Source organism: Streptomyces sp. NPDC060366 (assembly GCF_042725135.1).
Lineage (GTDB): Bacteria > Actinomycetota > Actinomycetes > Streptomycetales > Streptomycetaceae > Streptomyces.
The window spans coordinates 38,116-94,847 of sequence record NZ_JBHXDC010000022.1; the positions used below are offsets into that span (position 1 = coordinate 38,116).

Annotated in this window: 50 protein-coding genes (1 of these 50 running past the window's edge); 22 read left to right on the top strand and 28 right to left on the bottom strand. The window is 70.2% G+C overall.

Translation table 11 applies throughout. From position 1 onward, the window contains the following. Positions 1-146: 146 nt before the first annotated feature. Together ACFWHU_RS33580 and ACFWHU_RS33585 are read right to left on the bottom strand one after the other, a co-directional pair. A complete protein-coding gene (locus tag ACFWHU_RS33580) occupies positions 147-1,061 on the bottom strand; it encodes a DUF2382 domain-containing protein (RefSeq protein WP_387229621.1) in 915 nt (304 codons plus the stop codon). Between the two features lie 210 nt (positions 1,062-1,271). Next, complete coding sequence (locus ACFWHU_RS33585) at positions 1,272-2,942, bottom strand: glycoside hydrolase family 13 protein (RefSeq protein ID WP_387229623.1); 1,671 nt, start codon at positions 2,940-2,942, stop codon at positions 1,272-1,274. Between the two features lie 322 nt (positions 2,943-3,264). Between ACFWHU_RS33585 and ACFWHU_RS33590 the strand changes: the two genes are divergently transcribed. Next, positions 3,265-3,693, top strand: coding sequence for an SRPBCC family protein (locus ACFWHU_RS33590; protein WP_385802371.1), 429 nt, complete (start codon positions 3,265-3,267; stop codon positions 3,691-3,693). A 23-nt stretch (positions 3,694-3,716) separates the two neighbouring features. Here the strand turns inward: ACFWHU_RS33590 and ACFWHU_RS33595 are convergent, their stop codons facing one another. The 3 genes from ACFWHU_RS33595 to ACFWHU_RS33605 all read right to left on the bottom strand — a co-directional run bounded on the left by ACFWHU_RS33595 (position 3,717) and on the right by ACFWHU_RS33605 (position 5,925). Further along, the gene (locus ACFWHU_RS33595) at positions 3,717-4,325 is read right to left on the bottom strand and encodes a GntR family transcriptional regulator (protein ID WP_387229681.1); all 609 of its coding nucleotides are present in this window, start codon (positions 4,323-4,325) and stop codon (positions 3,717-3,719) included. 175 nt (positions 4,326-4,500) lie between these two features. After that, a complete protein-coding gene (locus ACFWHU_RS33600) occupies positions 4,501-4,824 on the bottom strand; it encodes an L-rhamnose mutarotase (RefSeq protein WP_385802369.1) in 324 nt (107 codons plus the stop codon). 417 nt (positions 4,825-5,241) lie between these two features. Further along, the gene (locus ACFWHU_RS33605) at positions 5,242-5,925 is read right to left on the bottom strand and encodes a hypothetical protein (protein WP_387229626.1); all 684 of its coding nucleotides are present in this window, start codon (positions 5,923-5,925) and stop codon (positions 5,242-5,244) included. Positions 5,926-6,173: 248 nt separating this feature from the next. On the opposite strand from ACFWHU_RS33605, the gene ACFWHU_RS33610 reads away from it, so the two are divergent. Beyond that, entirely contained in the window at positions 6,174-6,479 is a 306-nt protein-coding gene (locus ACFWHU_RS33610) for a PRC-barrel domain containing protein (RefSeq protein ID WP_385802365.1), read from the top strand. 82 nt (positions 6,480-6,561) lie between these two features. Here ACFWHU_RS33610 and ACFWHU_RS33615 read toward each other — a convergent pair whose 3' ends face one another. Continuing rightward, positions 6,562-6,765 (bottom strand): cold-shock protein, encoded by a 204-nt coding sequence (locus ACFWHU_RS33615; protein ID WP_023543681.1) that lies wholly within the window; start codon positions 6,763-6,765, stop codon positions 6,562-6,564. Positions 6,766-7,090: 325 nt separating this feature from the next. Here ACFWHU_RS33615 and ACFWHU_RS33620 point away from each other — a divergent pair, with 325 nt between their 5' ends. Next, entirely contained in the window at positions 7,091-7,855 is a 765-nt protein-coding gene (locus ACFWHU_RS33620) for a class I SAM-dependent methyltransferase (protein WP_385802362.1), read from the top strand. Between the two features lie 4 nt (positions 7,856-7,859). Here the strand turns inward: ACFWHU_RS33620 and ACFWHU_RS33625 are convergent, their stop codons facing one another. The 3 genes from ACFWHU_RS33625 to ACFWHU_RS33635 form a co-directional block, all read right to left on the bottom strand. Continuing rightward, positions 7,860-8,489: a DUF6629 family protein gene (locus tag ACFWHU_RS33625; protein WP_385802360.1), complete on the bottom strand. Its 630-nt coding sequence runs from the start codon at positions 8,487-8,489 to the stop codon at positions 7,860-7,862. 185 nt (positions 8,490-8,674) lie between these two features. Next, the gene (locus ACFWHU_RS33630) at positions 8,675-9,085 is read right to left on the bottom strand and encodes a hypothetical protein (RefSeq protein ID WP_387229629.1); all 411 of its coding nucleotides are present in this window, start codon (positions 9,083-9,085) and stop codon (positions 8,675-8,677) included. Positions 9,086-9,216: 131 nt separating this feature from the next. Continuing rightward, positions 9,217-11,349: an alpha-galactosidase gene (locus tag ACFWHU_RS33635; RefSeq protein WP_387229631.1), complete on the bottom strand. Its 2,133-nt coding sequence runs from the start codon at positions 11,347-11,349 to the stop codon at positions 9,217-9,219. 180 nt (positions 11,350-11,529) lie between these two features. Between ACFWHU_RS33635 and ACFWHU_RS33640 the strand changes: the two genes are divergently transcribed. The 7 genes from ACFWHU_RS33640 to ACFWHU_RS33670 all read left to right on the top strand — a co-directional run bounded on the left by ACFWHU_RS33640 (position 11,530) and on the right by ACFWHU_RS33670 (position 21,691). Beyond that, positions 11,530-12,717, top strand: coding sequence for an ROK family protein (locus tag ACFWHU_RS33640; RefSeq protein WP_387229633.1), 1,188 nt, complete (start codon positions 11,530-11,532; stop codon positions 12,715-12,717). Continuing rightward, positions 12,714-14,027, top strand: coding sequence for an ABC transporter substrate-binding protein (locus ACFWHU_RS33645; RefSeq protein WP_387229635.1), 1,314 nt, complete (start codon positions 12,714-12,716; stop codon positions 14,025-14,027). The genes ACFWHU_RS33640 and ACFWHU_RS33645 overlap by 4 nt, the downstream gene beginning before the upstream one ends. Positions 14,028-14,084: 57 nt before the next feature. Beyond that, positions 14,085-15,059 carry a carbohydrate ABC transporter permease gene (locus ACFWHU_RS33650; RefSeq protein ID WP_387229637.1) on the top strand — a complete coding sequence of 325 codons (975 nt, stop codon included), beginning with the start codon at positions 14,085-14,087 and terminating at the stop codon, positions 15,057-15,059. Continuing rightward, complete coding sequence (locus ACFWHU_RS33655; protein ID WP_387229639.1) at positions 15,056-15,976, top strand: carbohydrate ABC transporter permease; 921 nt, start codon at positions 15,056-15,058, stop codon at positions 15,974-15,976. The genes ACFWHU_RS33650 and ACFWHU_RS33655 overlap by 4 nt, the downstream gene beginning before the upstream one ends. 55 nt (positions 15,977-16,031) lie before the next feature. Then, positions 16,032-17,858, top strand: a complete 1,827-nt coding sequence (locus ACFWHU_RS33660; protein WP_387229641.1) for an alpha-galactosidase D — start codon at positions 16,032-16,034, stop codon at positions 17,856-17,858. A 153-nt stretch (positions 17,859-18,011) separates the two neighbouring features. Further along, the gene (locus ACFWHU_RS33665) at positions 18,012-20,438 is read left to right on the top strand and encodes a glycoside hydrolase N-terminal domain-containing protein (protein ID WP_387229643.1); all 2,427 of its coding nucleotides are present in this window, start codon (positions 18,012-18,014) and stop codon (positions 20,436-20,438) included. Beyond that, positions 20,435-21,691, top strand: a complete 1,257-nt coding sequence (locus tag ACFWHU_RS33670) for an SGNH/GDSL hydrolase family protein (protein WP_387229645.1) — start codon at positions 20,435-20,437, stop codon at positions 21,689-21,691. Before ACFWHU_RS33665 ends, ACFWHU_RS33670 begins: the two co-directional genes overlap by 4 nt. A 43-nt stretch (positions 21,692-21,734) precedes the next feature. Here ACFWHU_RS33670 and ACFWHU_RS33675 read toward each other — a convergent pair whose 3' ends face one another. The 5 genes from ACFWHU_RS33675 to ACFWHU_RS33695 all read right to left on the bottom strand — a co-directional run bounded on the left by ACFWHU_RS33675 (position 21,735) and on the right by ACFWHU_RS33695 (position 25,137). Beyond that, a complete protein-coding gene (locus ACFWHU_RS33675; RefSeq protein WP_385802340.1) occupies positions 21,735-22,250 on the bottom strand; it encodes a GNAT family N-acetyltransferase in 516 nt (171 codons plus the stop codon). A 57-nt stretch (positions 22,251-22,307) separates the two neighbouring features. Next, positions 22,308-22,736, bottom strand: coding sequence for a pyridoxamine 5'-phosphate oxidase family protein (locus ACFWHU_RS33680; protein ID WP_385802338.1), 429 nt, complete (start codon positions 22,734-22,736; stop codon positions 22,308-22,310). Positions 22,737-22,782: 46 nt separating this feature from the next. Beyond that, complete coding sequence (locus ACFWHU_RS33685; protein ID WP_387229648.1) at positions 22,783-23,766, bottom strand: aldo/keto reductase; 984 nt, start codon at positions 23,764-23,766, stop codon at positions 22,783-22,785. Positions 23,767-23,868: 102 nt separating this feature from the next. Next, positions 23,869-24,231: a VOC family protein gene (locus ACFWHU_RS33690; RefSeq protein ID WP_385802334.1), complete on the bottom strand. Its 363-nt coding sequence runs from the start codon at positions 24,229-24,231 to the stop codon at positions 23,869-23,871. A 150-nt stretch (positions 24,232-24,381) separates the two neighbouring features. Next, complete coding sequence (locus ACFWHU_RS33695) at positions 24,382-25,137, bottom strand: VOC family protein (protein ID WP_385802332.1); 756 nt, start codon at positions 25,135-25,137, stop codon at positions 24,382-24,384. A 135-nt stretch (positions 25,138-25,272) separates the two neighbouring features. Here ACFWHU_RS33695 and ACFWHU_RS33700 point away from each other — a divergent pair, with 135 nt between their 5' ends. After that, positions 25,273-25,515 (top strand): hypothetical protein, encoded by a 243-nt coding sequence (locus tag ACFWHU_RS33700; protein ID WP_385802330.1) that lies wholly within the window; start codon positions 25,273-25,275, stop codon positions 25,513-25,515. Positions 25,516-25,695: 180 nt separating this feature from the next. On the opposite strand, the gene ACFWHU_RS33705 is transcribed toward ACFWHU_RS33700, so the two are convergent. Beyond that, positions 25,696-26,217 carry an SRPBCC family protein gene (locus ACFWHU_RS33705; RefSeq protein ID WP_385802328.1) on the bottom strand — a complete coding sequence of 174 codons (522 nt, stop codon included), beginning with the start codon at positions 26,215-26,217 and terminating at the stop codon, positions 25,696-25,698. Positions 26,218-26,547: 330 nt separating this feature from the next. On the opposite strand from ACFWHU_RS33705, the gene ACFWHU_RS33710 reads away from it, so the two are divergent. Further along, complete coding sequence (locus ACFWHU_RS33710) at positions 26,548-27,027, top strand: hypothetical protein (RefSeq protein ID WP_385802327.1); 480 nt, start codon at positions 26,548-26,550, stop codon at positions 27,025-27,027. An 82-nt stretch (positions 27,028-27,109) separates the two neighbouring features. On the opposite strand, the gene ACFWHU_RS33715 is transcribed toward ACFWHU_RS33710, so the two are convergent. Both ACFWHU_RS33715 and ACFWHU_RS33720 read right to left on the bottom strand, forming a co-directional pair. Then, entirely contained in the window at positions 27,110-28,447 is a 1,338-nt protein-coding gene (locus tag ACFWHU_RS33715; protein WP_385802389.1) for a ricin-type beta-trefoil lectin domain protein, read from the bottom strand. 214 nt (positions 28,448-28,661) lie between these two features. After that, a complete protein-coding gene (locus tag ACFWHU_RS33720; protein WP_387229651.1) occupies positions 28,662-29,531 on the bottom strand; it encodes a family 16 glycosylhydrolase in 870 nt (289 codons plus the stop codon). 370 nt (positions 29,532-29,901) lie between these two features. Between ACFWHU_RS33720 and ACFWHU_RS33725 the strand changes: the two genes are divergently transcribed. The 6 genes from ACFWHU_RS33725 (at position 29,902) to ACFWHU_RS33750 (ending at position 35,662) form a co-directional block, all read left to right on the top strand. Beyond that, positions 29,902-30,750, top strand: a complete 849-nt coding sequence (locus tag ACFWHU_RS33725; protein ID WP_387229653.1) for an endonuclease I family protein — start codon at positions 29,902-29,904, stop codon at positions 30,748-30,750. A 258-nt stretch (positions 30,751-31,008) separates the two neighbouring features. Further along, positions 31,009-32,364 carry a glutaminase A gene (gene glsA / locus ACFWHU_RS33730; protein WP_387229683.1) on the top strand — a complete coding sequence of 452 codons (1,356 nt, stop codon included), beginning with the start codon at positions 31,009-31,011 and terminating at the stop codon, positions 32,362-32,364. Between the two features lie 86 nt (positions 32,365-32,450). Beyond that, positions 32,451-32,813 (top strand): DUF1304 domain-containing protein, encoded by a 363-nt coding sequence (locus tag ACFWHU_RS33735; protein ID WP_385802324.1) that lies wholly within the window; start codon positions 32,451-32,453, stop codon positions 32,811-32,813. Next, positions 32,810-33,427 carry a TetR/AcrR family transcriptional regulator gene (locus ACFWHU_RS33740; protein WP_387229655.1) on the top strand — a complete coding sequence of 206 codons (618 nt, stop codon included), beginning with the start codon at positions 32,810-32,812 and terminating at the stop codon, positions 33,425-33,427. The genes ACFWHU_RS33735 and ACFWHU_RS33740 overlap by 4 nt, the downstream gene beginning before the upstream one ends. A gap of 88 nt (positions 33,428-33,515) precedes the next feature. After that, positions 33,516-34,046 carry an SRPBCC family protein gene (locus ACFWHU_RS33745; protein WP_385802320.1) on the top strand — a complete coding sequence of 177 codons (531 nt, stop codon included), beginning with the start codon at positions 33,516-33,518 and terminating at the stop codon, positions 34,044-34,046. A 188-nt stretch (positions 34,047-34,234) separates the two neighbouring features. Next, positions 34,235-35,662, top strand: a complete 1,428-nt coding sequence (locus ACFWHU_RS33750) for a PP2C family protein-serine/threonine phosphatase (RefSeq protein ID WP_387229657.1) — start codon at positions 34,235-34,237, stop codon at positions 35,660-35,662. On the opposite strand, the gene ACFWHU_RS33755 is transcribed toward ACFWHU_RS33750, so the two are convergent. Next, complete coding sequence (locus tag ACFWHU_RS33755) at positions 35,659-37,149, bottom strand: hypothetical protein (RefSeq protein ID WP_385802316.1); 1,491 nt, start codon at positions 37,147-37,149, stop codon at positions 35,659-35,661. The genes ACFWHU_RS33750 and ACFWHU_RS33755 overlap by 4 nt on opposite strands. 231 nt (positions 37,150-37,380) lie before the next feature. Between ACFWHU_RS33755 and ACFWHU_RS33760 the strand changes: the two genes are divergently transcribed. Then, positions 37,381-38,502 (top strand): aminoglycoside phosphotransferase family protein, encoded by a 1,122-nt coding sequence (locus tag ACFWHU_RS33760; protein ID WP_387229659.1) that lies wholly within the window; start codon positions 37,381-37,383, stop codon positions 38,500-38,502. Positions 38,503-38,573: 71 nt separating this feature from the next. On the opposite strand, the gene ACFWHU_RS33765 is transcribed toward ACFWHU_RS33760, so the two are convergent. The 6 genes from ACFWHU_RS33765 to ACFWHU_RS33790 are packed head-to-tail and all read right to left on the bottom strand — an operon-like array spanning position 38,574 to position 47,595. Further along, complete coding sequence (locus tag ACFWHU_RS33765; RefSeq protein WP_387229661.1) at positions 38,574-41,714, bottom strand: ThuA domain-containing protein; 3,141 nt, start codon at positions 41,712-41,714, stop codon at positions 38,574-38,576. 53 nt (positions 41,715-41,767) lie between these two features. Beyond that, positions 41,768-42,673 (bottom strand): sugar phosphate isomerase/epimerase family protein, encoded by a 906-nt coding sequence (locus ACFWHU_RS33770; RefSeq protein ID WP_387229663.1) that lies wholly within the window; start codon positions 42,671-42,673, stop codon positions 41,768-41,770. After that, positions 42,670-43,881, bottom strand: coding sequence for an ABC transporter substrate-binding protein (locus ACFWHU_RS33775; RefSeq protein ID WP_385802385.1), 1,212 nt, complete (start codon positions 43,879-43,881; stop codon positions 42,670-42,672). The genes ACFWHU_RS33770 and ACFWHU_RS33775 overlap by 4 nt, the downstream gene beginning before the upstream one ends. Positions 43,882-43,886: 5 nt before the next feature. Then, a complete protein-coding gene (locus ACFWHU_RS33780; RefSeq protein WP_385802310.1) occupies positions 43,887-45,005 on the bottom strand; it encodes an ABC transporter permease in 1,119 nt (372 codons plus the stop codon). After that, complete coding sequence (locus ACFWHU_RS33785) at positions 45,002-46,006, bottom strand: ABC transporter permease (RefSeq protein WP_387229685.1); 1,005 nt, start codon at positions 46,004-46,006, stop codon at positions 45,002-45,004. Before ACFWHU_RS33785 ends, ACFWHU_RS33780 begins: the two co-directional genes overlap by 4 nt. Before the next feature lie 53 nt (positions 46,007-46,059). Next, a complete protein-coding gene (locus tag ACFWHU_RS33790) occupies positions 46,060-47,595 on the bottom strand; it encodes a sugar ABC transporter ATP-binding protein (RefSeq protein WP_385802308.1) in 1,536 nt (511 codons plus the stop codon). A gap of 171 nt (positions 47,596-47,766) precedes the next feature. On the opposite strand from ACFWHU_RS33790, the gene ACFWHU_RS33795 reads away from it, so the two are divergent. After that, positions 47,767-48,972 carry an ROK family protein gene (locus tag ACFWHU_RS33795; RefSeq protein WP_385802306.1) on the top strand — a complete coding sequence of 402 codons (1,206 nt, stop codon included), beginning with the start codon at positions 47,767-47,769 and terminating at the stop codon, positions 48,970-48,972. A 340-nt stretch (positions 48,973-49,312) separates the two neighbouring features. Further along, a complete protein-coding gene (locus tag ACFWHU_RS33800) occupies positions 49,313-51,313 on the top strand; it encodes an N-acetylmuramoyl-L-alanine amidase (protein ID WP_387229666.1) in 2,001 nt (666 codons plus the stop codon). Between the two features lie 94 nt (positions 51,314-51,407). On the opposite strand, the gene ACFWHU_RS33805 is transcribed toward ACFWHU_RS33800, so the two are convergent. From ACFWHU_RS33805 to ACFWHU_RS33820, 4 genes are all read right to left on the bottom strand, one after another. Beyond that, a complete protein-coding gene (locus tag ACFWHU_RS33805) occupies positions 51,408-52,523 on the bottom strand; it encodes a chemotaxis protein (RefSeq protein ID WP_385802302.1) in 1,116 nt (371 codons plus the stop codon). 178 nt (positions 52,524-52,701) lie between these two features. Beyond that, the gene (locus tag ACFWHU_RS33810; protein WP_387229687.1) at positions 52,702-55,032 is read right to left on the bottom strand and encodes a glycoside hydrolase N-terminal domain-containing protein; all 2,331 of its coding nucleotides are present in this window, start codon (positions 55,030-55,032) and stop codon (positions 52,702-52,704) included. 286 nt (positions 55,033-55,318) lie between these two features. Beyond that, on the bottom strand, positions 55,319-55,819 hold the full coding sequence (locus tag ACFWHU_RS33815; RefSeq protein WP_355179771.1) for a hypothetical protein: 501 nt from the start codon (positions 55,817-55,819) through the stop codon (positions 55,319-55,321). Between the two features lie 78 nt (positions 55,820-55,897). Beyond that, positions 55,898-56,140, bottom strand: a complete 243-nt coding sequence (locus ACFWHU_RS33820; protein ID WP_385802300.1) for a DUF397 domain-containing protein — start codon at positions 56,138-56,140, stop codon at positions 55,898-55,900. Between the two features lie 307 nt (positions 56,141-56,447). Here ACFWHU_RS33820 and paaK point away from each other — a divergent pair, with 307 nt between their 5' ends. Next, positions 56,448-56,732, top strand: partial view of a phenylacetate--CoA ligase PaaK gene (gene paaK / locus ACFWHU_RS33825; RefSeq protein ID WP_387229669.1) — the beginning only. It continues 1,020 nt past the right edge of the window; only the first 285 of its 1,305 coding nucleotides appear in the window; its start codon is at positions 56,448-56,450; its stop codon lies off the right edge, out of view.

Genomic DNA, 56,732 nt, shown 5'->3' on the forward strand with positions numbered 1-56,732 from the left:
TTCTCCCCCCCCCCCCCCCGGGCCGCCCCCCCCCCCCCGGGGGCGGGGGCGCCCCCCCCCCCCCCCCCCCCGCGGGGGGGGGGGGGGGGGGGGGGGCGCCCCCCGGCGCCCCCCCCCCCCCACGCCGGTGCGCGGGACTCGGAGGCTCAGTGGCTGGGACCGCGCCTGCCGCCGTGTCCCCTGTCGTCCTGTCCGGGGGCGTCGTACTCGACCTGCTCCTTGCGGACCTCGGCCGACACCTCCTTCTGCTCGGTGACCTTCTCCGTCTCCAGATGCACACGCTCGACCGGTACGGCCTCCTTACGGACGACCGCCTCCTCGGCGTGCAGGATCACCTCGGTCTCCGCGTTGCCCATGGGGGACCGGCCGATGGTGCGGTCGCCCGGCTTGATGGGCTCGCGTACGACACGGACCTCTTCGTGGGTGACGGGCACGGTGGTCGTGACGTTCTCGGTCACCACGATCTTCCGGAGCCGTGCCCGGCCGGACTCGTGCTCCTCGGTGCCCACCCGGAGCCGTTCCTCCGAGCGCACCATGTCCTCCTCACCGCGACCGGTGGCGGAGGCGGTGGCCGCCTTGGAGGTGTCGGGCCCGCCGGTGGTGGCCGCCTGGCCCGTGGTCCCCATGGCGTCCGCCCGGCCCCGGCCGCCGTCGCCCATGCTCTCCCGGCCGGTCATGCCTTCCTTGCCGGTCCGGCCGGCCGCGGGGCTCATACCCGGCGACCCGCTGCGCCCGCTGGGGCGGGTGAGACCGTAGTGGTCGTACAGCTCCTGCTCCTGGGCGACGTCGAGGTGCTCGTCGGCGTCCATCCGAGGGGCTTCCTTGACCAGTTCCTTGGCGTGCGGTATCTGGAGTCCGTTCTCGTCGCGACGGGCACCCGCCAGGGGCACGAAGGACTCCTTCATGCCGAACATTCCGGTCTTGACCGTCACCCACTCGGCGCGGCCGGTCTCGTTGTCGAGGTACGCCTGCTCGACACTGCCGATCTTCTCCCCGGCTGCGTCGTAGGCGGTCAGCCCCGTGAGTTCGCCCACGTGGTGGAAGACATCGTCGGCTGCCATCAGTGATCACTCCTTGGCGGCGAGCCGGCGGGGTCCGGTATCCCCGCGCGTCTGCTGACTCGCGTTATCTCCATGCGGCACCTGCTGACGGCGGGTGGCAACAGGGGGAAACGCCCCTTTGGCCCATCCGGGGGACAAAGGGGCACCGCACGCGCCCTGCCGGGCTTCGAGTGGATCAGCGGGGATTCGGCCATTCGGGTGACACCCCGGTCAGCCGCCCGCCGCCGCCATCCATACGGCGGTGTCGGGGCCGATCATGTCCCCCTCCAGGCTGTCGCTGGCGAGCAGCACGGTGCCCTCAGGGAGCGGCAGGGAATGCTCGGAGAGGTTGATCCGGCATTCGAACCGGCCCTTGCGGAAGGCGAGTTCGCCGTCACGGGCGGGCAGCCAGGTGAACGACTCGTCGCCCCGGAAGCGGGTGCGTACGGACAGGGCCGTGCGATACAGCTCCAGGAAGGAGTCCGGGCGCCCGGTCTGGACCTCCACCGCGTGTTCGCCCCAGCCGTCCGGTTGCGGGAGCCAGCTGCCGCCGGGGCCGAAGCCGTGGCTGTTGCCTGAGCGGGTCCACGGGATGGGTATGCGGCAGCCGTCGCGGCCCTTGGTGGTACGTCCGGTCCGCTCCCACATGGGGTCGCGCAGGGCGTCGAGGGGCAGGTCGGAGACCTCGGGAAGGCCGAGCTCCTCACCCTGGTAGAGGTACGCGCTGCCGGGCAGGGCGAGGGTCAGGAGCGCCGCCGCCCTGGCCCGCCGGTGGCCGAGGGCGTCGTCCGGCGCGGGGTCGGTGCCGCCGCCGGACAGCCAGGCGCGGTAGTCGATGCCCTGCGGAAGGGCGTAGCGGGTGCGGTGGCGTACGACGTCGTGGTTGGAGAGCACCCAGGTGGGCAGGGTGCCGACGGCGCGGGCGCCGGTGAGGGAGGTGTCGATGACCTTCCGGAACTCCTCGGCGTCCCAGGGACAGCGCAGATGGAAGAAGTTGAATGCCTGGTGGAGTTCGTCGGGCCGGGTGTAGAGGGGCAGCCGGGCCGCGCTGACACCCGCCTCGGCGACGGTGATCCGGGGAGGAGCGTAGGAGTCGATGATCTTGCGCCAGGCCCGGTAGATGTCGTGGACCTCGTCGCGGTCCCAGAAGGGGTGGTTCTCACCTTCGGTCGGGGAGTTCAGGGAGGCGGAGTCGCGACCGCCGGTGTCCCGCAGGGGCTCCACGAGGTCCTTGCGCAGGCCGTGGGCCACGTCTATCCGGAAGCCGTCGGCCCCGAGGTCGAGCCAGAAGCGGAGGATTCCCTCGAAGTCGGCGAGGACGTCCGAATTCTCCCAGTTCAGATCGGGCTGCTCGGCGGAGAAGATGTGCATGTACCACTGACCGTCCGGCACTCGCGTCCAGGCGCCGCCGCCGAACTTCGACTTCCAGTCGGCGGGCGGCAGGCTGCCGTCCGGGCCTCTCCCGTCGCGGAAGATGAAGCGGTCCCTCGCCGGAGAGCCGGGCGGTGACGCGAGCGCTTCCACGAACCAGGGGTGCTGGTCGGAGCAGTGGTTGGGTACGACGTCGACGATGAGCTTGAGGCCCAGTCCGTGCGCGCGCCGTACGAGGCCGCGGAAGTCGTCGAGGGTGCCGTGGCGCGGGTCGACGCCCCGGTAGTCGGAGACGTCGTAGCCGGCGTCGGTCCAGGGAGAGGGGTAGAAGGGGGTGAGCCACAGGGCGTCGACGCCGAGACCGGCGAGATGGTCGAGCCGGTCCGTGATCCCGCGGAGATCGCCGATCCCGTCGCCGTCCGCGTCGGCGAAGCTCGGGACGTACACCTGGTAGACCACGGCTTCGCGCCACCAGTCCGGGGCGGACCGTGACAGGTGGTCGCGGGGGGTGTCGAGGGTGTTCGGGATCACGGGTGCCTCTCGTACTGATCTTCGGTCGGTGGTGCGGTGGCGCCTGGTGGTGCGGGAGTGAGTGAAGGTGCGGTGGCGCCTGGTATTCGGGTGTTTCCTGGGTGTTTCCGTGACGTGTGGTGCGTCGTACGAAGGACAGCCTGTCATCGCCGGGCGTCAGGCTGAAGGTCACCTGTTCGAAGGTTACGTAAGGGATGTCCCAGGAACGCCGGAGAATGACTATCGACACATCGGAGTGCGTGGGTGGGCGGGCGGTGAAAGCCGGTCGGGCGGGTACCGGATGGCAGATGAAGCCGTCTCGCACCGCAGGAGGAGAACACTCATGACGTCCTCACTGATCGAAGCCGTCGACATCAAGGCGCCCGTCGCCGTGAGCTGGTCCCTGTGGAAGGACGTCGAGCGCTGGCCCTCCTTCCTCAGCCACGTCAAGCACGTGGAGCGCATCGACGCGTCGATGTTCGCCTGGCAGGTCTCGCTGCCCGGCGCCGACAAGAGCTTCGTCGCGGAGCTGACCGAGGTCGTCCCCGAGGACCGCATCGCGTGGCGCACCTCCGAGGGCGTGCACCACGCGGGGGTGGTCACCTTCCACCGTCTCGGCGACGCCGAGAGCCGGGTGACGCTCCAGATCGAGTACGACCCGAAGGGGTTCGTGGAGCATCTGGGCGCGCTCACCAATCTCGACTCGACGCTGGCCAACTACGACCTCGGGGAGTTCCGGCGCATGGCCGAGCACGAGGCGACGCTGCTCTGACGCGTACGTACGCGCTCGGGCCGTCAGGCGTCCGGGCCCTGCCGGTCGCGCCGGCGTTCGAGACTGCGCCGCAGATGCTCCGACATCGCCTCCGCCGCCCGGTCAGGGTCGCGGCGCAGGATCGCGCGCAGGATGCGGTCGTGTTCGGCGAGGGTGAGCGGGCCGGCCCCCGGGACAGCGCCGAGCCGGAAGATGTGCAGATGCGAGTGGAGCCGCTCCACCGCGTCGGCCAGCAGGGGACGGCCGGCCGCCCGTGCGATCGTGTCGTGGAAGCGCTGGTCGGCCGCGGCGAACTCGCGGTGGACGACGGACCGTTCGCCCGGTCCCGACCGCCGGCGCATCTCCTCCACCAGGTCCTCGATGCGGTCGAGCTGTTCGTCGTCGGCGTTCACCGCGGCCAGCGCGGTCGCTCTCGGCTCAAGCAGCAGCCGCATCTCGAACAGTTCTTCAAGGCCCTGCGGGGTGAGCAGCTCGGTGGCGCGGTAGCCGGCGAGCGAGCGCTTGGTGACGAGCCCGTCGGACTCCAGCCTCGCCAGCGCCTCGCGTACGGGTGTCGGGGACACTTCGAGCGTCCGGGCCAGGGATTCGATACCGACGCGGGCGCCGGGCTCGATCTCGTGGTCCATGACCATCGCCTTGATGGCCTCGTACACGCTGTCGGCAAGTACCTGGCGCGGCGGTTCCGGGGCACCGGAGGCCGCCGCGCCCCCTGTCCGGCCGGAAATCGAGTCCGCCAAGGTCAGGTCCTCCTCTGCCGCCCGAGCCGTACCCGTATCCTATAGGGATCGCCTTTACGGGGGGATGCGGCTACTCCATCAGGAAGACCCGCTCCATGGGCGCCCACCAGTCGCCGGGCGCCGCCTCGGGGACCGGCTCCTGGCAGGGGTCGGTCGTCTTCCACCACTCGCGTGTCGCCTCGTCGTCGGCCATCGCCGCGAGGTCGGCCGCCAAGTCGTCGCCGTGGTACTCGAAGTAGCTGAACAGCCGGTCGCCGAGCAGGTGGATCGAGTAGTTGGCGATGTGGCTGGCGCGCAGCCGGGCCAGTACGGGCTCCGGGACCGCCCGGTGGAGTTCCCGGTACTCCGCGAGCTTCTCCGGCCGCACCTTGATCACCTGTGCGATGCGCTGCATCAGCCCTCCACCACCGTCCGCGGGGAATCCCTTATCAGCGAAAACCTATAGGAACGGCCTCCCACAGAGAAGACATCCGCGCCCCGGACATCGTTCTCGCGAGCCGCTGACGGCGGCGAAGGCGATCCGCCGGCCATGCCCTGCTCACGCGCTCGACGACGGTGCCCGTCGCCGTGGGTGAATCCATCCGCGGCGCGGGGCACTTCGCCGAGTCTCCGTCGGCGGGCACGGCGGGCACGGCGGGCACGGCGGGCACGGCGGGCATCGTACGGGTCGATGCCCGCCGGGGTCGGCGGCATCACCCGTGGCTGAAGGTCGCGCACGCCGCGGAGGTCTTCAACGTCCAGGTGGCCCGAGCCCCCCGGTCTCGGGATCGAGTGGGACGAGGACGCCGCCGCGGATCTTCGCGTGGCCTGATCAGACCGCCGCCGGGGTGGCATCGGCGCGCGGCGCGGGCACGGCGGCCCCGTCCCGTCCGGCGTACGTGTAGAAGACGGACTTCTTCTGCTTGGCGCGGTGGGCCTCGGACTTGGCGACGAGCAGTTCCAGCGCGTTGCGTACGACATTGATGTTGGAGTTGCGCGCCGGGTGGTCCGAGGCCAGTTCGGCGGAGATCTCCGCGGCCGAGCGGGGCTCACCGTGCGCGGCCAGAAGTGTGCTCACCAACTGGGCGAGGCTGGGCTGCTTCTCGGCGTTGCCCGCGGCACCGGAGGCCGCCGCGGCCGGCTTCGCGGGGGCCTTGGCCCGCGTCCGCGCCTTGGCGGAGGCCTTGGAGGACGCGGGGGTCTTCGACGAGGAGGTCTTGGAGGACTTGGGCGCCGCCGCGGACCCGGCCGACGACTTCGCGGGGCGCTTGGGCACACGCGCCCCGGGCACCTTCGCGCTCCGCGCGGACCCGGCCCCGGATCCGCCGGCGAACACCCGTTGCACGCCGAGCAGCAGGGTGTGGTCGTGCTCCAGGGTCTCCAACTTGGCCTGAAGCGACTCGATCTCGCCGCGGAGACGTTTCCGTTCCTCCGTGTTGTTCTCCAGATCGGCGGCGACCTGGGCCTCGTACTGCGACTGGACGCTCGTGAACTCGGTGACGGCACTGTCGGACATGAATGGCTCACTTCCTCTGCATGGCGCCTGAATGACGTCCCCCGTGTGTCGCGATGGTACTTCCGTCGATGTGTCCACCCCGAAACCGGCCATCACGTAACACCTTGCTGAACCGCACGTGGTTGCTGGGTGGGCCCGGGGGGCAAGTGCACCTTGAGCGGTGATCTCGCCGCGACTGTCGAACGAGAGTGAGGGCCGGGATGGTTGACATGTGGGTATTCGCGGTCGGGTCGGGCCATGTGCCGGGTATGGACCTCACCGGTTACAGCGTCCATGCGACCGACGGAACGGTGGGAAGTGTGGACAGACAGTCCGAAGGCTCACCGTTCGAACACCTGGTGGTGGACACCGGGATGTGGGTCTTCGGAAAGAGTCTCGTCATTCCCGCCGGGCTGGTGACCTCGATCGATCCGGCCGCGCGGGTGATTCAGGTCGCGTGTACGAAGTCGACCGCCAAGGGCGCTCCGGTGTTCGAGCGCGATCACGACACCAGGGATCCGGCGTACCTCGGCGCCCTGAGCACTTACTACACCTCTTTGGTTGCCACTTCCTGACACCCCGTCATGACGCACCTGCGCCCCGGCACCTGAGGTGCCGGGGCGCAGGTGGACACGTGGTGTCCCTGGACGAGATGTCCTAGGCGGGGACGATGTTCTCCGCCTGGGGGCCCTTCTGGCCCTGCGTGACCTCGAAGGTCACCTTCTGGCCCTCCTGGAGCTCACGGAAGCCCTGGGTGGCGATGTTGGAGTAGTGGGCGAAGACGTCGGGGCCTCCACCGTCCTGCTCAATGAAACCGAAGCCTTTTTCCGAGTTGAACCACTTGACGGTACCGCTGGCCATGTGTCCTCCAAAGGACTCATAACGGTCCCCGCACCGTGCGGGAACCGGAGGTGATCGCCCTGGTCCTCAGAGACGTTGAACAGCCGAATCGCCCGCGACTGTGATCACGGGCGACAAAGTACTTCGGAACCACGACAGCTAAAACTGACGCTACACGTCTCCTCGCTCCCAGACCACAGAAACGATCAAGCGTGACGTCCGACAACACCCGCACAGTGCAGTGGCGGCGTGCCGCGAGCCGCATTATGTCCCCCGGGAGAGGGAAGCGTCCGCGAATGTCCCCTCCCCGTGTCGCGTGTCGGAACTCTCGGTAGGCTGGCCCGTGATGTTCACCCCACAGGGCCCGACCCTCCGCGAACTGACCGTGCAGGCGCTCTCGTCGACCGAGCGCGGCTACGACCTGCTCGCCCCGAAGTTCGATCTGACCCCTTTCCGTACGCCGGACACGGTGCTGGACGCCGTGGCCGACGTCCTCGGACCGCTCGGACCCTTCCGTGCCGGTCTGGACATCTGCTGCGGCACCGGGGCCGGTGTGGACGTCCTGCGGGAGGTCTGCGTCGAGCGGGTCACGGGGGTCGACTTCAGCGCGGGCATGCTCGCCGCCGCCAGGTCCGCCGTGCTGCCGAAGGACGGTACGGGCGAGGGCGGTTCGGGCGAGGGCGGTTCGGGCGGGCCCGCCGTGGATTTCGTACAGGCCGATGCCCGCGCCCTCCCCTTCCGGGCCGCTTTCGACCTGGCCGTGAGTTTCGGCGCGTTCGGCCACTTCCTGCCGTCGGAGCGACCCGGACTCTTCACCCGGGTGCGTGAAGTCCTGCGGCCCGGCGGCACTTTCGCCTTCCCGGTGCCCGCGCCGCCGCGCGTCGGCTCGTCTCTCTACTGGACGCTCTGGGGCTTCGACGCGGCGATGCGGGCGCGCAACGCCGTGTGGCGTCCGCCCTTCGTCATGTACTACCGCACGTTCCGGCTCACCGAAGTGGTGGACGAGTTGACCCGCACGGGCTTCGAGGTGGATCTCGTGGCGCTCGACGGCCTGGGGCGGCTGCCGGACGGCGGCCCCCGCTGCCGCATGGTGGTCGCGCGCCGGCCGTGAGCCGTCAGGCCGCCGGTCCGGGCATTCCCGTACGCCGCCGGACCCAGCCGAGCATCACGACGGAGGCGAGCGCGGCGAAGGCGCACCAGGTCGAGATGAACTCCAGGCGCCAGATCAGCGCGCAGAGCACCGCGCCGGCGGCGACCAGCACGCCGAGCAGCCGCACCGTCCGGTCGCCCGCGAGCAGCAGCGCCCCGACGGTGGCGAGGAGATAGCCGGCGACGACGATCTCCGGCTGGGGCAGGTGGACGGAGTATCCGATGGTGTGACCGCGGATGTCGGCCGTCACGGTTCTGGTGGCGAGGTAGTAGGACAGCGCGGCGGCGGTGGCGACACCGGAGGCAAGGGGTACGGCGAGCCGCCGACGGGTGCCGGGCGGCGAGACCGCGAGGACGGCCAGCGGGACCCAGAGCGCCAGCAGGGGCAGTGCGATGACGGCCCAGGCCAAGGTGGCGGGCCCGGCGCCGCCGCCCGAGTCCCAGACGACGGACTCGACGATCTGATGGGCGCCTAGCAGCAGGGGCAGCGCGGCGAGCGGCAGATCGCGGACCCGGCGTACGCACGCCACGCAGGCCACTCCGATCGCCCCGACACAGATACCGGCGGTGAGGTCGGCGGTCGCGCTCCAGCACATCGCGCCATCCAGGGACCGAAAGGGACGGTGATGGTGTGATCACCGCACAACGGGTCCGATCGTACGGTTCCGGAGGGCGTCCGGGCGGGTGACACGACACGGCCGGACCGGCCGCCTCGTGGCGGCAGACGCACGGAGGGCCGACGGCAGTCCGTCGGCCCTCCGTGGTGATGCTGTCGGTGCTGTCAGATCCGCCCGCCGGTGAGCCGGGTGAGGGGGCCGCGCCGCGCCGTGACCGTCCGGCGGCCGAGGGCGAAGGCTCCTCCCGCCATACCGATGACTCCGGCGGCGGCTCCCGCCGCCACCGCCTTGCGGTGTTTGACGACGGTCCACGCGGTGGTGGCCGTGGACGCGGCCTTGCCCGCCGTCGACATGACGACTTGCCGGCCGGTCGCCAGGCCGGCGGAGGCGGCCCGCGCGGAGGCGGCCCGCGCGGAGGACTTGGCCTTGGAGGCCGCCCCCGCCGAGTTCTCCTTGGCGCGGTCGGCGACGGAGCCGGTGGTGCGACGTGCCTTGGCGGCTGCCGACCTCGTGCTCGCGCCGACCGTCGCGGCCTTGCCGTTCAGGGTCTTGTTCGCTTCGCTGTCTGCAGTCATGAGGTTCGTGTTGCCGCTCGGCGTGGCCTGAAACAGGTGATCCGGATGCGATGGGATGCCTCGCGTCACACCCGTTGCCGAAGGGCGGGGCTTTCGGGCGCCACAGATGACCCCGCGACGCCGACGAAGCGTCAGGAGGACACGCGCCTCAGATGGACCGCCGTGCTCGCCCAGTCCCCCGCCGGCAGCTCCAGCGGCAGTCCGTGCTCCATCAGGACCGTCGCGTGGTGCGCCGCCCCGGTCGCCACATCCCGGTAGACGGTCCCCGGTTCGAGACCGGCGACATGGACGGGCAGCTCGGGCCGGCCCCGGCGCGGGGCCCGCTGCCAGGCGAGCACCAGCGCCTCCGACCGGTCGGGCGACGCGTACTGCACGACGGTGGGCCCGTCGTCCCCGGGCGCCCGCAGCCGGTACTGGACACCGTGCTGGACGAGATGGCGGACCTGTCTGTACGCGGCGACGAACCCGGCGCCCTCGGCGATCTCCTCGTCCGACCAGTTGGTGAGGTCTCCGCCGACGGCCAGCACCCCGGCCGTCGCGACATGGAAGCGGAAGGCCAACGGCACGGTGCGGGAGGTGAGTTCGTTGGGTACGTCGGTGACCCACGCGGCCATGGTCGACGCCGGGTAGAGCTGGCTGTAGCCGTGCTGGATGGCGACGCGGTCGGCCGCGTCGGTGTTGTCCGAAGGCCACGCCTGGTCGGTGCGGGAGAGGATCCCGAGGTCCACCCGTCCGCCGCCGCCGCTGCACGCCTCTATCCGCAGCCGGGGGTGGTCGGCGCGCAGCCGGTCGATGACGCGGTAGAGGTTGTGCACGTAGGTGCTCCACAGCCGGTCGTCACCGCCCGGCCCGGCCGGACCGGCCTCGCTGAAGGGGCGGTTCATGTCCCATTTGAGGAAGTCAATGCCGTTGTCGGCGACCAGCGCGGTGAGCCACCCGTACGCCCAGTCGGCGACGTCGTCGCGGGCGAAGTTGAGTACGAGCTGGTTGCGCAGCTCGGTCCGCGTACGGTGCGGGAAGTGCAGGATCCAGTCGGGGTGTGCGCGGTAGAGGTCGCTGTCGGCGTTGACCATCTCCGGTTCGACCCAGAGTCCGAAGAGCATGCCGAGGCGGTGCACCTCGTCGGCCAGTGGCCCGAGGCCCTTGGGGAACCGGTCGGGTGACGGTGTCCAGTCGCCGAGTCCGGCCCGGTCGCCGCGCCGGGCGCCGAACCAGCCGTCGTCCATGACGTACAGCTCGGCCCCAAGTGCGGCGGCGCGCGCCGCGAGGGCCATCTGGCGCTTCTCGTCGAAGTCGAAGCCGGTGGCTTCCCAGGAGTTGTACAGCACGGGGCGTATCTCGTCGGGGTGCGGAAGGACATGGGCGCGGATGTACGCGTGCCAGGCGCGGCTCGCCGCGCCGAAGCCACCTTCGGTGCGGAGCCCGGCGAAGCGCGGCGTGGTGTGTGTCCCGCCGGGGCCGAGGCGCAGGGTCGTCTGGTCGTGTCCCGCGCCGCCTGTGAAGCCGGCCCGCCCGTCGGAGGTGCGCTGGGCGGTGATGCGCCAGCTGCCGCTCCAGGCGAGCGCGGCGCTCCACACCTGGCCGTGGTCCTCGCTCGCTTCACCGTCGTCCAGCATGACCCACGGGTTCAGATGGTGGCTGGGTATGCCGCGTCTGCTGGTCAGCACGGTCTCGCCGAACGGCAGTGTCCCGCGCCGGAGTTGGGTCTCGGCGGCCCACTGTCCTGTGACATGGCTGAGCCGGTAGTCGGCCCGCGGCGGCAGGGTCCAGGCCGCCGAGTCGGCGCGCAGCACGACGATGTCGTCGGTGCCGGTGTTGCGCAGGGTCGTCCAGCGTTCGATCACGTCGCTGTCGTGGTGGACGCGGTAGTGCAGGCCGATGCCGAGCGGGTAGTGCCGGTCGCGGAAGACGAGGTCCAACTCGGCGGCCCCGTCCGGGGTTTCGCGGATGTCGTGGCAGACGGGTTCCCATTCGACGGCGCGGGTGCCGTCGGCGAAGCGGATCTGGAGCGAGGGCACGCCGTAGCGGGCGCCGCCGTCGACGGGCAGTTCCTCGCCGACCGGCGGGCGGCCCTCGAAGCTGTTGGCCTCTCGGTCCACCGGGTGGGGGCGTCCGGCGATCTCCCGTGCCTCGTCCAGGGTCAGCCTGCCGCCCCAGGCCACGTGGCAGGGCGCTCCGCTGCTGTCGGTCCGCACCGCGTACGAGGTGTTCGGGGTGTTGAGCAACCACAGGGCGGCGTCCGGGGCGTAGGAGATCTGGGGCATGGAGATCCTCACGTTCGGGGGCAGCACTGTGACGGCAGGTAGCCAATCCATCCTTTGATCCGTTGTCAAGTACCCGGTCACAGCCAACTTTTCCCCGGAATGGGGATGATCAACTTCTATTTCGCAGGACTCCTGCTTTTTTTATTGACAGAGGAAATTAACTCACCTACGTTTCCGGCCATGTCAACGACCGACCAGGTGGAGGCGTTTCCGGCGGCCACCCCCGCCGCCTCCTTGGTCTTCACCACTGTGCTCTCCCAGGGCCCGCTGTCCCGCGTCGAGCTGTCCCGGCGAACCGGCCTCTCGTCCGCCGCGGTGACCAAGGCCGTACGCCCGCTCATGGCGGCTGGTTACTTCGTCGAGGCCGCGGACGACAGCGCCCCGCCGGCCGTCGGCCGGCCCGCCAACCCGGTACGGGTGGACGGCGGCAGGGCCCTGTTCATCGGTGTGAAAGTGACGGCGGACGAGGTGATCGCGGTCCTGGCGGACCTGTGCTGCCGGATCCGGCTGGCCCGCCACGTACCGCTCACCGACCGTGAGCCCGAGGCCGTGATCGCCGTCATCACCGAACTGACGGCGGAGTTGAGGACGGAGGCCGAGGGCTTCGGCGTCCAGGTGCAGGGTCTCGCGGTCGCCGTGTCCGGCGATGTGGACCGGGCGGCCGGAGTCGTCCGTTACTCACCGTTCCTCGACTGGCGCGACATCGCCCTCGCCGAACTCACCGCGGCGGCCACCGGGTTGCCCACCACCGTGGACAACGACGTACGGGCGCTGACGGTCGCCGAGCAGTGGTTCGGCGCCGGAGTGGGACTCTCCGACTTCGCCCTGGTCACAGTCGGCGCCGGGATCGGCTGCGGCCTGGTGGTGAACGGACGGGTGGTCGCCGGGGCGCACGGCGTGGCCGGTGAGATCGGGCATCTGTCCATCGACCCGCGCGGACCCCTGTGCCACTGCGGCAACCACGGCTGTGTCGAGGCGATCGCCTCGGACTCGGCCATCGTGCGCCGTATCCGGCGAGACACGGGCGAGCCGCTGGCCGACCCCGCGCAGGCGCTCGAACTGGCGCACGGCGGAAGCCCGGTGGCCCGCGCGGCGTACGCGGACGCGGGCGCCGCGATCGGCCGGGCGATCGGCACGGTGGTCAATCTGCTCGGCCCCGAGCGCGTGATCATCTCGGGCGAAGGACTCGCGGCGTACGACCTGTTCGCCGCCCAGATCAAGGAAGCGTTCTCCGCGACCGCTTTCAGTACCGCCGATCAGTGCGACGTGGTCACGCGTCCGCTGCCGTTCGAGGAGTGGGCGCGCGGGGCCGCGGCCACCGCGATCCAGACCTTCATCGGATCCGACACCTTCCAGGAGAAGCGATGACGCAGCAGAGCCGCATACCCACCACCGGTGGGCCGAGACGACGCAGCGTCGTCAACGGACTCATGGGAGTGGGAGCCGCAGCCCTCGCCGGACCCGCCCTGGCGGCGTGCGGCGGCGGCCCTCCCGCCGGCGACCCGAAGACCGTGACGTTCGGATCCAACGGCGCCGACGCCACCCCCAAGAAGGCGTACGCGGCGCTGACCAAGGCCTTCACCGGGGAAACCGAGCTGAAGGTCAAGACCAACACGGTCGACCACGACACTTTCCAGAAGAGCATCTCCAGCTATCTCCAGGGCACCCCGGACGACACCTTCACCTGGTTCGCCGGCTACCGCATGCAGTACTTCGCGGAGAAGAAGCTGGCCAGTCCGGTCGACGAGGTGTGGGAGACCATCGGCTCCGGATTCAGCGAGGCGGCCAAGCAGCTCTCCAAGGGCACCGACGGCAAGTACTACTTCGTCCCGCTGTACAACTATCCGTGGGCCGTCTTCTACCGCAAGAGCGTCTTCAAGGAGCGCGGCTACACCGCGCCGACGAACTGGGCCCAATTCGTCGCGCTGGCCAAGAAGATGAAGAAGGACGGGCTCTCGCCGATCGCCTCCGGCTACGGCGGCGGTGACAGCTGGTCCATCCTCGGCGCCTTCGACTATCTGAACCTGCGCGCCAACGGCTACGACTTCCACATGGACCTGATGCGTGGCAACGTCGCGTGGAGCGACCGGCGCATGAGCACCGTCCTCGACCTGTGGCGCGAACTCGCCCCGTACTACCAGCCGGGCGCCGGCGGACGCTCGTGGCAGGACGCGGCGCAGTCGCTGCTCGACAAGAAGTCCGGCATGGCGGTCATCGGGCTCTTCCTCGGCCAGCAGATCACCGACCAGGCGCTGCGCGAGGACATCGACTTCTTCCCGTTCCCGGAGATCGACCCGGCGCACGGTATGGACAGTGTCGAGGCGCCGACCGACGGATTCATGCTCAGCCGCGAGCCCAAGAACGCCGAAGGCGCGGTCAAGTTCCTCGAATTCCTGGGCAGCCCCGAGGCGGAGGGCATCTACATGGGCGTCGACCCCAGCAATGTCGCCGTCCACAGCAAGGCCGACACCAGCAAGTACAACGCGCTGCAGAAGAAGTCGGCCGAACTGATCGGCGCCGCCAAGCACATCACCCAGTTCGGCGACCGGGACAGCGATCCCGGATTCATCTCCACCGTCGTACTGCCCGGCCTGACGCAGTGGCTCGGCCACCCCGACGACGGCGCGGCCACGCTGAAGAAGATCGAGTCCCAGCGCTCGCGCTTCTTCTCCGGCTGATCCGATCCCGATCCCGAGCCGCCACCCCGTCGACCCGCCCGAGGGACGCCCACCCCTATGACTTCCACACTCAGAGCACCGGAGGAACCGGTCGCGCCGGCCGCGCCCGGCGTATCGGCCCGCCGGCGCAGGCCGCGCCGGCTCGGCCTGCGCGACCGCCTCTTCCTCGGCGTCATCGTCGGTGTGCCGCTGCTGGCCCTGCTGGTCTTCGTCTGGCTGCCCGCGCTCGCCTCGTTCGCGCTCTCCTTCACCAGCTGGGACGGCCTCTCGCTGTCCGGCATCGACTGGATCGGCTGGGGCAACTACCGGGAGATCTTCACCAATTACCCGCCGTTCTGGCCGGCCGTCCAGCACAACGTCATCTGGCTGCTGTTCACCGCGCTGCTGCCGACGCCGTTCGGCATCTTCCTCGCGTACCAGCTCGACCGGAAGATCCGCTTCACCCGGATCTACCAGACCGCGATCTTCCTGCCCATGGTGCTCTCACTCGCGGTGGTCGGCCTGATCTGGGAGATCATCTACAACCCGGACAACGGGCTGCTCAACGGCATCATCGGTGCCGCGTCGCCCGGCACCCACATCGACTGGCTCGGCGACCCCGACCTCAATCTGTGGGCCGTGCTCGTCGCGTCCGCGTGGCGGCACACCGGCTACATCATGATCCTCTATCTGGCCGGGCTCAAAGGCTTCGACCCCGCGCTCAAGGAGGCCGCCGCACTGGACGGCGCCAACGGCCGGCAGACGTTCCTGCGCGTGGTCTTCCCCGCGCTGAAGCCGGTCAACATCGTCATCCTCGTCGTCACGGCCATGGAGTCGCTGCGCGCCTTCGACATCGTGTACGTCCTCGGCGGCGGCATCGGCAGCAAGCCCGGTCTGGAACTCCTCTCCCTCCTGATCACCGACAACATCGTCGGGGAGACCAGCCACATCGGTTACGGCTCGGCGATCGCGGTGATCATGCTGCTGGTCTCGCTGACCGCCATCTGCACCTTCCTCGTACAGAACTTCCGCAAGGACAAGGAGGGGGAGTGACCGCGACCGCCACACCTCCGGCCGCCCCGCCACGGGCACCGCACGGCGCAGCTCCCGCGAAGCCGTCCCGCCCGCGACGCCAGACCGGCCGTCATCTCTTCCTCGCCGGCATCTCCCTGCTCTGGCTGGTCCCGCTGCTGTGGGCGATGTACACCTCGCTGCGGCCGTACGAGGACACCGCGAAGAACGGCTATCTCTCCTGGCCCAGCGGTCTGAGCCTGGAGAACTTCACCGACGCGTGGGCGCAGTCGGGTCTCGCGCACTTCTTCTGGAACTCGGTGCTCGTCACTGTGCCGGCCGTGCTCGGCACCCTGTTCTTCTCCGCCGCGGTCGCCTTCTACGTCTCGCGCTTCGACTTCCGCTGGAACATCGCGCTGCTGATGCTGTTCACCGCGGGCAACCTGCTCCCCGCCCAGGTGCTCATCACCCCGCTCTACCGGCTGTACCTCCAGTGGAACCTGCCCGGCTGGATGAGCGACTCGCATCTGCTCTACAACTCCTACTGGGGCATCATCGTCATCCATATCGCCTACCAGTGCGGCTTCTGCACCTTCGTGCTGAGCAACTACATGAAGACGATCCCCAAGGAGATCACCGAGGCCGCGCTCGTGGACGGCGCGCCCGTGTGGCGGCAGTTCTTCCAGATCGTGCTGCCCCTGTGCCGGCCGGCGTTCGCCGCGCTGGCGACGCTGGAGTCGATCTGGATCTACAACGACTTCTTCTGGCCGCTCGTGCTGATCGAGACCGGGGACAAGCGTCCCGTCACCTCCGCGCTCGCGAGCCTGGAGGGGCAGTACTTCACCAATCCCAACCTCATCGCGGCCGGTGCGCTGATGACCGCGATTCCGACGCTGATCGTGTACTTCGCGCTCCAGCGCCAGTTCATCAGCGGTCTGACGATCGGCGCGGGCAAGTAGCCGCATCCCGTACCCCCGTACCTCCCCTTCACAAGAAAGCAGGAGGCTCCCTCTCATGCGCCCACCCACTCGCACCGTCGCGAGAACGCTGCGCGCCGCGCTCGTACTCGCCGTCACGGCAGGTCTCGCGGTCGCCGTGCCGACCACGGCCCAGGCCCAACTCCCCCAGACGGCAACCGATCAGGCGACCTCGGCGCGGAGCACCGCCGCCGTGGCCGAGAAGCCGTACATGGGCTGGAGCAGCTGGAGCCTCCAGACCACCTCGTATCCGGGGGTGAACCCCAACGGCAGCTACAGCTATCTCACCGAAGCCAACGTGAACAAGCAGACGGACGCCCTGGCGTCCAAGCTGAAGAAGTACGGCTACGAGTACGTCAACATCGACGCCGGCTGGTGGCGCGGCTGGGACTGGACACCGGAATTCGACGAGTACGGGCGCCAGAAGACCAACACGGAGCGGTTCCCGAGCGGGATGAAGGCGGTCGCCGACCGTATCCACGGCAAGGGTCTCAAGGCCGGCATCTACCTCCCCGTCGGTCTGGAGAAGGAGGGGTACGGCGAGGGCAAGCTGCGGATCTGGAACACCGACGACTGCACCACCGGCGACATCGTCCACGAGGATCTGCGGACGACCAACGGCTGGGACAGCTCGTACAAGATCGACTTCTCGAAGCCGTGCGCGCAGAAGTACATCGACTCGCAGGCACAGCTCATCGCCGACTGGGGCTACGACTTCCTCAAGCTCGACGGTGTCGGGCCCGGCTCCTTCAAGAGCGGTGACAACTACGACAACAGGACGGACGTCGCCGCCTGGCAGAAGGCCATCAAGAGCACCGGACGGCCCATCCATCTGGAGATCTCGTGGTCGCTCGACATCAACTACGCCAAGGACTGGAAGGCCACGTCCAACGGCTGGCGTGTCGACACGGACGTCGAGTGCTACTGCAACACCCTCGTGTCGTGGGAGAACTCGGTCGAGGACCGGTGGCGTGACACACCGGGCTGGACGCGGTACGCCGGGCCGGGCGGCTGGAACGACCTGGACGCGATCAATGTCGGCAACGCCGGCATGAGCGGTCTGACCAAGGCGGAGCGCCAGAGCTACATGACGCTGTGGGCGGTCGCCAAGTCGCCGCTCTACAGCGGCGACGACCTCACGAAGCTGGACGACTACGGCCTGTCGCTGATGACCAACCGCGACGTGCTGAAGATCAACCAGCAGCCGGGGAAGCCCGCCAAGCCCGTCACCTCGGTCGGCGACGAGCAGGTCTGGGCGTCTCAGAACCCCGACGGCAGTTACACCGTCGCCCTGTTCAACCAGGGTGACTCCCCCTCGCCGGTGACCGCCGACTGGCAGTCGCTCGGCTTCACCGGCCAGGCGTCCGTACGTGACGTGTGGAACCGCGAGAGCCTCGGCAGGCACAAGGACGGCATCACCCAGGCCGTCCCGGCGCACGGTTCGCGGCTGTTCACCGTCACCCCGCAGGGCCGCGATCTGAAGACGACCGCCTACGAGGCGGAGTCCCCGGACAACGTCCTGTCCGGCTCCGCCTCCGTCGCCGACTGCGACGAGTGCTCGGGCACGAAGAAGGTCGGCAATCTCTACGTCGGCGGCAAGGTCCAGTTCACGGACGTCGTCGTCCAGAAGGCGGGCCGTTATCTGGTCAAGGTCGCCTACACCTCAGGCGATCCGCGGTCGATCGGCGTCTCGGCCAACGGCAAGGCGCCCGTCGCGACGGCCTTCCCGGCCACCGGCGGCTGGCAGGCCGTCGATTCGATCAGTGTGCCGGTCACGCTGAAGGCTGGCAGCAACACGGTCACCTTCGACAGCGGCGAGGGCTACTCGCCGGACATCGACAAGATCGACGTGCCGCGCCTCTGACGCCTCTCGGTACGGGCACGTTCCGGGGGCGCGTCCTGAGCGGCGCGCCCCCGGTCCGTCTCTGCCCCGGCCCGTCTCTCCCTCGGCCCACGGCTCCCCCTCCCCCGTACCTCCTGTCCGCGTACCCGTTGTCCGCAGGAATGGAGTTGTCCCGTGAACGACCAGCACCCGCACATCCCCGACCCGTCCGCCGCAGGCCCCACCCGGCGCCGCGCGCTCACGCTCGCCGCCGGCGTCGGCGCGCTCACCGCACTCGGCGCCCTGCCCGCCTTCGCCGCCTCCGCGCCACCGAAGCGCCCGGCCGTCTCCCCGATGCTCGCCGACGGCGAGGGCTCCACGACCCGGATGTGGTACCGCGCACCGGCCGGTGACACGACGATGCTGGAGCGGGCCCTGCCGGTCGGAAACGGCCGGCTCGGCGCGCTCGTCGGCAACGACCCCGGACGTGAACTGCTCTTCGTCTCCGACGCCACGATGTGGACCGGCGGGATCAACGACAAACTGGAAGCCGACGGTCAATTCCCCTACGGGCGCGCCGACTTCGGCAGCTTCACCCAGCTGGCCCATGTGGCGATCGACATCCCGGACCACGATCTCGGCGCGGTCAACGACTTCCGCCGCGAACTCGACATCGACCAGGGCCTGGTCACCTCCGGCTATGTCCGGTCGGGGGTCACCTATGAGCGCCGCGTCTTCGCCAGCCACCCCGACGACGCGATAGTCGTCCACTTCACGCAGCGCGGCGGCGGCCACTACACCGGCACGATCTCGCTCGACGGCACCCATGACGAGAAGACCTCGGCGGACACGAAGACGGACAGCCTTTTCCTCGGCGCGGAGTTCGCGAACGGGCTGCGGTACGGCGCGGCCGTCACCGCGCACAGCAGAAGCGGTTCGGTCACCACGAGCGGCTCGCGGATCGTCTTCACCCGGTGCGCCGACCTGACCGTGGTCATCAGCGGCGGATCGAACTACGCCCCCGACTCCACCACCGGCTACCGCGACCCGGACCTCGATCCGGCCGCGCTCGCCAGGACCAAGGTCCGGGACGCCGTACGCCACTCCCCCACCACGCTGCTGCACACCCATGTCGCCGACTACCGCGACCAGTTCGAGGGGATGAGTATCTCGCTGGGCCCCTCGTCGGCCGAGCAGCGGGCCCTCGACACCTGGGAGCGGCTGAAGCACCGTACGCAGCAGGACGTGCCCGACCCCGAACTCGAAGCGCTGTACCTCCAGTTCGGCCGGTATCTGATGATCAGCAGTTCACGGGACGGTCTGCCGGTCGCCCTCCAGGGGCCGTGGCTGGACGGCAACGACCCGGACTGGATGGGCGATTACCACACCGACATCAACATCCAGATGAACTACTGGATCGCCGACCGCGCCGCGCTCTCGCGCAACTTCGACGCCTTCACCGACTACTGCCTCGCGCAGCTCCCGGTCTGGTCCGAGCTGACGCGGACTCACTTCAACGACCCCCGCAACCGGTTCCGCAACTCGTCGGGCGAGGTCGCCGGCTGGACCGTGGCGTACTCGACGAACATCTACGGCGGACTCGGCTGGTGGTGGCACCCGCCGGGCAACGCGTGGCTGTGCAACTCACTGTGGGAGCACTACCAGTACACGCAGGACCTGGCGCATGTGAAGAAGATCTACCCGATGCTCAAGGGTGCCTGCGAGTTCTGGGAGACGCGGCTGGTGACCATGACGGTCAAGGACGCGGAGACCGGCCAGGACCGCGAAGTCCTCGTCGCCGACAACGACTGGTCCCCGGAGCACGGGCCGCAGGACGCGAAGGGCATCACCTACGCGCAGGAGGTGGTCCGCGACCTGTTCATCAACTACCGGGAGGCCTGCGAACTGCTGGGTAGGGACGCGGAGTTCGCGAAGACCGTGGCCGCACTCCAGGAGCGGCTGTACATGCCCGAGGTCAGCCCGAAGACCGGCTGGCTCCAGGAGTGGATGTCCCCCGACAACCTCGGCGAGACGACGCACCGTCATCTCTCACCGCTGATCAGCCTGTTCCCCGGTGACCGGATCCGCCCCGACGCCTCGCCCGCGGCGCTGGTGAAGGGCGTCACCGAACTCCTCACCGCCCGTGGGATGGAGAGCTTCGGCTGGGCGAACGCCTGGCGTTCCCTGTGCTGGGCCCGGCTGAAGAACGCGGACAAGGCGTACGAGCTGGTCGTCAACAATCTGCGGCCGTCCGTCGACGGCACCAACGGCACCGCGATGAACCTCTTCGACATCTATGAGGTCGAGAAGGGCCGCGGGATCTTCCAGATCGAGTCCAACTTCGGTACTCCCGCGGCCATGATCGAGATGCTGCTCTACTCGCGGCCCGGCCATATCGAGCTGCTTCCGGCGCTGCCGGACGCCTGGGCCCGGTCCGGCTCCGTCACCGGCATAGGGGCGCGCGGCGGCTTCGTCGTCGATCTGAGCTGGCGTGACGGGAAGGTCCGGGAGGCGAAAATCCGCAGTGTCGGCGGGCGCCGGACGAAGGTCGTGGCGGGCGGTGTCTCGCACGACGTGGACCTGCGGTCCGGCAGATCCGTCACGCTGCGGAACTTCGGATGAGCGGGGCCGTACGTCGTGCCGTACGCCTCGCTCTGATCGGTGTACTGGCACTCGGAGCGGCGCTGTTGGGGCCGGCGCACGTCCCGACGGCCACCGCCGCCGGAACCGGCACCGTGCCCGCGCCACCCGCGAAGTCCGTCGTCACCTGGGCGGCGAGCGCGGACCGGACGGGTGAGGCGGGCGCGGACCGGAGTTACCGGCTGATCGTGCGGACGAGCGTGGGTGGCACGGGGCTCCGGGTCCGGCTGTCCAACGCGTTCGGCGACCGGCCCCTGGTCATCGGCCGCGCGTACGCCGGGCTCAGCGAAAGCGGCGCCCGGCTGCGCCCCGGCAGCAACAAGAAGCTCGCGTTCGGCGGGTCCGCGTCCGTGACCCTGGCGCCGGGCGAGATCCGCTACAGCGACCCGCTGTCCGGCCGGGTCGCGGCGATGAGCGATCTGGCGTTGAGTCTGTACGTACGCGACGCGGGCGGTCCCGCCACCGGGCACGGGATGGCTCTCGCGACGTCGTACGCGACGAGCGGGGACCACACGGCGGAGGAACGCGACGGCGCGTACACGGAACGGCTGGGGTCATGGTTCTACCTCGACGCGGTCACCGTCGAAGCGGACCGGGGCGCCGGCGCGGTCGTGACGCTCGGGGACTCCATCACGGACGGCTGGCAGTCCAGCACGGACAAGAATCTGCGCTGGCCGGACTTTCTCGCCCGGCGGCTGCACGCGTCCCCGGACAGCACCGTGAAGGGGGTGGCGAACGCGGGGATCTCGGGCAACCAGATCCTGGCGGACGGCGCCGCGCAGAGCGCGCTCAAGCGGCTCGACCGCGACGTGCTGTCGCTGCCGGGCGTGCGGACGGTCGTGCTCTTCGAGGGCGTCAACGACATCAAGTCGCACACCGGTGTCACGGCCGCCGCCCTGACGGCGGGGTACCGCGAGATCATCGACCGGTCGCACGCGGCGGGCCTGTGTGTCGTCGGCGCCACCGTCCTGCCGTTCAAGGGCTGGTCGGAGTGGGATCCCGAGGAGGAGGCCGTGCGCGCCGAGGTGAACGAGTGGATCCGCACCAGCGGGGAGGTCGACGCCGTCGCGGACTTCGACAAGGTGCTGCGCAGTCCGTACGACGCGCAGCGCATCCTGCCCACGTTCGACGGCGGCGACCATCTGCACCCCAACGACAAGGGGATGCAGGCGATGGCCGACTCGGTCGCCCTGACATCGCTGGAGTGCGACCGCGGTGGCGCCACCGGTAGGTGACGCCGTCTCGCTCGGTGACTCCGTCCCAGTGCGTGACCCCGTCTCAGTCCGTGAGGTCGGCGGCGAGGAGATCCATCAGAAGTCCGTCGTGCCAGGTCCCGTCGGAGCCGCGTTCGTAGTCCCGCATGATTCCGACGGGCCGGAAGCCGACCTTGCCGTAGCACCTGATCGCGGCGGCGTTGTCGGCTGCCGGATCGATCACCAGGCGGTGGTGGCCGAGGTCCTCGATCAGATGCCTGGCCAGGGTCCGGACGGCGTCGGTGCCGACGCCGCGGCCGTGCGCGGCCGGGGCGACATAGATGTCGATGCTCGCGTGCCGGTAGTCGGGGTCCTCCTCGGCACCCCACTGGACGGCGCCGACCGTGGCGCCGTCCAGTTCGATCACCAGTGAGGTGATGCCGGGCTCGTCGAGATCCTCGGTCACGGCCGCGAGCAGGTCGTCGCCGCCGCGCCACGTCGCGTGTACCTCGGGCGTGGCGCGGATGGTGGCGAGTGCGGGGATGTCGTCGGGGACGGCGGGGCGCAGGACCACGAGAGCGCCCTTCAGTGTCTTCTCCATGAGGGCACGCTAATAGATCAGTGGTTCGAATTTCCGGGCTTTGTCCACGGCGTGGGCTCAGAGTCCGCCGAGGTCACTCGACACCCAACGCTGAGGCCGCATCCGGATGACGACCTGTTCGCCGTGCTCGCCGCTCGCCATGGCGACGTACCCCTCGACCTTCTCGGCGGGCAGATAGCGGGTGGCCAGCTCCACGAGATGGTCCCGGGTGCCGTCGATCCGCTCCGTCACCGGGCCCTCGACGGAGACGTACCGCACGGTCGGCACCACGCGCTCGACCAGCAGCGAGAAACGCCCCGCGGCCATGATCAGTTTGTCCTTGCGGGACTCGGCACCCGTCAGGATCCAGATATCGCCGCCGGGCGCGTACTGGTACCAGATGGGGACGACGAGCGGCGCCCGGTCCCCGGCGCCGGAGTCGACGGCGAGGGCCGCGATGTGCGGCTCGGCGAGGAACCGCTCGCGTTCTTCACTGTTCAGGGCCACGGGATGTCTCCTTCGTACGAAGTACTTGGGGTCTGTCCCGCCATCATTACCAGCGGTGGTGGATCTCCGCTCGGACGCGGCGGTCGTACAGGTCCCGTACGGCGTCCAGCGTGGCTCCGGTCAGCGGCGGGAGGGCGGCCGCGGCGGCGTTGGCCCGCGCCTGCTCGACGGAGCGGGCGCCGGGGATCACGCTGCTGACACCGGGCTGCTGAATGATCCAGCGCAGCGCGGTCTGGGCCGGCGTGGCGCCCTCGGGGGCCAGCTCGGAGAATTCGACGGCCGCCGCGAGGCCCGTGTCGTAGTCGATGCCGGAGAAGGTCTCGCCCTGGTCGAAGGCCTCGCCGTGCCGGTTGAAGCTGCGGTGGTCGTCGGCGGCGAAGACCGTGTCCTTCGTGTACTTGCCCGACAGCAGGCCGGAGGCGAGCGGGACACGTGCGACGATGCCGACCCCCGCCTCCCGGGCGGCGGGCAGCACCTCTTCGAGCGGCTTGAGCCGGAAGGGGTTGAGGATGATCTGGACGGAGGCGACACCCGGCCTGGCGATGGCGGCCAGCGCCTCGGCGCAGGTCTCGACGCTCACGGCGTAGGCCGCCGTGCGCTTCTCGGCGACCAGGGTGTCGAGCGCGTCGAAGACGGCGTCCGAGGAGTAGACGGCCGTGGGCGGGCAGTGCAGTTGCACCAGGTCGAGGGTGTCCACGCCGAGGTTGGCGCGTGAACGGTCGTTCCAGGCGCGGAAGTTGTCCAGGCTGTAGTTCTCGGGGCGCTGTTCGGCCCGGCGGCCCATCTTCGTCGCGACGAAGACGTCGGCGTCGGGGCGGTTCTTCAGGAAGCGGCCGATGAGCTGTTCGCTGCGGCCGTCGCCGTAGACGTCCGCCGTGTCGAAGAAGGTCACCCCCGCTTCGAGCGCCGCGTCGAGGACCGCGAAGGCGTCGGCCTCCGCGACATCACCCCAGTCGGCTCCCAGCTGCCAGGTGCCCAGTCCGACGACGGAGGCCTCGCGGCCCGTCCTGCCCAGTACGCGATTCTCCATACGCACGATGCTACGTCGGGCCTCGCGACACGATCGGGCGGGTCGGACGGACGACGGGGCGGACGGGACCGCGAGGCGGACGGGACTGCGAGGGCCCGATCCTCAGAGCTGCTGGGTGAGGTTGACGGTGTTGCCGTCCGGGTCCTTGATGTGGGCGACCCGCTGGCCCCACGGCATGTCGTTGGCGGGCCCGAGGACCTGCCCGCCCAGCTCCTCGACATGCCGCACCAGGTCGTTCACGTCGGCGACGTCGACGCTCAGCAGCATCCGCTGCACCGTGCCGAGCTCGACGTCCGTGTCCGACACGAGCCCGAGATCGGAGTTGCCCACCCGCAGATTGATGAAGAACACGGGGCCTTCGTCGGGGGTTCGCGATGTCTCCACCGCGCCGAGCAGTCCCTGGTAGAAGGCCAGCAACCGGTCGATCGCTGGGGTGATGATCAAGGACTGGATCGTGGCAGACATGGCTTTCCTCCGGGTGGTGACCGCTCGGCTCCCCGAAGGGAGCCTCGGGCCGTGAATGTTCCCCCTTGGTGACCGGTGGCGGGCCCGCGACTCATCGGTCGTCCGTGGGTCCGCCGCGGATCGGCACCGGATGGCCCCGCTTCGGCCCGGCTACGGCGCCGTACCCACCGAGAAGACCGCGCCCGACGGGTCGGTGACGGTGGCCATGCGCGCGTACGGGGTGTCCTCGGGCTCGGTGGACGAACCGCCGGACTCCGTGGCGCGCCGCGCCACCGCGTCGGTGTCGGACACGGCGAACAGCGTTCCCCAGGCGGACGCCGGAACGTCGGAACTGCCGATGATCCCGCCGATCTCGTGCCCGTCGGGGCGGCGCAGGAAGGTGAAGTCCAGCTCCGGCACCTCGTTGTTGCCGTCCAGCGTGAAGCCGAACAGCTCGGTGTAGAAGGCGCGGGCCGGTTCCGGGTCGGGCGTGATCAGGTCGTTGCGGACCAGCGAGTCGGGCTCGTTCACGATCTCGCTGCCGAGCCGGGTTCGGCCCTGCCACAGACCGAACCGGGCGCCGACCGAGTCCGTCACGACGGCCGTACGGGCGTGGTCGGCCAGGTCCGCCGGGGGCTCGATCAGCCGCCCGCCCGCCTCCGTCGCACGCCGGGCCGTGCCGTCGCAGTCGTCGGTGGCGAAGTACATGGTCCACACCGCGGCGGTGCGGTCCGGATCCGGGACGATCCCGGCGACCGGCCGGCCGCGCAGCAGACAGACGGTGCCCTCGTCCTCGCCGGTGGGGTACGGCTTGTACTCCCAGCCGAAGAGCTCCCGGTAGAAGGCGAGCGCACCTTCACGGTCGGGAGTCCTGAGGTCGATCCAAGTGGGAGTGCCTTCGGGCTGGTTGCCGCTCAGCTCGCTCATGATGTGCTCCTTCGTGTCCTTCACCGGGGCTTCGGTGCGATGACCCCAACGTAGGCACCTTCTAGGACAGAAGATGTCCTAGAAACACCTGTGGATGAGCGGCGTGCACACGATCGGGCGCTCCATCATTCGGTCATGACACGCTCATCGGGGCGCCGCCCTCTCAACTGGACGGTTGTCGCCGTCGCCGTCGGTGCCGCGTGCACCCTCACCGGCTGCGCGACGGGGTCGCACGACATCGAGTCCGACGACGGGCGGCCTCCCCGGACCGCACAGCCCGCCCGGACCGCCGTACTGCTGGGTGAAACCGTGCTCGTGAACCATCCGGGCGCTCACGACGAGGCCATGCCGGCGCCGGCGGTGACGTCCGTCGTCTAACGAGGCGCCCCGTGTCGCGGACGCCAACGCGAGGAACAACGCGGGCGCGGCGGCACGGGCCTCGTCATGCCGAAGCCGCCCTGACCAGGCTGGAGTTCGGCCGTACACGGACGTCGGTGGCGTCGGCCGACTGGGCGCCGTGATGCCGCAACGGACAGAGGCGGGGCCGCCCTCCGTCGGCTACTCGGCCGTCAGCCCCTCGAAGTACGCCTTCTGTGCCGGGTAGTAGTCCTCGAACACGGGCCGCGGGGTGCCGTCCAGGGAGGCGCGGAGCAGGTCCAGGTAGTACTCCCAGCCCGCGCCGATCTCACCGAGACCGGCCTCCGTGTCGCGGTGGTGGATGAAGTGGAGCTCCGTACCGCCCGCGTCGGCCGCCCCCGCGGACGCCCCCGACAGCTTCAGTTCGAGATTCCAGCTGCCCGCCTCGTCGGCCGTCGAGACGACGAGCCGGTGAGGTGCCTCGCACGCCTCGACACGCAGCTCGATCCAGGGCTCGCCCTCCTCGAAGACCATGCGGACGCGCGCCGTGCGGCCGGGGGCGCCGTCCCCCTCCCACGGGCCGAACCACAGGGCGGTGCGCGCCGACTCGGTGACGGCCGCCCATACCTCTTCGACCGGGAGGGGGAACACACGCGTGAGCACGAGGTCGACTCCGCCGGAAGTGCGCAGCAGCCTGCCGGTCGGGGTCGGAATCGTGGCCATGGGGGTCTCCTCCTGCGGGCGGCCGGGCGGCCGGACTCCTGGACTGGTTCCGGTCTACCACCCGCCACTGACAGTGGCCCTTCGGCCGCTCCACCGCAGAACAGGGACGACCGGCGCATTGCGGGAACATTCGGCGCACGGTGGCCGTTGTGATGACTGTGGGTGTGGATGGAACAGTGTCCCCGGGCTCATCTAGAAATGCCTGCAGGGAAGATCGTTCGGCTGAAGCCCTGTGGAGCCTATCGCCGCGAGGCGACCGCCGTCCGCACCCCGCACATACGGCCCCGACCGGTCTCCCCCGTCCGGTCGGGGCTCCTTTACTGTTCAGACATGACGGCTGAGGGCGAGGCGCGGCGGCCCGGCGGTTTCGCCGCCGCGACCGGTGACGGTCCGCCGTCCCCCACCTCCCCGGAAGTCCGCGCCGCCGAGGTCCGGGTCGCCTTCGGCGGCCTGTTGCAGATCCGCCGTCTCACCAACAACACCGTTCCCGATCCCGCCGCCGTGCCGGCCGCCTGGGAGCTGAACCAGCCGGTCCGCGCCATCGCCCTCGCCCTGGAGGCGGCGGGTCTCGCACCCTCCGCGGTCGACGGAGAGGAGCGGCGTACGGCCACGGGATTCCGCGTCGCCGCGGGGACGCGGCCGGGGACGGTACGGGTGGAGTGGCTCGGCCCGCCCGGCGGCGGCGCCGCGCAGGACGAGGAACACCAACTGACCCTCTGCGCGGCCGCCCTGACTCCTCTGGGCTGGGAGGCCCTGCTCTACCGGGGCCCCCGCCGCCGCCGCTTCCTGGAAGTGGAACCGGCCCTCTGAGCCGACCGATGCCGTTGGCGAACCGCCCCGGACGCCGTCGGGGGAACGGTGTCCGGGGCGGTGGCCGGCGGGAGCGGGCGGGTCAGCCTCGGTACTGGGCCAGAACGCGGGTGAAGTCCCACGCCGCCTGGCTCACGCCGGAGCAGGTGTCGGCCCCGCCACCGGTGCAGGGCCGGTCGCGGTTGACCGACCAGAAGGTCAGCCGGGCGAGGTGGCGCTGCTGGGCGTAGGCGAGGATCGTGCGGAAGTCGGCGACGGTGATGGTCTCGCCGACGTCCGTGACACCGTTCATCGACGAGATGCCGGTCTTACGGTACGCCTCGTCGTCGCCGTAGCCGTAGGCGTTCTTGACAGCGGTCTTCAGCCCCTCAGCCGCGCGGACGGACAGCGTGCCCATGTTCTGGCCGTTGCCGCCGAAGTTGAACGGCATGATCGTCCAGCTGTCGACCGTGAGACCGGAGGAGGCCGCGCGGTTGATCAGGCTGGTGTCGGGTCCGTTCTGGCCGGTGCCGAAGGTGATGTAGATCTTGATGCCGGGGTTGTTGGCGCGGATCGTCTTGAGCGCGTCCACTGTGCGCTGCTGGACGGTGGGGCTGTCGTAGGCGGCGGCCTCGATGTCGATGTCGATCGCCTTCAGGCCGTACGCGTTGATGACCTTCTGGTACGCGGCGGCCAGCTCACCGGCGCTGCCGCAGGAGCTCTCCAGCTTGTTGCCGCTCCAGCCGCCGAAGGACGGGATGACGTCGCCGCCGCCCGCGCGCACGGTGTTGACGGTCTGCTGGTCCACTCCGCCGGTCAGCGGTCGGCTGCCGTCCCACTGCGGGTTGCAGTAGCCGTTGCTGAGGACGAACGCCAGGGTGAACCACTTGACGCCGGTGGCGTTCTGGACGGTGGTGGGGCTGGGCGGGCTGCCCCAGCCGTTGTAGATGTACGGCGCGACGGCCATGGGCGCGCCACCGGGATCGGGGTTGCCGCCGCCGGAGGGCGCGGTCCACTTCTGGTTGGCGGCGCCGGTGCAGGTCCACAGCTGGAGCCTGGTGCCGTTGGCGGAGCTGTTGCCGGTGGCGTCCAGGCACTTGTCCGCCTGGGTGTTGACGATGTCGCGGGCCGCCGAGACGGTCCACTTCTGGTTGGCGGCGCCCGTACACGACCAGAGTTGCAGGACGGAGCCGTTCGCGGTGCCCGCGTCCTTGACGTCAAGACACTTGCCGAGGGCCCGGATCGTGCCGTCGGAGGCGACGTCCCACTGCTGGGCGCCGCTGCCGTTGCAGTCGTAGAGCTGTACGGCCGCGCCGTTGGCGGTGCTGGCACCGGCCACGTCCACGCACTTGCCGCCGAGACCGGTGATGGTCCCGACGGCGGAGACGGCCGCGCTCGCGGGCGTCACGGTCATGGTCGAGGCGACGGCCACGAGGGGCATGGCGAGCAGGGCGAGAGGTCTGAGGTGCTTCCAGGGGTTGAACGAGGCGGTCATGCGTGGTCACCGTCCACTTCTGGTGGGGGCGGCTCACCGGGTCCGCCCGGTGGCCGGTTCGCCCCCGGGCGCCGGACAGGCTGGGACCAGCCCTGTCCGGCACCCGGGAACGGAGCACTGAGCCCGTCCGGCACTGGGACTTGACGACAGACGGGGGTTCCTAGTCGCTGACGCGTACGTAGTCGACGACGAGTTGCTGCGGGAAGACCGTGCTGCCGTCGGGGTCGCCGGGCCAGTAGCCGCCGACCGCGAGGTTGAGGATCAGGAAGAACGGCTTGTTGAACACCCATTCACGGCCGCCGAGATCGGCGGGTGTACGGGTCTGGAAGACCTGCCCGTCGACCGACCACTTGATGGAGTCCGGCGCCCAGTCGACCGCGAAGGTGTGGAAGTTGTCCGCGAACGCCTCGCCGTTCGGCAGGCTGTAGCCGGCGCCGATGCCGCCCTCGCCGGAGTAGCCGGGGCCGTGCAGCGTGCCGTGGACGGTGTTCGGCTCGAAGCCGACGTTCTCCATGATGTCGATCTCGCCGCTGTTGGGCCAGCCGACGTCGCCCATGTTGCTGCCGAGCATCCAGAACGCGGGCCAGATGCCCTGGCCGCGCGGGATCTTCATACGGGCCTCGACCCGGCCGTAGGCCGAGTCGAACTTGCCCGCGGTGTTCAGCCGGGACGAGGTGTACTCGCACGTCCCGTACCAGCACTGGTAGTTGCCGGGGTTCTCCTTGCGGGCGGTGATGACGAGATTGCCCTGCCCGTCGAGTTGGGCGTTGTTGTTCCCGGACGTGTAGTACTGCCGCTCGTGGTTGTTGACGTTGTCGCCGGTCTCGATCTGCCACTTGCTTCCGTCGACGCCCGATCCGGCCGGACCGTCGAACTCGTCGGCGAACTTGACGGCTGCGGGTGCCGCGGCGGGGTGGGGGTCGCCCGCGGCCGAGGCTCCGGCGGGCACGGCGGCCACGGCTCCGGAGGTGCACAGAAGTGCGAGGGTGTACAGCGCCGTTCGGCGCCGCCAGGACATGCTCACGGTCATCACATCGCTTTGCGTGGGGGGCATGCGTATGACAGGTACTGCTGAGAGACGAAGCGCCGGTGGCACTTATTTCAATGCTTGATTCAAGGCAGCCGCGCGCTCTCCGTCAAGGAGTTGGTATGGACCAAAATTATCAGCAGTGTGTTTTCAGCCCATCCATGTGAACGCACAGCGCAGGACGGGCCAGGTCAACGCCCAACGTCGGCAGGCTTCTTGACCTGCACATGATGGTCGCGGAGCATTCACCCCAGCGTCACAGGTGCTGTGGAAGGCTCCTGCGGAAACGTCACATCGCGACGATCGCCGTGCGCAGCGCCTCACCCGTCGGTTCTACGCGCGGTGATCTCCTGATCGAGAGGACACTCCCCACATGTCCCGTCGTCACCATCCCGCCGTACGGCCGGTGCTGGCCCTGTGCGCCGCCGCTGCGGTGCTCGCCGGCAGCGCCGCCGCCGCCCCGGCCGCCACACCCCCGGCGACCGCGTCGGGCACCACCGCCGCCGGTACCCCGGCCGCGACCGGAACCGCCGCCCTGGACGACACGTACTACCAGGGCGCGATCGGCAAGACCGGCCCCGCGCTCAAGACCGCGCTGCACGGCATCATCAGCGACCAGACGAAGCTCTCGTACAGCGCCGTCTGGGAAGCCCTCAAGGTCACGGACCAGGACCCGGCCAACTCCGCCAACGTCATCCTCCTCTACACCGGAGCCTCACGGTCCAAGTCGCAGAACGGCGGCAACGTCGGCGACTGGAACCGCGAGCACGTATGGGCCCAGTCCCACGGCGACTTCGGTACGTCGCAGGGCCCCGGCACCGACATCCACCATCTGCGTCCGGAGGACGTGCAGGTCAACGGGATCCGCGGGAACAAGGACTTCGACAACGGCGGCAGCCCGGTCAGCGGCGCCCCCGGCAACCTCACGGACAGCGACTCCTACGAGCCGCGTGACGCGGTCAAGGGCGATGTCGCCCGCATGATCCTCTACATGGCGGTGCGCTACGAGGGCACCGACTCGTTCGCGGACCTCGAGCCCAACGACCGCGTCAACAACGGCTCGGCCCCCGCGATGGGACGGCTCTCCGTGCTGAAGCAGTGGAACGACGAGGACCCGCCGGACGCGTTCGAGAAGCGCCGCAACGACGTCATACACGACCAGTTCCAGCACAACCGCAACCCGTTCATCGACCACCCCGAGTGGGCCGAGTCCATCTGGTGACACCCCCGGCCGACACGGCGCGCCCTCCCCGGACGTGATCGTCCCGGATGCTTGAGTGGTCGGCGTCAACTCCGAGCGCCCCATTCGGGGAATGCCGGCCGGAGCCCCCGGGCGCGGATGACCGAATCCTCGCCCGGGGGCTTCGGCCTGCCCGGGGGCACTTCGCAGACAGCCCCACTGGAGGTCTCCGTGCCAGCCGTCCCGGCCACCGATGTCATCACCGACGCGCTGGTGGAGCTCCAGCGCCGGGCCGCCACCATGGACGAGGGTGAAGTCGCCTCGTACATCCCGCAGTTGGCCACCGCCGACCCGCACACCTTCGGTATCGCGCTGACCAGCATGGGCGGCAACCACTACTGGTCGGGCGGTGTCGACACGCCCTTCACCCTCCAGTCGGTGTCGAAGCCGTTCGTCTACGCGCTGGTCCTGGCCGAGTTGGGGCTCGACGAGGTGACGCGGTGGGTGGGCGCCGAACCAAGCGGTGAGGCGTACAACGCGATCAGTCTGGAGCCGGGCACCGGGCGGCCGGCGAACGCGATGATCAACGCCGGGGCGATCGTGACGACCGCGCTCGTCCCGGGAGCGGACGAGGAGGAGCGGTTCGCCCGGATCCTCGACTGCCTCGGCCGGTTCGCGGGACGGCGGCTGGACGTGGACGAGGCCGTACGCGCGTCGGAGTCCGAGACCGGCGACCGCAACCGGGCCCTGACCTATCTGATGCACGGCGCGGGTTCGCTGCCCGGCCGCCCGGACGGCGTGGAGACGTACTTCCGCCAGTGCTCGGTGCGCGTGACGACGGTAGATCTGGCGGTGATGGCCGCGACGCTGGCCAACGGCGGCGTCAATCCCTCGACCGGCGAGACGGTGGTGCCCGAGCCGGTGGCCGTGCAGGTGCTCGCACTCATGGCCTCCTGCGGGATGTACAACGCGTCGGGCGACTGGCTGCTGCGGGTCGGACTCCCGGCCAAGAGCGGTGTGTCGGGCGGGCTGATCGCCGCGAGTCCCGCCAGGTTCGGCATCGCGGTGCACAGCCCGCCGCTGGATCCCACGGGCACTCCCGTACGAGGCGTGGCCGTGCTGCGCGAGCTGTCGGAGAGGTTCGGTCTGCATCTGATGCGCCGGTCCTCGCGGACCGCGCCGACCGTGAAGCTGGCGGAGACCGCGCGCACCGCCCCCTCGGACCGGCCGCGCAGCGAGGCCGAGCGCGAGGTCATCGAGCGCGCGGGCGACAACGTGGCGATCGTCGCCGCGCAGGGGATCCTCGACTTCACTGAGGCGGAGCGGCTGCTGTACGAACTGGGCACCGTCGTCCCCGGGGAGCCCGGCTGGGTTGTGCTCGATCTGGAGGACGTGTCGGAGATCAGGCCGTTCGCCGAGGGCATGCTGCGGGAGGCGCTGACCCGGCTGTCGTCGGCCGGGCATCAGGTGACGGTGGTCGGCGATCTCGCGCCGCACGCCGAGGGGACCGCTGTCGGTGGCGAGGGCGTGTGGCGGCAGGTGCCGTCCCGTGAGACGGCGGTGGCCCGCTGCGAGGACGCGCTGTTGTCGGCGGGCATCAACCGGCAGAAGGGGCAGGCCCGTTCCGACGGCGGCGATGACAGCGACGGTGCTTGAAGGTGACCCCGGGGCGAGGCGCGATCTGGACAGGTGTCTATAGTTCACAGACATCTGTCCATGAACCTGTACCGGAGGACGCTCCCGTGAATACCGCCGCACACATCCTGGTCGCCCTCGTGGCCGCCTTCCACGTCTACGTCATGGTGCTTGAGATGTTCCTCTGGGAGCGCGGCCCCGGCCGGAGCCTGTCGGGCTTCGACGCGGAGATGGCGCGCGCCACCGCGCCCCTGGCCGCCAACCAGGGCCTGTACAACGGGTTCCTGGCGGCCGGCCTGGTCTGGGGCCTGATAGCGGACGACCCGACCGGCTACCGCGCCCAGATCTTCTTCCTGTGCTGTGTGGTCGTCGCCGGGGTGTACGGCGCCGCCACGGCCAACCGCCGCATCCTCTTCTTCCAGGCGCTGCCGGGCGCGCTCGCGCTGGCCGTCGTGCTGGCGGCGGGATGACCGGCTCTACGGCCTCCGGATCCGCCTCCGGATCGCCCGGATCGCCCGGCTCCGGGACCCCGGGCGATCCGAGGGCGGCCAGGACCCGGGCAGCCCTCCGGCAGGCGCTCCTCGACGAGTGCGCCCTGCGCCCGCTCGAACAGGTGGGCGTGGCCGCGCTGGTGCGCAGGGCGGGGGTCGGCCGGGCGACGTTCTATCTGCACTACGCGGACCTCCGGGCGCTCGCCGTCGACGCGTGCGCGACGGTCGTCCGGGAGGCGGTGGACGCGCTGCACGCGTGGCGCGGGGTGCCGGATCCCGCGTCGCCGCCGCCCGCCCTGACGGCGTTCTTCACCGGTCTCACGCCGCACGCCGCCCTGTACCGCACACTGCTGCGGCCGGGCGGCGGCGGTCCGCTGGGCGAGTCGCTGCACCGGGAGCTGCGGGAGCGCAGCCGCAGCGAACGCGCGCTGGCGGGCGCGCCCGAGCCGGAGTTGATCGCCTCGGCGGTCGCGGCGTCCTTCACGGGCGTACTCGCGGACTGGCTGCACGGCCTGATCGACGCGCCCCCCGAGACGGTCGCCGCCCAGGTCTGGCGCCTGCTGATGGTCCTCCACCGCGCGCCCACCCGCTGACCGAACGGCAGGTCACCCGACCGGCCGACTACGCCCTAGAGTCTGGTTCCGGACTACCGACGGAGCCGGGTACAGGATCGGAGACTCCATGCCGCGTACGTTCACCGTGTCCGACAGCGTCCTCATCGCCGCGCCTCCCGCCATGGTCTACGGGCGGATCAGCCGGCCCGTTCTGATGGGGCGGTGGAGTCCGGAGAATCTCGGGGCGACCGTCCGTCCCCGGAGAGGCGGCGAGAGCGCCGACCCGGACACATACGTGGGGATGGTCTTCGACGGCCACAACAAGCGCGGTCCGATGCGGTGGACGACGCGCTGCACCGTGACCGCCGCCGACGCGGACGAGCGGTTCGCCTTCCGTGTCCACGCGATCGGGATCCGGACGCCGCGGCTGCGCGGCCCCATCGCCAGCTGGGAGTACCGCCTGGAGGCGGTGGACGGCGGCACGCGCGTCACCGAGACCTGGACGGACGACCGGCGTTCGTGGCCCGACGCCGTCGCCCACGCCTTCGACCGGGTCGCGACGCGCGGCCACACCTTCGCCGACTTCCAGGCGAGGAACATCCACCGGACGCTGAGTAACCTCAAGCGGGTGGTCGAGGGGCCCCCGGCGGCGGACTGAGGGACCGCGTCAACTCGCCGCCTCGATCCGCCGGTGACGGTAGGTCACTTGCCCCGCCTGTGGCATATGCCCGAAGCACCACCGGATCGAGTGTTGCCGAATCCCTTACGGCCCATAGCAGCCTGTGCAACAGTCGTAACGGTCCACCCTTCAGACCTGGCAGTGCCACGCCTGTATCGGAGTTCGAGATGCCGTCCCATCTGTTCGCGGACCGTCCCGCCCCGCAGCCACCGGAGCGGGGCGTGGTGGAGTCCCTCATCACGCGCACCCGCAGCCTGCGCGGTGACGTGGACGCCGTGCGCAGGGACGCGGTCGCGGACGAGCACGACTCGCGGTGGCGCTGGCAGCGCGCACTCTGCGATCTGGCGGTTCATCAACTGGACGATCTCGGCGTCCACTTGGGGCAGCTCAGGAACGGACTGCCCGACGGCGAGGCCGAGTCGGCGGCCGTCGCGGCGGACGCCGGGGACGAGAACGGTTCGCTGCTGAACCGGGTCGGCACCGCCGAGTGGAATCTCCTCACCGACGGGGTCGTCTGGTCGCCGGAGCTGTACGAGATCTTCGGCCGGGCGCCCGAGAAGGGCCCGATGACGCTGGACGAACTGCCGTCCGTGATGGTCCCCGAGGACCAGGGCCTGCTCCAGACGCTGGTGACCGAGTGCCTCGTCGACGGCAAGCACATCGACAGCGAGTTCCGCGTCGTCAGGACCGACAGGCGCGTCCGTACGCTGCACATGACGGGCGAGCCCGTGCTCGACTCCGACGGGTGCACCGCCTCCATGTGGGCGGTGCTGCGGGACGTCAGCGAATTACGCCGCAGCCAGCGAGCCGTGCATGAGTCCGGTGACACGCTCCGGCACCGCGAGCGCACCGCCAGGACCGAACAGAGGCTCGTGGTCGAGTTGCGGGAAGCCGTGCTGCCGTCGTGGCGCGGGTCCCTCCAGTCCCCGCGCGGTGAGCCGGGGATGCTGGATCTGGCGGGACACTATCTGCCGCCGGCCGGTGGCGGACTCGTCGGCGGCGACTGGTTCGACGCGCTGAAGCTGCCCGACGGGAGCACCCTGCTGACGGTCGGCGACCTCACGGGCCACGGTGTGACGGCCGCCTCCACGATGGCGATGCTCCTCGGTGCCCAGCGCGGTATGGCGGTGGCGGGCGTGCAGCCCGGCGCGCTGATGGGGCATCTCAACCAGCTCCTCGACACGGCCGATCAGCCCGCGCTCGGCAGCGCCGTCTGCTGCCGCTACCGGCCCGAGACCCGCACCCTTGTCTGGGCGCAGGCGGGACACCCCGCCCCGCTGCTGTTCCGCGACGGGACGGGGCGCGCGCTGACTCCGCTGGACGGCGTCCTGCTCGGCGCGACATCGGGCGCCGCGTACGAACAGGCCGAGACCCAGCTGCTGCCCGGTGATCTGCTGGTGCTGCACACCGGCAGGCTGACGGACCGGACCGGGGTGGACCGGCTCCTGGCGCTCGGGCCCCGCCTGACCGGAGCACGTGACGCGCAGGACTGTGTCAGGACGGTCGTCGAGGAGTTCGGCGAGACCGGACGCGATGACGACGCCTGTGTACTGGTGGCCAGGATCGGCGACGACGGCGCCCGGGGCGTGTCCTAGATCTCCGAACTCCTCGGCTTCTTCGTGGGGTTGGGCAGGACCGCGTCGATCTCCTCGCGCAGATCCTGGATCCCCGCGTGCGTCCTGTACTGACCGGTGAGCCGGTACATCTCCCGCAGCCGGTCCCAGGTCCGGTGCGACGAGGTCTCCCTTATCGACACCAGCGCCAACCGCGCGTAACGGTCGGCCTGTTCGGGATCGTCCGCGATGAAACAGGCGGAGGCCAGGGAGAGATAGTCGAAGATCATCGACCGCTGGCGGCCGTTCTGCCGCAGCTCGATCGCCCGCTTGGCATGCCGTTGAGCTATGGCCGCCGCCGAGGGCTCGTGATCGGCGAGGGTACGGAAGGCCAGTGCCTCCATGCCGTGCAGATCCGCCTCGTCGAACATCTGCATCCAACTCGGCGGTGGCACATCGCCCTTGTCGGAGACGAACAGGTCCTCCGCCTCGCCCAGGGTCCGGCGCATGGCCTGACCGCGACCCATCGACGCCTGTGCCCAGGCCTCGATCGTGCAGAGCATCGCGCGGGTACGCGGCAGCACCTCGTCCCCGGAACCGGACTTGGCCAGCTTCATCAGGTCCAGCGCCTCGTCCGGCCGGCCCAGATGAACCATCTGACGGGCGGCCCTGGAGAGCGCCTCACCCGCGCGCGGACGGTCGCCGCCCTCGCGCGCCGCGTGGGTGGCGATGACGAAGTACTTCTGGGCGGTGGGTTCGAGGCCGACGTCGTGCGACATCCAGCCGGCCAGGACCGCCAGGTTGGCGGCGACGCCCCACAGACGCCGCTGGAGATGGGGAGGGTGGCGGTACGACAGCATGCCGCCCACCTCGTTGAGCTGGCCCACCACCGCCTTGCGCTGGAGGCCGCCGCCCCTGGCGGCGTCCCAGGCCCGGAACACGTCGACCGAGTGTTCCAGCGCGTCGATCTCCTGGGACCCGATGGGGGCGGCCTCGTACCGGTCGTACCCAACGGGGTCGGCGTGCAGGGGATCGGCGCTCCGGGGAGCGTCGGCGGTCAGTGCGGGGTCGGAGTGCAGCCAGTCGTGCATGGAACTGCTGAGTGCGGTGCCTGCGGTGAGCACGGCGCCCGCGCCCACCAAGCCGCGTCGGTTGAGCATGAGGTCCATTCCCGTGAATTCGGTGAGGACCGCAGCCGTCCGGTCGGGCGCCCAAGGCAGGCCGTCGGGGTTCGATGTGTCCCCGGCGTCCCGTCGTCTCCCCGCGCGTCCGTGTCGTACGAACCCGAGGTCCTCGATGGTCACGACACGGCCGAGCCGCTCGGTGAACAGGGACGCCATCACCCTGGGTACCGGATCGCGTGGGATCTCCCCCATGTCGATCCAGCGTCTGACCCGCGAGGTGTCGGTGGCCAGTTGGGGGTGGCCCATGGCCGCCGCCTGTCTGTTCACCAGCCGCGCGAGTTCGCCCTTGGACCAGCCGGCGAGGCCGAACAGGTCCGACAGACGGGTGTTGGGTTCTCCGGTCACGTCAAGCCCCCAGGTTCTCGGCTGAGTTGACAGTAACCGTCCGTCAGATGCCTGGCGACTATTCGCCAGGCTTCGCCAGGGTGCGCCAGATGGTGTGCCACCCGTGGCGGGGTGTCGTGTTAGGAACGCGCCACCCCGGCCCGGCAGCCCGACACATTCCCCAGGGTGTGGAACGGCCGCCGGGGCGGGAGGCGCGGTAACTCGTCGGTACACGAAGGGACTCGTTCGCCCATGTACACAGCGTCGTCGTACACAGCATCGTCCTCCGTGTCCGCCCCGCCCCGGCAGCCGCGGCCGGCCGCGGTCGGCGGCGGACCGTATCTCGACCCCTCCCATGCCGGCCGGGGCAGGCGCTGGACGGGGACGGCCAACGCGCCGCTCGGCGGCAGGCTGGACCTGTCGGGCGCGCAGGGCGCGCAGTTGAGGATGGCCATCGCCTCGGTGCACCGGATCTGTCCGGAGTTCAACCCCGTGCAGGTGCTGCGGCGCAGCGGGCGTTCGGTGCTGCTGGTCGGGACGACCGGACGGACGACGGCGGTGGCCAAGTGTTTACTGGACCAGTCACCCGCGTGGGCCGAGAGCTTCCGGCACGAGATAGCCACATACCGTTCGTTCGTGCGCCACCGCCCGCCGGTGCGGGTGCCACGGCTGATCGCGGCCGATCCCGACAACTGCACGCTGGTCGTCGAGCGGATGCCGGGTCGCGCGGCGGCCCTGTCGCGCCACCCGGTCGAGGCTCCTCCGCGCGCCGACGTACGGGCCGTGCTGGGCGCGGTGGCCCGGCTCAACACCTGGCGTCCGCCGGGCGACATGTTCGGTCCGGGTCTCGACTACGCGCGCCGGATCACCCGCTACCACGAGCTCGGTCTCTTCACCGACCGGGATATGGGGGATCTGCAGAAGCTGTTGCACGGTCTCGGGCGGCCGGGGATGCGGCAGTTCTGCCACGGTGACGCGCTGCTCTCCAACATGCTGCTGTCGCCCGCGGGGCCGGTGCTCGTCGACTGGGAGCACGCCGGCTGGTATCTGCCGGGATACGACATGGCGACGCTGTGGACGGTGCTCGGCAACAACCCGCAGGCGCGCCAGCAGATCAGCAAGCTCGCGCAGGTCAGGGGTACGGCGGACCGCGATGCCTTCCTGGTGAATCTGATGCTCGTGCTGACCGGGGAGATCCGTAAGTACGAGACGGCGGTGCAGCGCACCATGCGCGAGGCGCCCGCCGTAGGGGCGCACCAGCCTCCGCCGGGTGCGGCGCCGACGGGTGAGGAGCAGCGGCTGTTGCTGCGACGGCTGCACGACGACTGCGCGATGGCCCGCAGGGCCGTGCGCGCCGCGGTCGGGACGCGTTGATCACCCGCGGGTGTTCCCCGATCGCCGGACGGGCTCATCAAGCCGTCCGGCGATCGAGGACAGTCGTTTTGCTACGGCCCGCTGAACTCCACCGTGTCCACGTCGAACGCGTTGTTCTGCGGTGACGTGAAGACGAGATAGAGCTTGTGCGTGCCGTCGTGGGCCTTCACCGGGACCGGATCGGTGGGCCGGTAGACGTCCCAGTCCCCGGTGTTGGGGATGGGAGTGGTGGCGAGCAGTTCACCGTCCGGGGCGCCGGCCCGTAGTTCGATCGCGCCGACTCCGTACGGTGAGGAGACCTGGTAGCTCACCGAGTCGACGCCTTCCATGCTCATCGGTTCGAAGGCCACCCAGTCGCCGTCGCTGATGTCGCCGATGCGTTTGCCGTTCGCGGCACCGGCCTGGTCGACGATGCGCGTGCCCGACTGGTCGTCGTGGTATTCGGCCTGCTTGAGCTTCGGTTGCAGGACGGACCGCCCGTAGCCGGTCAGTGCCGGTGCTCCGGCGCCGCCGCCGTCGGTGTACTTGGCGTTGAGTACGTAGGTGAGGTCCGCGCCCTCGGGATGGCCGCCCAGGTCACCGGTGTCGACCGTGCCCTCGCAGCCGGGGATGTCGTTGGTCGGGTGCTCGTGGTCGTCGTGCCCGAGTGCCGGGTTGATGGTGACCTTGGAGCAGTCGACGGTGCCGTCCTCCGGGTCGGTGACAGTGATCCTGTACGGGATCTTGTCGCCGAACTCGATGAGTTTGCCGTTGACGGGAACGTCGATGGTCACCTTCGGGGCCGTGTTGCCCGCGGTGATGGGCACGTTGGCGAAGCCGGACTTCCCGCTGGAGTCGGTGACCTTCAACTGGGCGCTGAACTCGCCTCCTTCGGTGTAGGTGTGAGTGGCGTTCTCGTCGGTGGAGTCGTAGGTGCCGTCACCGTCGAAGTCCCATTCGAAGGTCAGCGCGTCGCCGTCCGGGTCGACGCTGCCCTCGCTGGAGAAGTCGACTTTCAGCGGGAGCGGTCCGTTGGTGACGGATGCGGCGGCCTTGGCGACCGGGCTGCGCCGTCCCTGGGCGTAGTCGACGCGGTAGAGGCCCGAGTCGTTGTTGCCGCCGCCGAACTCGCTGCCCCACTCGAGGACGTACAGCGAGCCGTCGGGCCCGAAGGTCATGTCCATGGGGCTCTTGAAGGCCACCGAGTCCATGAAGTCGTTGATCTTGAGGAGCTTCTCGTCCTGGTCGAAGCGGACTTCCTTGATGTAGTTGCGTGACCATTCGTAGAGGAAGCTCGCGCCGTCGAAGTACTCGGGGAACTTCGTCTCGGAGGGGTTGTCGGCGTCGTAGCGGTAGACGGGTCCGGCCATCGGGGCCGAGCCCCCTTCGCCCATCTCCGGGAACTTCTCGGACTCGCCGTAGCCGTACCAGAGTTCGGGCTGCTGGATCGGCGGCAGTTTCGTCAGTCCGGTGTTGTTCGGCGAGGGGTTGGTGGGGTTGGCGCAGTCGAATTTCGCGCCGATCACCCCGGTGTCCGGGTTGTACGGCGCGTACGCCTGGTTGTCGCCGTGGCAGAACGGCCAGCCGAAGTTCGCGGGCTTCTTGACGACGTTGTACTCGACCAGGCCCTCGGGTCCGCGGTCGGTGGTGGGCAGTCCGCGGTCGGGGCCGTAGTCGGCGAGGTGGACGTAGCCGGTCTCCTGGTCGACGGTGAAGCGGAAGGGGTTGCGGAAGCCCATCGCGTAGATCTCGGGCCTGGTCTTGGCCTTGCCCTTGGCGAAGAGATTGCCCTTGGGGATGGTGTAGCCGCCGCTCTTCGTCGGCTTGATGCGCAGCAGCTTGCCGCGCAGGTCGTTGGTGTTGCCGGCGGTGCGCGCGGCGTCGAGCATCTCCTTGCCCGCGCGCCAGTCGATCGGCGCGTAACCCTGCCAGTCGGGGTCGAGGTTGGGCGGTACGTCGTCGCCGACGCCGAGGTACAGGGTGCCGTCGGGGCCGAACTCGACGGCGCCGCCGGTGTGTCCGGGCTCGGTGAAGGTGCGGGAGCGGTAGGCCGGGACGTCGAGGAGTTTCTTCTCGCTCTTCAGGTCGAGGGTGTTGCCCTTGAGGGTGAAGCGGGAGAGCCGGCTGACGTCCTTGGTCTCGGCGGCCGGCGCGTAGTAGAGATAGACCCAGTTGTTCTTGGCGAAGTCCGGGTCCAGCTCCATGCCGACCAGGCCGTCCTCGCCGCCGGTGTAGACGTCGAGCTTGCCCGCGGTGACGGTGGAGTGGGAGGCGGGGTCGAAGATCTTCAGTTCGCCGTTGCGCTGGGCGTAGATCGCGCGGCCGTCGTCGGCGACGTCCAGCTCCATCGGGTCGGCGGTGTTGTCGTCGAGGGTGACCTTCTCGTAGGCGCCCCAGTCGGTGCCGCCGCAGTCGCCCGCCTTCTCACCGGCCGCCCACTGGAGGCCGCCGACGACATGGTCGCGGAACGCCTCTTCGTCGTACGCGGGGGTGTCATGGCCCATGGCGGTGGCCCAGACCTTGCCGCCCTCGGTGTTGCGGCACCAGGAGATGGGGTGGTCGGCGCCCATGGCGTCGGGGCCGGGGTTGTACGTCGTCTCGTCGGCGGTGACCAGGACATGGACGTCACCGCGGGGGTTCTCGTCGAAGTTGTACCACTCCTCGGGGCGTTCCCAGCGCTCGGGAAGTCCCTTGGTGGAGGGGTGGACCTGGTCGGCCACCTTGGCCGTGCCCTGGAGCACGCCGGGCGAGTGGGTGGGCATGTGCGCGCCGCCGTTGATGGTCTCGTCCCACCAGGGGAACGCCTCCTCGACTCCCATGTCGAGGGTGTTGTGGATGGCGACGACGCCCTTGCCGCTCTGGACGTAGGTCTTCATCGCCTGGCGCTGGTCCTCGGTGTCCCAGACCATGCCGGAGTTCTGGAGCATGACGATGGCGTCGTACTGCGCGAGGTTGTCGTCGCTGAAGACGGTGGGGTCGTCGCTCTGGACGATCTCGAAGCCGTTCTCGGCGGCCTCCTCCTCGAACATCTTGATGCCGTTCGGGATGGATCCGTGGACGTAGCCGACGGCGCGGGTGAAGAGCAGGGCCTTGAAGGCGGGTTCTTCCTTCTCGGCGGCTCCGGCGCCGGTGGGCAGGGCGGTCACGGCGAGCAGCAGGGCGCCGGCGACGGCGACGAACGCTCTTCGGATCGCTCTCCCGCGGGTCCTACTGTCATGCGCATGCCATTTCATGTGCCGGTCCTCTCTGGGGGGGACGGGATCCGTGAGACCACACGGACACAGCTCTAGATACCGGCGAGCACCCGGCGCAGGAACGCCAGCCCGTCGGTGGCCAGCGCGTCCTGGCTGGGTGCGAGCGGGCGCCACACGGAGGCGGCGACCGCGATGGCGTCGTTGTGGGCGGTGAAGGACTCGATGCACAGCGGCCCCCGGTAGCCGGCCTGCGCGAGCGCGGTCAGGAAGCCGGGCCAGTCGAGGTGGTCGGCGCCGGGCGCGCCGCGGTCGTTGGCACACACCTGGACATGGACGATGCGGCCGCCCGCCTCCCGTACGGCGCCGGGCAGTCCGCGCTCCTCGATGTTCTGGTGGTAGACGTCGAGCGCGATACCGATGGCCGCCGGGTCGAGGCCGTCCAGCGCTTCGAGGCACTGGGCGACGGTGTTGAGCAGACTCGTCTCGTACCGGTTCAGCGGCTCGACGGCGATCGTCACCCCCGCGTCCCCGGCGTGGGTGACGACGGGCGCGATGTGCTCACGCCATTCGGCCCACGCCGCCGCCCGCTCGGTGTCCGTCATCCGCCAGGAGCGCCCCACGGCCGTGTAGACCGGACCGGCCACGACGGGCGCCCCGATCGCGTGGGCCGCGTCGACACAGCGCCGCAGATAGTCCTGGGTGGTGCGTACGGTCGACGGGTCGGTGGCCACCAGATCGCGGCCGGGCGGCATGACGGCGACGACGGCCGCCGGGGCGAGCCCGGTCGCGTCCAGCAGTTTCGACGCGGCCGCGGGCTCCCAGTCGTCGGCCTGTTCCAGCGGGAGTTCGACGCAGTCGAAGCCCCAGGCCGCCAGCCGCGGCAGCGTCCCGGCGAGGGCGTCGGAGTCGACCGGTGAGTGCCAGATCCACGGGTTGGCGCCGAGCGCGAACGGCGGCTGGCGCTTGGGCGGTTGGGACGACTGCTTCGGCGCGCTCACTTGCCGCCCCAGTCCTTCGGGAATCCGGGCATCGACTCGCACCCGCACATCGCGTAGTGCAGCGGCGGCATGCCGGGCTTGAGGTAGTCGCCGAGGTTGTCCTGGGTGATGGTGGGCTGCGGGAGCTTCCACTCCTTGGGCACGTCCTGGCCCTTGAGGATGTCCAGCGCGGCGATGACGGGCGTACGCCACTGGAACGTCGGGTACGCGGGGGCGATCGCCGTCAGGTCCTTGTCCTGCCACGCCTGGAGGAAGTCCTGCTGGTCCTCGCCGGTGATGGGCGGTACGTCCTTGCCCGCGTCCTCGAACGCCTCGACGGCGGCCACGGCCGTGGCGCCCGAGTCCATCCACACACCGTCGATGTCGCCGTGCCGGGTGAGCGCGTCGGTGACGATCGACTTGGCCTTGGCCGGGTCCCCGTCGGTGAACTTCACGTCCACGACGTCGAGTTCACTCTTGTCGAAGGCGACCTTCGCGGCCGACCAGCGGGTCTCCAGGACATCGACGCCGGGCGAGATGCGCAGCGCGAGGATCTTGCCCTTCGGTTTCACCTTCTCGACGAGGAAGTCGGCGGCCACCGCGCCGTACGCGTAGCCGCCGATCGGGTTGACGAAGGTGACGGCGCAGTCGGTCTCGACGCCCCGGTCGAAGACGATGACGGGCACCTTGCCGCAGGCCTGCTTCACGGCGGGGGTGAGGGTCGCCGTCGTGTTCGGCGAGACGATCAGCGCGTCGCAGTTCCCTCCGGCCAGTTCCTGGATGTCGGAGATCTGCTTGTCGTCCTTGCCCTGGGCGTCCAGGACGGTGAACTTGGTGATCTCCTTGTGCAGTTTCACCTCGGCCCGCATGTTCTTCAGCCCCACCTGGCGCCAGGGGTTGAAGACGCCGGCGTTGGAGAAGCACAGCTCGATACCGCTGGGGTCGGCCATCTCGTACTGGGAGGTGTCGACCATCTGCGGGTTGAGCATCTGCTCCCACGGTCTGCCGTCGGGCCCCTCGGGCTTCTCGCCGGCGAGCGCCAACTGGCGGTCGTACTCGGCCTGTTCGAAGAAGGTGGACTGTTTCCCGGTGCCCGAATCGGCCGTGCTTGAGCTGCCCGACGCGGCCGGGGGCGACTCGGGTGGCGCGTCGCTCGTGCAGGAGGTGATCAGTACGGCGCCGAGCAGGGCGGCGCCCGCGGCCAGGGCGCGTCGGCGAAGGGGCCGGATGACGGTCATGAGGGTGTTCCTCCCGAGGGGTGCGTACCGGTGGGGTGCGTACGGTCCGGTGGCACGGGGCCCGGTGGCCCGGTGCGGGGTGGCCCGGTGCCGGGTGGCGTACGACGGCGGCGCAGGCGGGACCAGTCGGCGGCTCCGAGGCCGACCGCGGCGATGACGATGACGCCTTGGACGGTGGACTCCAGGGCCCCGGAGACACCTTGGAGGTTGAGCAGGGTGAACAGCGCCTGGAGCGAGAAGGCGCCGGCCATCGCGGCCACCACCGAACCCCGTCCGCCGCCGAGGACCACACCGCCGAGTACGACGGCGGTGATGGCCTCGAACTCGTAGCCCCGGCCCGCCTGCGCGGAGACCCCGGAGAACCCGCCGACGAGGACGGCGGCGAGCGCCGCCGCGGCGCCGGAGAGGATGAACGCGACGGTCCGTACGCGGACGACCCGTACGCCGGAGAGCGCGGCGGCGCGGTCGCTGTCACCGGTGGCGACGAGCGTCCGTCCGAAGTCGGAGCGTGTGACGAGGACGGCGACGGTGCCGGCGACCAGACACGCGACGACCGCCCAGGGCAGCCAGCCGAAGGCGGTTCCGCGGCCCAACTGGCGGAAGGCGGTGGGCAGTACGCCCTGCGGTGAGCCGCCGGTCCAGAAGAAGACGGCGCCTTCGAGGATGAGCATCATGCCGAGGGTGGTGATGAAGGACGGCACCCGCAGGACGGTGGTGATCAGTCCGCTGACCAGCCCGGCCAGGCCGCCCGCGACGAGCAGGACGGCGGTGACCACCAGCCAGTGGGCGTTCGGGAAGGAGCCGTACAGCTCGGCCGCGACGACCACGCCCGCGGTGACGATCGCGCCGACGGAGAGGTCGAACTCGCCGCTGACGATGACCAGATACTGCCCGGCGGCCAGGATCACCAGCGGCGCCGCCCGTTTGACGAAGGAGAGGAAGCTGTCGGGTTCGTAGAAGCCGGGATCGGTGATCAGGAGCGCGAGGAGCAGCAGGGCGAGGAGCACATAGACGGGGATGCCGGTGCCGAGCGCGCGGACGAGTCGTTTGCCGGGGGCGGCCGTCGCGGCGTCGCGGGACGCGGTCGTGGATCCGCTCTTGGTCGGGGCGCTCACGCTGTCCGCCCTTCCGTCAGGGCCTTCGGTGCCTTCGGGGTCCGGCGCGGCCGGGCGTAGATGGCGACGGCGGCGATGATGACGACGCCGCGCACGACGTTCTTGAAGAACGGGTCGACCGAGAGCTGGTTGAACACGCTGTCCAGGACGGCGAGGACGAACACACCGCCGAGGGTGCCCGCCACTCCCCCGCGGCCGCCGGCGAGCGCCGTGCCGCCGAGGACCACGGCGGCGATCGACTCCAGGTCGTAGCGCGCCTCGGTGCCCGCCCAGGGTGCGCCCGCGCCCAGCCGGGCCGCGAGGAAGAGCGCGGCGGCGCCGACGCACAGCGAGCACAGGACGTGCGCGAGGACGACGGTGCGCCCGGTCCGTACGCCGGAGAGCCGGGCGGCGTGTTCGTCACCACCGGTGGCGTACATGTGGTGGCCGAGGCGGGTACGGCGGGTGATGAGCCACATCAGGGCGGCCACGGCGATGAGCAGGAACACCGAGACGGGGATCGGGCCGACACGGTCGTAGCCGAGCCGCTGGAAGGAGACGGGCACCTCCCCGGCGGGTCCCGTGTAGTTGTCCTCGATCCAGCCGCGCAGGATGAACGCCATGCCGAGGGTCGCGATGAAGGCGTTGACCTTGAGCCCGGTGACGATCAGCCCGTTGACGAGTCCGACGGCGACGGAGAGCGCGAGGACCGCGAGTACGGCGGTGACGACGCCGCCGCTCGCCATGGTCTCGGCGGCGACGAGTGTGCCGAGACTGATGAGGTAGGCGACGGAGAGGTCGAGTGAGCCGGTGAGGATCACGGCGGACTGGCCGACGGCGACCAGGCCGAGCGCGACGCAGTTCTGGAGGATCGCGACGGCGTTGGTGGTGGTGAGGAAGTTCCCGCCCTGGGCGGTGACGACGATCCAGCCGAGAACGGTGACGGCGAGCGCGGCGAGCCAGACCCCGGCGACGGGGTCGACGGACTTCCGGGCGGAGCGCGACGCCCGGTTCTTGGACAACGATGTCGGTTTCGACGGGGGGCCGGCGGGGGCGGGAGCGGGTTCGAGCGTGGTCACGCGGGGCCCTCCCGTCCGGCGGGCGCGGCGGTGGTGTGCGGGCCGGTTTCCGCGCCGGCGCCCCGGCCCGGTCCGTTCGTGGCGAGGCGCATGATGCTCTCCTCCGTGGCCCCGGCGGGCAGTTCACCCACGAGCCGCCCGTCCGACATCACGAGGAGCCGGTCGCTCATCCCGATCAGCTCCGGCAGTTCGGAGGAGATGATCAGGACCGCGAGTCCCTCGCGGGCGAGTTCGCGTACGAGGGTGTGGATGGCGGCCTTGGCCCCGACGTCGACACCCCGCGTGGGCTCGTCGAAGAGCAGCACCTGAGGGCTCGCCGCCAGCCATTTGGCGATGACGACCTTCTGCTGGTTGCCGCCGGACAGGAACTGGGCCTGCTGGTCCTCACCGCGCGACTGGAGCCGTACCCGTTCGAGGAGCGCGGTGACCTCGCGTCCCGCCGGGGGTCTGCCCCGTACGGCGACGGCGCGGGTGACCAGCAGCGCGTTGTCCCGCACCGACTGGCGCAGGGCCAGCCCCTCGGTCTTGCGGTCCTCGGTGACCAGCGCGATGCCCGCGCGGATGGCCTCGCGCGGTCTCGACGGCCGCAGCGGCTTCCCGCCGACGGTCATGGTGCCGGTGGTGAAGGGCGCCGCCCCGAACAGGGCGCGGGCCAGCGACGTACGCCCCGCGCCCTGGAGGCCCGCGATGCCGACGACCTCCCCGGCGCGCAGTGTCAGGTCGATGTCCCTGATGCGGGCGTTGCCGCCGCCGGTGACGGTGAGCGTCACGTCGCCGATCTCGTCGTGCCGGGCGCGCGGCGGGTAGTACGCGGTCAGATCGCGGCCGACCATCGCCCGGACGATGTCGTCCGGGGTGGTGTCGGCGGTGGCCACGGTGGTGACATGGCGGCCGTCCTTGAGGACGGTGACGCGCCGTGAGAGGTCGAAGACCTCCCCCAGCCGGTGCGAGATGTACAGGATGCCGAGGCCCCGTGCGGTCAGCCGGCGCACCAGGGCCGACAGGAGCGCGACCTCGTGGTCGGCGAGCGGTGCGGTTGGCTCGTCCATGACAAGCACACGCACGTCGGAGGCGAGCGCCTTGACGATCTCGACGGTCTGCTGCCGGGCGACGGAAAGGTCCCGGACGAGCGTGCGCGGGGTGATGCCCGTCTCGTCGATCTCGGCGAGCAGTTCGGCGGTACGCCGTTCCATGGCCGTACGGTCGACGAGGCCGTAGCGGGTCGGCTCCCGGCCGAGGAACACGTTCTCGGCGACGGTGCGGTGGGCCAGGAGCGCGAACTCCTGGTGGATGATGCCGATCCCGGCGGCCTGCGCCTGGCCGGGGTGGCTGAACGTGTGCGCCGTTCCGTCAAGGGTGATCGTCCCGGTGTCGGGGGTGTGCTCGCCGGCCAGGACCTTCATCAGGGTGGACTTCCCCGCGCCGTTCTCGCCCACCAGGGCGTGGACTTCGCCGGGCTGAAGATCGAGTCCCACGTCATGGAGCACGCGCACCCCGAGAAAGCTCTTGGACACGCCCTGCATCGTCAGCATCCCCTGGCTCCTCGATGGCTCGGTCGCGGTCTGCTGTGCAATGTCGTGACTGACCTTTGACCTGTCAAGGGTCCAAGCACCGTTCATTTCCGCTGAGTTGACGGAGACTTATGCCGGTCGGCGAATTAATGGCGTCTTGTGAGCAGCGGAAGTCGTCCCTAAAGTGATGCCATGTCTGCGCTGCCGGATCACAGCAGTTACGCCGTCTCCCACACGCCGGGCGAGGTGCTCACGCTGATCAGTTCCGGGGCCGCGGCGACGCGCGCGGATCTCTCCCGGATGACCGGTCTCGCGCGCTCCACGGTCTCCCAGCGGGTCGACGCGCTCATCGCACACGGCTTCGTCGACGAGTCGGGACCCGAGGCCGGCGGCTCGACGGGCGGCAGGCCGCCGCGCAGACTCCGCCTCCGTACCCGCGAGCACGCGGTCGCGGGCGTGGACCTCGGCGCCTCGCACTGCCGGGTGGCGCTGATGGACATCGGCGGTACGACCCTGGCGACGCAGGAGGACCCGCTGTCGATCGGGGACGGCCCCGACTCCGTCCTGCGCCATGTCGAGCGCACACTGCACACCCTGCTGGAGAAGTCGGGGCGCGATCCGCGCACACTGCGGTCGATCGGGGTGGGGGTGCCGGGGCCGGTGGAGTTCTCGACCGGGCGTCCCGTCGATCCGCCGATCATGCCCGGCTGGCACCAGTATCCGATCCCCGAATTCTTCGCCTCGCGCTTCGGCGCGCGGGCGCTGGTCGACAACGACGTGAATGTGATGGCCCTGGCCGAACAGCGGCGGGCGTTCCCCGACACCCGTTTCCTGCTCTACATCAAGGTGGGTACGGGCATCGGCTGCGGCATCGTCGCCGACGGCAGGCTGCACCGGGGCGCGCAGGGCAGCGCGGGCGACATCGGCCACATCAAGGTCGGCGACCAGGAGGACGCCTGCCGGTGCGGGAATTTCGGCTGTCTGGAGGCGGTGGCCGGCGGGGCGGCGATCGCGGCGAAGCTCGCGGGCCTCGGTCTTGACGCGGCGTCGGGCAGCGATGTCGTACGGCTGGTGAAGTCCGGCAACAGGGACGCGCTGCGCATGGTGCGCGAGGCGGGCCGCGCGGTCGGCGAGGTCCTGGCGGGGCTGGTGAACTTCTTCAACCCCGACACGGTGGTGCTCGGCGGCGCGCTGGCGGCCGTGCACGACCAGCTGCTCGCGGGGGTGCGCGAGGCGGTGTACCGGCGATCGCACCCGCTGGCCACTCATGTGCTGCGGATCGAGCCGAGCCGTACGGGTGAGAACGCGGCGGCGTTCGGTGCGGGGATCCTCGCGATCGAGCACGCCCTGTCGCCGGCGCAGGTGGACCGGCAGCTGGCGCGCGACGTCACGTCATGAGCGGCGGCCGGGCTCCCCGGCGGACGTCCACCGGACGAACCTGACGGACCGTCAGGTACAAGAAACGTCAAGGTCCGACCAACATCGTTCCAGGCCGGTCGAGTCCGCACATTGGTTCACACCACTGACGCGCCGCAGGCCCGTGGCCTGCGGCCCGCGAAACTCCCCGACACGCGCGCTGACGTGCGAAATCCTTGCCGTCACACCTGATTGACGGATCGCCTCCGAGCCGATACCCCTGTACCCCTGCCCTGTACTCCGCACCTCCGGCCCGCACGACGTGCCAGGTGTCGGGTACGGCTCCGCGGGCGCTTCGCGCACCACGTCACTGGAGGCCGCATTGCAAGGTTCCGCCCCCACATCCGTCAGAACCGTCCGCAGACGTGCGACGCGAACGGCGGGCGCCGTCGCCTCGGCCGCCCTGTTGCTGCCCCTGGTGTCGGCCTCTCCCTCCGCCACCGCCGAACAGCCCACCGCCGGCGCGCTCCAGCGTGACTTCGCCGCGGCGGCGGAACGGTACGACGTACCGGCGAGCGTCCTGCTCGGCGTCTCCTACCTCCAGTCGAGGTGGGACACGCACGGCGGCGCGGCCAGCGTGACCGGCGGCTACGGCCCCATGCATCTCACCGACGCCAGGACCGCGATCGCCGAGGCGCCCCACCACTCGCACGGTACGGAGGACGCCCGCGGCGACACCTCCCGCGCGGTGAAGACGGGCGCCCCGGACTCGGTCCGCGAAGTGGTCGTGCCGGAGAACTCCGAACTGCCGGACCGGCTGCGCACCGTCGAGCGCGCGGCGAAGCTCACCGGGCAGTCCCCGGAACGGCTCAGGCAGGACACCACCGCCAACATCCGCGGCGGCGCGGCCCTGCTGGCCGACGCCCAGCGCGCTCTCGGGAAACCGCTGAGCGCCGACCCCGCCGACTGGTACGCCGCCGTCGCCCGCTTCTCCGGCGCCGACGACTCGGCCACCGCCGCCACGTACGCGAACGACGTCTACGCGGTGATCAGGGACGGCCAGCGCCGGACCACCGACAGCGGGCAGCGGGTGGCGCTGCCGGCGACGCCCGGCCTCTCCCCCGACACCTCGCAGGTGTCGAAGCTCGGGCTGCGCGAGGCCGACGTCGGCAAGGCCGAGTGCCCGCGCAGCGTGGCCTGCGAGTGGATCCCAGCGCCGTACGAGGAGTTCGGCGAGGGCGACTACGGCAACCACGACAAGGCCGACCGCCCCAAGGCGAAGTCCCCCTCCATCAACTCGATCGTCATCCATGACACCGAGGCGACCTGGGACACCACGCTCAAGCTGGTCCAGGACCCCACGTATGTCTCCTGGCACTACTCGCTGCGCTCGTCCGACGGACACATCGCGCAGCACGTCCCGCTGAAGGACGTCGGCTGGCACGCGGGCAACTGGTACGTCAACTCCACCTCGGTGGGTCTGGAGCACGAGGGTTTCCTCGTCTCCCCCGACGCCTGGTACACCGAGGCGATGTACCGGACGTCGTCACGGCTGGTGCGCTACCTCGCCGACCGGTACGACATCCCGCTGGACCGGCAGCACATCATCGGCCACGACAACGTGCCCGGCACGACCGCGGCGACCATCGCCGGTATGCACACCGATCCGGGCCCCTACTGGGACTGGGCGCACTACTTCGAGCTGCTGGGCAAGCCGTTCAAGGCGGACGGCGGGCGCAACGCGGGCGCGGTGACGATCCGTCCCGACTACGCGTCCAACCAGCCCCTCTACACCGGCTGTGTGACGGCCGGTCAGGCGTGCGCCCCGCACGGCTCGGGGGCGGTACGGCTGCACACGGCGCCGGACGCCACGTCGCCGCTGGTCAAGGACATCGGTCTGCGGCCGGGCGGCGGGGACTCCACGACCGGGGTCAACGACCTGGGCGCACGGGCGTCGACGGGCCAGCAGTTCGCCGTCGCCGGGCGCGAGGGCGACTGGACGGCGATCTGGTACCTCGGCCAGAAGGCCTGGTTCCACAACCCGCGCACGGCGCCCACGGCCGTGAGCGCCGAGGAGCGGGTGCTGACACCGAAGGACGGTCTCGCGGAGGTACCGGTGTACGGCAGGGCCTACCCGGAGGCGTCGGCGTACCCGGCCGACATCCCGGTGCAGGCGATCTCGCCGTTCCCGTACAAGCTGCTCGCCGGCCAGAAGTACGTGGTCGGTGACCGGGTGCCGGGCGCGTACTACTTCGCACCCACCTTCGACACGACCGGGCACCGCGTGGTGAGCGGCGAGGAGGAGTACTACGAGATCCAGTTCGGACACCGGGTCGCCTATGTGAAGGCGTCCGACGTCCGGGTCCTGCCCTCGGGCCGCTGAGACGCGGCCCTCGTAGGGCGACGGGCGCCACCGGCCTGTGGGGGGCCGGTGGCGCCGGCGCCGCTTTCACGTCCGCCCCGCGCGCGGCGGTCCGTCAGTAGCGCAGCACCGCCGCGATCCGGTGGTGGTCGTCGAGTACGTCGTCGTCGAGGAAGACGACCTGTGCGCCGCCGTCGAGGGCGGTCTCGACGAGTTCGTCGACGATGTCGTCCTGCACCTCACGGCCGAGGGCCTCCCCGTCGTCGCCGTCGACCGGGATCAGATGCCCTTCGCTGACCCTGGCGGACCGCTGGAAGTGCTCCTCCACCGCCACCAGAGCGGCCCGCCGCTCGCGGACCGCGTCCCACACCTCGTCCAGACCGGCGGCGAAGGTACGCCTGCCCTTGGCGTCGTCCAGCCGGACCAGGGCCTCCCGCTCCTCGCCCCGCGCGTACTCCTGGACGACGGGCCGGACCGCCTTGCCCAGCACATGCGCCGGGCCCTCGGACAGACCGCCCTTGGCCAGCCGGCCCGCGGCGGATCTGGAGGTGCTGCCCGCGTCCTCCAGCAGGGCGAGCGCGGGGGCGACACCGACCAGATGGAACGGGCGCGGGCGGGCGGCGAGCACGGCCGCGAAGGTGTCGTCGACCGACCTCAGGAACTTACGGGTCTCCTCGTCCATGAAGGTGCTCGGGGTGTCACCTATCCGCTCCTCGCGCTCGACGTCCCACGTCTCCTCGGGAGGCGTCATCGGGAAGCCGTCGGCGCGGTGCTCGTGCAGGGAGTCCCCGACGCCGTTCCACAGCGTCGCGCGGTCGGCGGCCACGCTCAGCACCCAGTAGCGGTGCAGCTGGGCGGTGGCGGCCACCAGGTTCCGGGTGAGATAGGTGTCGCTGATGACGACCGACTCGGGCGTGTCACGGGGCAGGTACCAGACCTGGTGCTCCCGGGCGTCGGCGAGGATCACCAGCCCGTCGAGCTTGTGCCGCAGGTCCACCTCGGCCACCGCCCGGTCGAGCTGCACCCTGACCGCCTGGCGCGCGGACTTGGGCACGTCCGGATCGCCCTCCATCCGGTGTACGGCTTCGGCGAGGACGTTGCGCAGGCGCACCGGGTCCTGATCGTTCAGCGGCTCGTGCCGATGCGTGGGCATTGTCAGGGACACCGCCGGATACGGCCTCGGCCTGCGCAGCCTCCGCAGGACTTCGGGCGTCAGATCGTTACTGTCCATGCTGCCCCTTCGCTCGGCGGGGGTCCCGCACCGGCGAGCGGCCGGCTGGAGTACCCCGGACCTGCTTCCATCTTGCGGGACGTCGCCGACATCCGCAGGGGCGCGGAGCCGCCGGACGCGGCGGGGTCCCGTCCCGGCTGCCGCCGCTGCCGGGACGGGACCCCTCGTACCGCGGCCGTCAGTGCCGGCCGCGGCGCGCTGGGAACTCGTAGACCCGGCCCGCGGTGGCGCGGAACTTCTTCTCGCCGCCGGGCAGCAGGGTGCTTCGCAGGGTCACGTCGCCGGTCCGGCTCGCCGTGAGGACGATCCGGCTCGCCTTCCCCCCGGCCCAGGTGATGTCGAGCGTGGCGCCGCCGCGTGCCCGCAGCCCGGTGACCGAGCCGTCGGGCCAGGAGGCGGGCAGGGCCGGCAGGACCTCGATCGGGCCGTGCTGGCTCTGGAGCAGCATCTCGGCGACACCGGAGGAGGCGCCGAAGTTGCCGTCGATCTGGAACGGCGGGTGGGTGTCCCAGAGGTTCGGCAGGGTGGAGCTCTTGAGCTGCTCGGTGAGCATCTTGTGCGCGTGGTTCCCGTCGCGCAGCCGCGCCCAGAAGTTGATCTTCCAGGCCTTGCTCCAGCCCGTGCCGCCGTCGCCGCGCGCGGTCAGCGAGACCTTGGCGGCCTCCGCCCATTCGGTGCCGACCTCGATCTGCCGGCCCGGGTGCAGACCGAAGAGGTGCGAGACATGCCGGTGGTCGTTGTTCGGATCGTCCAGGTCCTCCTTCCACTCCTGGAGCTGGCCCCACGACCCGATACGCAGTCCGGGGTCGAGTTCGCGCAGCGCCAGCCGCAGCCGCCTGCGGAACCGGGGGTCGTCGCCCAGGATCTCCGAGGCCTCCAGTGTGTTGGTGAACAGGTCGTGCACGATCTGCTGCGACATCGCCGCGCCGGCCGTGAAGTCGCCGTTCTCGGGCGAGTAGCTGGGGGTGACCACGAGCTTGCCGTCGCGCGGGTCGGTCCGCAGGAAGCCGAGCCAGAACTCCGCGGTCTCCTTCATCACCGGGAAGGCGGTGGAGCGCAGATAGTCCGTGGAGGCGTTGAAGCGGTAGTGGTCGTACATCTGCTGGGTGAGCCAGGCGCCCGCCTCGGGGAACCAGAACGACTGCGGGTACTGGTGCAGCCCCGTGAAGCCGTACGGATTGGTCTCGTTGTTCACCACCCAGCCGGCCGTCTCGAAGATCTCCCGCGCGGTGACGCGGCCCGGAGCGCGCATCGAGTCGACGTACTTGTCGTACGGCACGGTGGTCTCGGCGAGGTTGGTGACCTCGGCGAGCCAGTAGTTCATCTGGAGGTTGATGTTGACGTGGTAGTCCGCGTCCCAGGGCGGGTTGGTGACGTTGTTCCAGACACCCTGGAGGTTCGCGGGCAGCGACCCGGCCCGTGACGAGGCGATGAGCAGATACCGGCCGTACTGGAAGTACAGCGCTTCGAGCGCCTTGTCGGCGGTGCTGGTGCCGCCGGTGTACCGGGCGAGGAGTTGGTCGGTCGGCAGGTCGGGCAGTTGCTGGCCGATGTCGAGCGACACCCGGTCGAACAGCCCCTGGTAGTCGGCGACATGCTCGGTGCGCAGGTCGTCGTAGGAGCGGTCGGCCGCCCGGTCGACGGCGTCGGTGACCGCGCCGTGCGGGTCGTCGGTGCGGTAGTCGGGGTAGGTGTCGGCGTAGTCCGTGCCGGCCGCGAGGACGAACCAGGCGCTGTCGGCGCCGCTGACGGTGAGGGTGCCGTTCCCGGCGGTGACGCTGCCGCCTTGCGTCCGTACGCGGATCTGGCCCTCGAAGAGCAGCCCGTTGTTCTGGAGCTTGCCCCGGATGGTGAGCCGGTCGCCGGACGCGGTGGCGGTGAAGTCGTTGCGGGGGGAGGTGTACCGGAGGGTGAAGCCGATCTTGCCCGGCTGGTCGGCGGCGAACCGGCCCGCGATGACCTTGCCGGGGTGGGAGGCGAAGAACTCCCGTGTGTACGTGGCGCCTTGATGGGCGTACGAGACCGAGGCTAGGGCCGTGCCGATGTCGAGGGCGCGCCGGTAGGTGGAGTCGGGGGCACCGGGCGCTCCGGGGACGTCGAGCAGCAGGTCGCCGAAGACGTTGTAGGAGCCGAAGTTGTGCTTGGGCTGGCCCAGCTCGGCCGCGACGGCCTCCGGGGTCATGGACCCCTCGGCGTCGATGCGCTCCTGGACGCCGCGCAGCACGCCGGGTCGGGGGCTGGTCCAGTTGCCGTGGTCGTAGCCGGGGGAACCGGGGCCGCCGGTCCACAGGGTCTTCTCGTTGAGGACCAGTCGCTCGGAAGCGAGGGTTCCGTAGATGCCGGCACCGAGGGCGCCGCTGCCGATGGGGAGGCTTTCGCGCTCCCAGTTGGCGGCGGGCTTGGTGTACCAAAGCGTCAATTCATCGGAGGGGTCGGCTGCTGCGGCCCGGCCGGCCAGAGCGGGTACACCCAGCGCGAGGGCACTGGTTACGCCGAGTGCGGACTTCATCGTGGTTCTGCGGCTGATGCCCTGAGTCATGCGGCAGACGTTAAAAGTCCGATGACTGAATTGGCAAGGCACATGACAAAACCTCGCGGCAGGCAATTTTCCTGCCGCGAGGCGGTGGGACGGGGACGCGCCGGGCGGCGCACGGGAGTTCGCGTCCGGAACACGTCCGGAACGGAGTCGGGATCGTTGTGGCGAACACCCCCCGGATCGCCGCCCGGACCGCGTCGGGATCCGATCGGTCTCGCGCGGGGTCCGGGAGCCGGGGCCGCTCGCGGCCCCGGCCTGCTCAGCCCTGCTGGAAGAGCTCCGCGGGGAGCGGCTTCAGCAGCGCGTAGAGATCGTCGGTGATCGGCCGGTCCCAGCTCGCGATGGTGACGAGGACGTTGTCGCTGCGGTCGAACTGCACGCAGGCGATACGGCTTTCGGAGAGCTTCAGCCGGCGCACGATCAGCAGGTTGTCCCCCTGCATGACCGGCACGTCCTCGGTGCTGACGACGTCGACCTGCTCCTCGTTCTCCAGGGCGAGCAGCAGTTGCGCCACCTCGAAGGGGATCTGGCCGTCCTCCACCTCGCGGGCCGGTGATCCCTCGGGCAGATTGCCGATGATCATCGCCGGGCCGCGGCCGCCGAAGAGGTCGTACCGCAGGAAGACGCCCTGACAGCTGCCGTCGGGTGCGGGCAGCAGACCGGCGCCCAGATTTCCGGGCCAGTCACCCGGGTCCATGGCCAGGACGTCGAAGTCCGGGCCCGCGGGTGTGGCGGAGCTGCGGCGGCGGAGGAAGGACATGCCGCCATGGTACGTCTCCGCGGGACCCCGGCGACGCGGGACCCGGAGCACGCCGGAAGCGCCGGGACACCGCCGTGGTCAGGTGAGGTCGAACTCCCCGTCGCGGGCGTTCAGTACGAAGGCCCGCCACTCCGCGGGGCTGAAGATCAGCGAGGGATTCTCCGGTTTGCGGCCGTTGCGCATCGCGATGAACCCTTCGACGAAGGCGATCTGGACGTCCCCCGTGCCCTGGCTGCTCGAACGCCAGTCGGCCTTGCTCAGGTCCAGTTCCGGCTTGTCCCAGCCCGCCAACGGCTGCTGGGTGGTGGTGCTCTCAGCCACGTCCCGCTCCTTCCGGTTCGTCGTCCGGGGCCAGACTATCGATCGTTTCGGGTCCCGGACAGGCCGCTGCACGGGCTGTCCCCAACCCCCTTGAGGTGGCGCCGAGTTGCTGCCGTACGCCGGACGGACGGGCGGGCGGGGACTGGACCGACCGGTTTCGGATCCGGGTCCCGGCGCGCCCCGTGCCTTGACGCCGGTCCGGACGGCTGGATTACTGGGCGGGAAGAAGATCAACCGAATGATCGGTCGCCCGGCCGTCCGGGTGCCCGGTCGGTGCGGGAAGAGTCGGAGAATCGGGGAGTCGGCCATGACGGATCTGCTGGACGCCGGGGAACTGCTCGGCCGGGACGAGCTCGAAGCGTTGCAGCTCACGCGGCTGCGGGCGACACTGCGGCACAGTTACGACAACGTGCCGTTCTACCGGGAGTCGTTCGACACCGCAGGACTGCGGCCGGACGACTGCCGCTCTCTCGCCGACCTCGCCCGCTTCCCCTTCACCGCCAAGACCGATCTGCGGGACAACTATCCGTTCGGGATGTTCGCCGTCGATCAGGCGGACGTGCGGCGTATCCACGCCTCCAGCGGCACCACG

Coding starts and splice junctions, on each gene's coding strand:
- ACFWHU_RS33705 (WP_385802328.1), bottom strand. CDS start 26,217: ATGGCCACGATTCCGACCCCGACCGGCAGGCTGCTGCGCACTTCCGGC.
- ACFWHU_RS33745 (WP_385802320.1), top strand. CDS start 33,516: ATGCCGCGTACGTTCACCGTGTCCGACAGCGTCCTCATCGCCGCGCCT.
- ACFWHU_RS33580 (WP_387229621.1), bottom strand. CDS start 1,061: ATGGCAGCCGACGATGTCTTCCACCACGTGGGCGAACTCACGGGGCTG.
- ACFWHU_RS33720 (WP_387229651.1), bottom strand. CDS start 29,531: ATGACCGTGAGCATGTCCTGGCGGCGCCGAACGGCGCTGTACACCCTC.
- ACFWHU_RS33605 (WP_387229626.1), bottom strand. CDS start 5,925: ATGTCCGACAGTGCCGTCACCGAGTTCACGAGCGTCCAGTCGCAGTAC.
- ACFWHU_RS33645 (WP_387229635.1), top strand. CDS start 12,714: ATGACGCAGCAGAGCCGCATACCCACCACCGGTGGGCCGAGACGACGC.
- ACFWHU_RS33710 (WP_385802327.1), top strand. CDS start 26,548: ATGACGGCTGAGGGCGAGGCGCGGCGGCCCGGCGGTTTCGCCGCCGCG.
- ACFWHU_RS33815 (WP_355179771.1), bottom strand. CDS start 55,819: ATGTCCTTCCTCCGCCGCCGCAGCTCCGCCACACCCGCGGGCCCGGAC.
- ACFWHU_RS33690 (WP_385802334.1), bottom strand. CDS start 24,231: ATGTCTGCCACGATCCAGTCCTTGATCATCACCCCAGCGATCGACCGG.
- ACFWHU_RS33620 (WP_385802362.1), top strand. CDS start 7,091: ATGTTCACCCCACAGGGCCCGACCCTCCGCGAACTGACCGTGCAGGCG.
- ACFWHU_RS33765 (WP_387229661.1), bottom strand. CDS start 41,714: ATGAAATGGCATGCGCATGACAGTAGGACCCGCGGGAGAGCGATCCGA.
- ACFWHU_RS33805 (WP_385802302.1), bottom strand. CDS start 52,523: ATGGACAGTAACGATCTGACGCCCGAAGTCCTGCGGAGGCTGCGCAGG.
- ACFWHU_RS33675 (WP_385802340.1), bottom strand. CDS start 22,250: ATGGAGAAGACACTGAAGGGCGCTCTCGTGGTCCTGCGCCCCGCCGTC.
- ACFWHU_RS33595 (WP_387229681.1), bottom strand. CDS start 4,325: ATGGTCATGGACCACGAGATCGAGCCCGGCGCCCGCGTCGGTATCGAA.
- ACFWHU_RS33670 (WP_387229645.1), top strand. CDS start 20,435: ATGAGCGGGGCCGTACGTCGTGCCGTACGCCTCGCTCTGATCGGTGTA.
- ACFWHU_RS33740 (WP_387229655.1), top strand. CDS start 32,810: ATGACCGGCTCTACGGCCTCCGGATCCGCCTCCGGATCGCCCGGATCG.
- ACFWHU_RS33715 (WP_385802389.1), bottom strand. CDS start 28,447: ATGCCCCTCGTGGCCGTCGCCTCGACCATGACCGTGACGCCCGCGAGC.
- ACFWHU_RS33600 (WP_385802369.1), bottom strand. CDS start 4,824: ATGCAGCGCATCGCACAGGTGATCAAGGTGCGGCCGGAGAAGCTCGCG.
- ACFWHU_RS33760 (WP_387229659.1), top strand. CDS start 37,381: ATGTACACAGCGTCGTCGTACACAGCATCGTCCTCCGTGTCCGCCCCG.
- ACFWHU_RS33640 (WP_387229633.1), top strand. CDS start 11,530: ATGTCAACGACCGACCAGGTGGAGGCGTTTCCGGCGGCCACCCCCGCC.
- ACFWHU_RS33790 (WP_385802308.1), bottom strand. CDS start 47,595: ATGCTGACGATGCAGGGCGTGTCCAAGAGCTTTCTCGGGGTGCGCGTG.
- ACFWHU_RS33615 (WP_023543681.1), bottom strand. CDS start 6,765: ATGGCCAGCGGTACCGTCAAGTGGTTCAACTCGGAAAAAGGCTTCGGT.
- ACFWHU_RS33630 (WP_387229629.1), bottom strand. CDS start 9,085: ATGACTGCAGACAGCGAAGCGAACAAGACCCTGAACGGCAAGGCCGCG.
- ACFWHU_RS33695 (WP_385802332.1), bottom strand. CDS start 25,137: ATGAGCGAGCTGAGCGGCAACCAGCCCGAAGGCACTCCCACTTGGATC.
- ACFWHU_RS33610 (WP_385802365.1), top strand. CDS start 6,174: ATGGACCTCACCGGTTACAGCGTCCATGCGACCGACGGAACGGTGGGA.
- ACFWHU_RS33700 (WP_385802330.1), top strand. CDS start 25,273: ATGACACGCTCATCGGGGCGCCGCCCTCTCAACTGGACGGTTGTCGCC.
- ACFWHU_RS33590 (WP_385802371.1), top strand. CDS start 3,265: ATGACGTCCTCACTGATCGAAGCCGTCGACATCAAGGCGCCCGTCGCC.
- ACFWHU_RS33795 (WP_385802306.1), top strand. CDS start 47,767: ATGTCTGCGCTGCCGGATCACAGCAGTTACGCCGTCTCCCACACGCCG.
- ACFWHU_RS33660 (WP_387229641.1), top strand. CDS start 16,032: ATGCGCCCACCCACTCGCACCGTCGCGAGAACGCTGCGCGCCGCGCTC.
- ACFWHU_RS33750 (WP_387229657.1), top strand. CDS start 34,235: ATGCCGTCCCATCTGTTCGCGGACCGTCCCGCCCCGCAGCCACCGGAG.
- glsA (WP_387229683.1), top strand. CDS start 31,009: ATGGACGAGGGTGAAGTCGCCTCGTACATCCCGCAGTTGGCCACCGCC.
- ACFWHU_RS33635 (WP_387229631.1), bottom strand. CDS start 11,349: ATGCCCCAGATCTCCTACGCCCCGGACGCCGCCCTGTGGTTGCTCAAC.
- ACFWHU_RS33810 (WP_387229687.1), bottom strand. CDS start 55,032: ATGAAGTCCGCACTCGGCGTAACCAGTGCCCTCGCGCTGGGTGTACCC.
- ACFWHU_RS33650 (WP_387229637.1), top strand. CDS start 14,085: ATGACTTCCACACTCAGAGCACCGGAGGAACCGGTCGCGCCGGCCGCG.
- ACFWHU_RS33725 (WP_387229653.1), top strand. CDS start 29,902: ATGTCCCGTCGTCACCATCCCGCCGTACGGCCGGTGCTGGCCCTGTGC.
- ACFWHU_RS33685 (WP_387229648.1), bottom strand. CDS start 23,766: ATGGAGAATCGCGTACTGGGCAGGACGGGCCGCGAGGCCTCCGTCGTC.
- ACFWHU_RS33625 (WP_385802360.1), bottom strand. CDS start 8,489: ATGTGCTGGAGCGCGACCGCCGACCTCACCGCCGGTATCTGTGTCGGG.